At 68.5% G+C, this 54,162-nt stretch carries 56 protein-coding genes, 4 tRNA genes and 2 pseudogenes (1 of these 62 only partly in view); 43 read left to right on the forward strand and 19 right to left on the reverse strand.

Annotation, left to right across the window (positions count from 1 at the left end):
- The 3 genes and pseudogenes from VGU03_RS12525 to VGU03_RS12535 all read right to left on the reverse strand — a co-directional run.
- A pseudogene (locus VGU03_RS12525) lies at nt 1–351 on the reverse strand (UDP-glucose 6-dehydrogenase); the annotation flags it as partial.
- 248 nt (nt 352–599) lie between these two features.
- Nucleotides 600–1,355: an FKBP-type peptidyl-prolyl cis-trans isomerase gene (locus tag VGU03_RS12530; RefSeq protein ID WP_327481006.1), complete on the reverse strand. Its 756-nt coding sequence runs from the start codon at nt 1,353–1,355 to the stop codon at nt 600–602.
- Nucleotides 1,356–1,508: 153 nt separating this feature from the next.
- Nucleotides 1,509–3,263 (reverse strand): cation:proton antiporter, encoded by a 1,755-nt coding sequence (locus VGU03_RS12535; protein WP_327481008.1) that lies wholly within the window; start codon nt 3,261–3,263, stop codon nt 1,509–1,511.
- 147 nt (nt 3,264–3,410) lie between these two features.
- Here VGU03_RS12535 and VGU03_RS12540 point away from each other — a divergent pair.
- From VGU03_RS12540 to VGU03_RS12550, 3 genes are all read left to right on the forward strand, one after another.
- Nucleotides 3,411–3,486 (forward strand) — tRNA-Ala (locus VGU03_RS12540).
- An 8-nt stretch (nt 3,487–3,494) separates the two neighbouring features.
- Nucleotides 3,495–3,570, forward strand: a tRNA-Glu gene (locus VGU03_RS12545).
- Between the two features lie 38 nt (nt 3,571–3,608).
- Nucleotides 3,609–3,685, forward strand: a tRNA-Asp gene (locus VGU03_RS12550).
- 130 nt (nt 3,686–3,815) lie between these two features.
- Here the strand turns inward: VGU03_RS12550 and VGU03_RS12555 are convergent.
- Both VGU03_RS12555 and ppsR read right to left on the reverse strand, forming a co-directional pair.
- Nucleotides 3,816–4,286: a DUF1249 domain-containing protein gene (locus VGU03_RS12555; protein WP_327481010.1), complete on the reverse strand. Its 471-nt coding sequence runs from the start codon at nt 4,284–4,286 to the stop codon at nt 3,816–3,818.
- Nucleotides 4,287–4,302: 16 nt separating this feature from the next.
- Nucleotides 4,303–5,118 (reverse strand): posphoenolpyruvate synthetase regulatory kinase/phosphorylase PpsR, encoded by an 816-nt coding sequence (ppsR, locus tag VGU03_RS12560; RefSeq protein ID WP_327481012.1) that lies wholly within the window; start codon nt 5,116–5,118, stop codon nt 4,303–4,305.
- 224 nt (nt 5,119–5,342) lie between these two features.
- Between ppsR and ppsA the strand changes: the two genes are divergently transcribed.
- A complete protein-coding gene (gene ppsA / locus VGU03_RS12565; RefSeq protein WP_327481014.1) occupies nt 5,343–7,715 on the forward strand; it encodes a phosphoenolpyruvate synthase in 2,373 nt (790 codons plus the stop codon).
- A gap of 391 nt (nt 7,716–8,106) precedes the next feature.
- Here ppsA and VGU03_RS12570 read toward each other — a convergent pair.
- Nucleotides 8,107–8,196, reverse strand: a tRNA-Ser gene (locus VGU03_RS12570).
- A 111-nt stretch (nt 8,197–8,307) separates the two neighbouring features.
- Here VGU03_RS12570 and VGU03_RS12575 point away from each other — a divergent pair.
- Nucleotides 8,308–9,015, forward strand: coding sequence for a PP2C family protein-serine/threonine phosphatase (locus VGU03_RS12575; RefSeq protein ID WP_327481016.1), 708 nt, complete (start codon nt 8,308–8,310; stop codon nt 9,013–9,015).
- Nucleotides 9,016–9,059: 44 nt separating this feature from the next.
- Here the strand turns inward: VGU03_RS12575 and dnaQ are convergent, their stop codons facing one another.
- Genes dnaQ through VGU03_RS12590 form a run of 3 tightly spaced genes read right to left on the reverse strand, consistent with a single transcriptional unit; the run spans nt 9,060 to nt 10,929 of the window.
- Nucleotides 9,060–9,794 carry a DNA polymerase III subunit epsilon gene (gene dnaQ / locus VGU03_RS12580; protein WP_327481018.1) on the reverse strand — a complete coding sequence of 245 codons (735 nt, stop codon included), beginning with the start codon at nt 9,792–9,794 and terminating at the stop codon, nt 9,060–9,062.
- Nucleotides 9,791–10,234 carry a ribonuclease HI gene (gene rnhA / locus VGU03_RS12585; RefSeq protein WP_327481020.1) on the reverse strand — a complete coding sequence of 148 codons (444 nt, stop codon included), beginning with the start codon at nt 10,232–10,234 and terminating at the stop codon, nt 9,791–9,793. The genes dnaQ and rnhA overlap by 4 nt, the downstream gene beginning before the upstream one ends.
- A 14-nt stretch (nt 10,235–10,248) precedes the next feature.
- Entirely contained in the window at nt 10,249–10,929 is a 681-nt protein-coding gene (locus VGU03_RS12590; RefSeq protein ID WP_327481022.1) for a methyltransferase domain-containing protein, read from the reverse strand.
- A gap of 196 nt (nt 10,930–11,125) precedes the next feature.
- Here VGU03_RS12590 and gloB point away from each other — a divergent pair, with 196 nt between their 5' ends.
- The 4 genes from gloB to VGU03_RS12610 all read left to right on the forward strand — a co-directional run bounded on the left by gloB (nt 11,126) and on the right by VGU03_RS12610 (nt 15,041).
- On the forward strand, nt 11,126–11,884 hold the full coding sequence (gloB, locus tag VGU03_RS12595; protein ID WP_327481024.1) for a hydroxyacylglutathione hydrolase: 759 nt from the start codon (nt 11,126–11,128) through the stop codon (nt 11,882–11,884).
- On the forward strand, nt 11,881–13,128 hold the full coding sequence (locus VGU03_RS12600; RefSeq protein ID WP_327481026.1) for a LysM peptidoglycan-binding domain-containing protein: 1,248 nt from the start codon (nt 11,881–11,883) through the stop codon (nt 13,126–13,128). Before gloB ends, VGU03_RS12600 begins: the two co-directional genes overlap by 4 nt.
- A 110-nt stretch (nt 13,129–13,238) precedes the next feature.
- Nucleotides 13,239–14,564, forward strand: a complete 1,326-nt coding sequence (locus VGU03_RS12605; protein ID WP_327481027.1) for a metal-dependent hydrolase family protein — start codon at nt 13,239–13,241, stop codon at nt 14,562–14,564.
- 234 nt (nt 14,565–14,798) lie between these two features.
- A complete protein-coding gene (locus tag VGU03_RS12610; RefSeq protein WP_327481028.1) occupies nt 14,799–15,041 on the forward strand; it encodes a hypothetical protein in 243 nt (80 codons plus the stop codon).
- Nucleotides 15,042–15,367: 326 nt separating this feature from the next.
- On the opposite strand, the gene VGU03_RS12615 is transcribed toward VGU03_RS12610, so the two are convergent.
- Nucleotides 15,368–15,502: a hypothetical protein gene (locus VGU03_RS12615; RefSeq protein WP_327481029.1), complete on the reverse strand. Its 135-nt coding sequence runs from the start codon at nt 15,500–15,502 to the stop codon at nt 15,368–15,370.
- A 199-nt stretch (nt 15,503–15,701) separates the two neighbouring features.
- Between VGU03_RS12615 and VGU03_RS12620 the strand changes: the two genes are divergently transcribed.
- The 5 genes from VGU03_RS12620 to VGU03_RS12640 all read left to right on the forward strand — a co-directional run bounded on the left by VGU03_RS12620 (nt 15,702) and on the right by VGU03_RS12640 (nt 19,037).
- A complete protein-coding gene (locus VGU03_RS12620) occupies nt 15,702–16,178 on the forward strand; it encodes an Hsp20 family protein (RefSeq protein WP_327481030.1) in 477 nt (158 codons plus the stop codon).
- A 157-nt stretch (nt 16,179–16,335) separates the two neighbouring features.
- Nucleotides 16,336–16,791, forward strand: coding sequence for a peptide-methionine (R)-S-oxide reductase MsrB (msrB, locus tag VGU03_RS12625; RefSeq protein WP_327481032.1), 456 nt, complete (start codon nt 16,336–16,338; stop codon nt 16,789–16,791).
- Nucleotides 16,788–17,294 (forward strand): peptide-methionine (S)-S-oxide reductase MsrA, encoded by a 507-nt coding sequence (gene msrA / locus VGU03_RS12630; RefSeq protein WP_327481034.1) that lies wholly within the window; start codon nt 16,788–16,790, stop codon nt 17,292–17,294. Before msrB ends, msrA begins: the two co-directional genes overlap by 4 nt.
- A gap of 156 nt (nt 17,295–17,450) precedes the next feature.
- On the forward strand, nt 17,451–18,524 hold the full coding sequence (locus VGU03_RS12635) for a sugar-transfer associated ATP-grasp domain-containing protein (protein WP_327481036.1): 1,074 nt from the start codon (nt 17,451–17,453) through the stop codon (nt 18,522–18,524).
- 156 nt (nt 18,525–18,680) lie between these two features.
- A complete protein-coding gene (locus tag VGU03_RS12640) occupies nt 18,681–19,037 on the forward strand; it encodes a DUF1428 domain-containing protein (RefSeq protein WP_327481038.1) in 357 nt (118 codons plus the stop codon).
- Between the two features lie 143 nt (nt 19,038–19,180).
- Here VGU03_RS12640 and VGU03_RS12645 read toward each other — a convergent pair whose 3' ends face one another.
- From VGU03_RS12645 to VGU03_RS12655, 3 genes are all read right to left on the reverse strand, one after another.
- Nucleotides 19,181–19,318, reverse strand: coding sequence for a hypothetical protein (locus tag VGU03_RS12645; RefSeq protein WP_327481040.1), 138 nt, complete (start codon nt 19,316–19,318; stop codon nt 19,181–19,183).
- A 61-nt stretch (nt 19,319–19,379) separates the two neighbouring features.
- Nucleotides 19,380–19,955: a TMEM175 family protein gene (locus tag VGU03_RS12650; RefSeq protein WP_327481042.1), complete on the reverse strand. Its 576-nt coding sequence runs from the start codon at nt 19,953–19,955 to the stop codon at nt 19,380–19,382.
- Nucleotides 19,955–20,755, reverse strand: a complete 801-nt coding sequence (locus VGU03_RS12655; RefSeq protein ID WP_327481044.1) for an AraC family transcriptional regulator — start codon at nt 20,753–20,755, stop codon at nt 19,955–19,957. The genes VGU03_RS12650 and VGU03_RS12655 overlap by 1 nt, the downstream gene beginning before the upstream one ends.
- 128 nt (nt 20,756–20,883) lie before the next feature.
- Here VGU03_RS12655 and VGU03_RS12660 point away from each other — a divergent pair, with 128 nt between their 5' ends.
- The 3 genes and pseudogenes from VGU03_RS12660 (at nt 20,884) to VGU03_RS12670 (ending at nt 22,478) form a co-directional block, all read left to right on the forward strand.
- Nucleotides 20,884–21,363 carry a hypothetical protein gene (locus VGU03_RS12660; protein WP_327481046.1) on the forward strand — a complete coding sequence of 160 codons (480 nt, stop codon included), beginning with the start codon at nt 20,884–20,886 and terminating at the stop codon, nt 21,361–21,363.
- Nucleotides 21,364–21,390: 27 nt separating this feature from the next.
- Nucleotides 21,391–21,758, forward strand: a pseudogene (locus VGU03_RS12665) (VOC family protein).
- Between the two features lie 60 nt (nt 21,759–21,818).
- On the forward strand, nt 21,819–22,478 hold the full coding sequence (locus VGU03_RS12670; protein ID WP_327481048.1) for a thiopurine S-methyltransferase: 660 nt from the start codon (nt 21,819–21,821) through the stop codon (nt 22,476–22,478).
- 18 nt (nt 22,479–22,496) lie between these two features.
- Here VGU03_RS12670 and VGU03_RS12675 read toward each other — a convergent pair whose 3' ends face one another.
- On the reverse strand, nt 22,497–22,964 hold the full coding sequence (locus VGU03_RS12675; RefSeq protein WP_327481050.1) for an SgcJ/EcaC family oxidoreductase: 468 nt from the start codon (nt 22,962–22,964) through the stop codon (nt 22,497–22,499).
- Nucleotides 22,965–23,227: 263 nt separating this feature from the next.
- Here VGU03_RS12675 and VGU03_RS12680 point away from each other — a divergent pair, with 263 nt between their 5' ends.
- The 4 genes from VGU03_RS12680 to VGU03_RS12695 all read left to right on the forward strand — a co-directional run bounded on the left by VGU03_RS12680 (nt 23,228) and on the right by VGU03_RS12695 (nt 25,674).
- Nucleotides 23,228–23,782: a hypothetical protein gene (locus VGU03_RS12680; protein ID WP_327481052.1), complete on the forward strand. Its 555-nt coding sequence runs from the start codon at nt 23,228–23,230 to the stop codon at nt 23,780–23,782.
- A gap of 159 nt (nt 23,783–23,941) precedes the next feature.
- Nucleotides 23,942–24,421, forward strand: coding sequence for a VOC family protein (locus VGU03_RS12685; protein ID WP_327481054.1), 480 nt, complete (start codon nt 23,942–23,944; stop codon nt 24,419–24,421).
- Nucleotides 24,422–24,550: 129 nt separating this feature from the next.
- Nucleotides 24,551–25,210, forward strand: a complete 660-nt coding sequence (locus tag VGU03_RS12690; protein ID WP_327481056.1) for a glutathione S-transferase family protein — start codon at nt 24,551–24,553, stop codon at nt 25,208–25,210.
- A 203-nt stretch (nt 25,211–25,413) separates the two neighbouring features.
- Nucleotides 25,414–25,674 (forward strand): hypothetical protein, encoded by a 261-nt coding sequence (locus VGU03_RS12695; RefSeq protein ID WP_327481058.1) that lies wholly within the window; start codon nt 25,414–25,416, stop codon nt 25,672–25,674.
- Nucleotides 25,675–25,784: 110 nt separating this feature from the next.
- Here VGU03_RS12695 and bla read toward each other — a convergent pair whose 3' ends face one another.
- Nucleotides 25,785–26,684 (reverse strand): subclass B3 metallo-beta-lactamase, encoded by a 900-nt coding sequence (gene bla / locus VGU03_RS12700; protein ID WP_327481060.1) that lies wholly within the window; start codon nt 26,682–26,684, stop codon nt 25,785–25,787.
- A 191-nt stretch (nt 26,685–26,875) separates the two neighbouring features.
- Here bla and VGU03_RS12705 point away from each other — a divergent pair, with 191 nt between their 5' ends.
- The 7 genes from VGU03_RS12705 (at nt 26,876) to VGU03_RS12735 (ending at nt 33,304) form a co-directional block, all read left to right on the forward strand.
- The gene (locus tag VGU03_RS12705; RefSeq protein WP_327481062.1) at nt 26,876–29,029 is read left to right on the forward strand and encodes a toll/interleukin-1 receptor domain-containing protein; all 2,154 of its coding nucleotides are present in this window, start codon (nt 26,876–26,878) and stop codon (nt 29,027–29,029) included.
- A 40-nt stretch (nt 29,030–29,069) separates the two neighbouring features.
- Nucleotides 29,070–29,438 carry a hypothetical protein gene (locus VGU03_RS12710; RefSeq protein WP_327481064.1) on the forward strand — a complete coding sequence of 123 codons (369 nt, stop codon included), beginning with the start codon at nt 29,070–29,072 and terminating at the stop codon, nt 29,436–29,438.
- 93 nt (nt 29,439–29,531) lie between these two features.
- On the forward strand, nt 29,532–29,678 hold the full coding sequence (locus tag VGU03_RS12715) for a hypothetical protein (protein ID WP_327481066.1): 147 nt from the start codon (nt 29,532–29,534) through the stop codon (nt 29,676–29,678).
- 87 nt (nt 29,679–29,765) lie between these two features.
- Nucleotides 29,766–31,436 (forward strand): hypothetical protein, encoded by a 1,671-nt coding sequence (locus VGU03_RS12720; protein WP_327481068.1) that lies wholly within the window; start codon nt 29,766–29,768, stop codon nt 31,434–31,436.
- Nucleotides 31,437–31,569: 133 nt separating this feature from the next.
- On the forward strand, nt 31,570–32,451 hold the full coding sequence (locus tag VGU03_RS12725) for a sensor domain-containing diguanylate cyclase (RefSeq protein WP_327481070.1): 882 nt from the start codon (nt 31,570–31,572) through the stop codon (nt 32,449–32,451).
- Between the two features lie 172 nt (nt 32,452–32,623).
- Nucleotides 32,624–32,809, forward strand: coding sequence for a hypothetical protein (locus tag VGU03_RS12730; RefSeq protein WP_327481072.1), 186 nt, complete (start codon nt 32,624–32,626; stop codon nt 32,807–32,809).
- A gap of 285 nt (nt 32,810–33,094) precedes the next feature.
- The gene (locus tag VGU03_RS12735; protein WP_327481073.1) at nt 33,095–33,304 is read left to right on the forward strand and encodes a cold-shock protein; all 210 of its coding nucleotides are present in this window, start codon (nt 33,095–33,097) and stop codon (nt 33,302–33,304) included.
- Between the two features lie 86 nt (nt 33,305–33,390).
- Here VGU03_RS12735 and VGU03_RS12740 read toward each other — a convergent pair whose 3' ends face one another.
- Nucleotides 33,391–33,534, reverse strand: coding sequence for a hypothetical protein (locus VGU03_RS12740; protein ID WP_327481074.1), 144 nt, complete (start codon nt 33,532–33,534; stop codon nt 33,391–33,393).
- A 344-nt stretch (nt 33,535–33,878) separates the two neighbouring features.
- On the opposite strand from VGU03_RS12740, the gene VGU03_RS12745 reads away from it, so the two are divergent.
- The 3 genes from VGU03_RS12745 to VGU03_RS12755 all read left to right on the forward strand — a co-directional run bounded on the left by VGU03_RS12745 (nt 33,879) and on the right by VGU03_RS12755 (nt 36,112).
- Nucleotides 33,879–34,736, forward strand: coding sequence for a PA4780 family RIO1-like protein kinase (locus tag VGU03_RS12745; protein WP_327481075.1), 858 nt, complete (start codon nt 33,879–33,881; stop codon nt 34,734–34,736).
- Nucleotides 34,737–35,010: 274 nt separating this feature from the next.
- Nucleotides 35,011–35,793, forward strand: coding sequence for an SH3 domain-containing protein (locus VGU03_RS12750; protein WP_327481077.1), 783 nt, complete (start codon nt 35,011–35,013; stop codon nt 35,791–35,793).
- Nucleotides 35,794–35,920: 127 nt separating this feature from the next.
- Complete coding sequence (locus VGU03_RS12755; protein WP_327481079.1) at nt 35,921–36,112, forward strand: hypothetical protein; 192 nt, start codon at nt 35,921–35,923, stop codon at nt 36,110–36,112.
- 70 nt (nt 36,113–36,182) lie between these two features.
- Here VGU03_RS12755 and VGU03_RS12760 read toward each other — a convergent pair whose 3' ends face one another.
- Complete coding sequence (locus VGU03_RS12760; RefSeq protein ID WP_327481081.1) at nt 36,183–38,234, reverse strand: M13 family metallopeptidase; 2,052 nt, start codon at nt 38,232–38,234, stop codon at nt 36,183–36,185.
- 272 nt (nt 38,235–38,506) lie between these two features.
- Between VGU03_RS12760 and VGU03_RS12765 the strand changes: the two genes are divergently transcribed.
- The 6 genes from VGU03_RS12765 (at nt 38,507) to VGU03_RS12790 (ending at nt 44,194) form a co-directional block, all read left to right on the forward strand.
- Nucleotides 38,507–39,172: a dihydrofolate reductase family protein gene (locus tag VGU03_RS12765; RefSeq protein WP_327481083.1), complete on the forward strand. Its 666-nt coding sequence runs from the start codon at nt 38,507–38,509 to the stop codon at nt 39,170–39,172.
- A 256-nt stretch (nt 39,173–39,428) separates the two neighbouring features.
- Nucleotides 39,429–40,187, forward strand: a complete 759-nt coding sequence (locus VGU03_RS12770) for a hypothetical protein (RefSeq protein WP_327481085.1) — start codon at nt 39,429–39,431, stop codon at nt 40,185–40,187.
- Between the two features lie 63 nt (nt 40,188–40,250).
- The gene (locus tag VGU03_RS12775) at nt 40,251–40,907 is read left to right on the forward strand and encodes a DUF3348 domain-containing protein (RefSeq protein ID WP_327481087.1); all 657 of its coding nucleotides are present in this window, start codon (nt 40,251–40,253) and stop codon (nt 40,905–40,907) included.
- 11 nt (nt 40,908–40,918) lie between these two features.
- Nucleotides 40,919–43,012 (forward strand): DUF802 domain-containing protein, encoded by a 2,094-nt coding sequence (locus tag VGU03_RS12780; RefSeq protein WP_327481089.1) that lies wholly within the window; start codon nt 40,919–40,921, stop codon nt 43,010–43,012.
- On the forward strand, nt 43,009–43,674 hold the full coding sequence (locus VGU03_RS12785) for an OmpA family protein (RefSeq protein WP_327481091.1): 666 nt from the start codon (nt 43,009–43,011) through the stop codon (nt 43,672–43,674). The genes VGU03_RS12780 and VGU03_RS12785 overlap by 4 nt, the downstream gene beginning before the upstream one ends.
- Nucleotides 43,664–44,194, forward strand: a complete 531-nt coding sequence (locus VGU03_RS12790; RefSeq protein ID WP_327481093.1) for a DUF2894 domain-containing protein — start codon at nt 43,664–43,666, stop codon at nt 44,192–44,194. The genes VGU03_RS12785 and VGU03_RS12790 overlap by 11 nt, the downstream gene beginning before the upstream one ends.
- A 166-nt stretch (nt 44,195–44,360) precedes the next feature.
- Here VGU03_RS12790 and VGU03_RS12795 read toward each other — a convergent pair whose 3' ends face one another.
- The gene (locus VGU03_RS12795) at nt 44,361–45,095 is read right to left on the reverse strand and encodes an SDR family oxidoreductase (protein WP_327481095.1); all 735 of its coding nucleotides are present in this window, start codon (nt 45,093–45,095) and stop codon (nt 44,361–44,363) included.
- A gap of 109 nt (nt 45,096–45,204) precedes the next feature.
- Here VGU03_RS12795 and VGU03_RS12800 point away from each other — a divergent pair, with 109 nt between their 5' ends.
- The 5 genes from VGU03_RS12800 to VGU03_RS12820 all read left to right on the forward strand — a co-directional run bounded on the left by VGU03_RS12800 (nt 45,205) and on the right by VGU03_RS12820 (nt 49,888).
- Nucleotides 45,205–46,101: a LysR family transcriptional regulator gene (locus VGU03_RS12800; protein WP_327481097.1), complete on the forward strand. Its 897-nt coding sequence runs from the start codon at nt 45,205–45,207 to the stop codon at nt 46,099–46,101.
- A gap of 222 nt (nt 46,102–46,323) precedes the next feature.
- Entirely contained in the window at nt 46,324–46,872 is a 549-nt protein-coding gene (locus tag VGU03_RS12805) for a DUF805 domain-containing protein (RefSeq protein WP_327481099.1), read from the forward strand.
- A gap of 114 nt (nt 46,873–46,986) precedes the next feature.
- Nucleotides 46,987–47,331: a YciI family protein gene (locus VGU03_RS12810; protein ID WP_327481101.1), complete on the forward strand. Its 345-nt coding sequence runs from the start codon at nt 46,987–46,989 to the stop codon at nt 47,329–47,331.
- Between the two features lie 338 nt (nt 47,332–47,669).
- Nucleotides 47,670–49,109, forward strand: a complete 1,440-nt coding sequence (locus tag VGU03_RS12815; RefSeq protein ID WP_327481103.1) for a serine hydrolase domain-containing protein — start codon at nt 47,670–47,672, stop codon at nt 49,107–49,109.
- A 377-nt stretch (nt 49,110–49,486) separates the two neighbouring features.
- Nucleotides 49,487–49,888 (forward strand): hypothetical protein, encoded by a 402-nt coding sequence (locus tag VGU03_RS12820; RefSeq protein ID WP_327481105.1) that lies wholly within the window; start codon nt 49,487–49,489, stop codon nt 49,886–49,888.
- 27 nt (nt 49,889–49,915) lie between these two features.
- On the opposite strand, the gene VGU03_RS12825 is transcribed toward VGU03_RS12820, so the two are convergent.
- Nucleotides 49,916–51,793, reverse strand: a complete 1,878-nt coding sequence (locus tag VGU03_RS12825; RefSeq protein ID WP_327481107.1) for a PAS domain-containing protein — start codon at nt 51,791–51,793, stop codon at nt 49,916–49,918.
- A 510-nt stretch (nt 51,794–52,303) separates the two neighbouring features.
- Here VGU03_RS12825 and VGU03_RS12830 point away from each other — a divergent pair.
- Nucleotides 52,304–54,162, forward strand: partial view of a S1 family peptidase gene (locus VGU03_RS12830; protein ID WP_327481109.1) — the 5' portion only. It continues 148 nt past the right edge of the window; only the first 1,859 of its 2,007 coding nucleotides appear in the window; the start codon lies at nt 52,304–52,306; the stop codon falls past the right edge of the window.

The following is a 54,162-nucleotide window of genomic DNA, read 5'->3' on the forward strand; positions in this document are numbered from 1 at the left end:
GACCACCACCGCATAGCGGTCCAGGTGCTGCCCGATGCTGCGCGCCACCTCCAGCACGTAGCGCAGGTCGGCGCTGCCGTCCTCGTCCGGCGGCGTGCCCACGGCGATGAAGATCACCTCGCCGTGGGCGATGCCGGCGGCGGCATCGGTGGTGAAATCCAGCCGGCCGGTCTCGAAGTTGCGCTTGACCATCGGCGCCAGCCCCGGCTCGAAGATCGGCACCTCGCCCTGCTTCAGGCGCGCGACCTTGGCCGTGTCCACGTCCACGCACAGCACGTGGTTGCCCATCTCCGCCAGGCAGGTGCCCGTGACCAGGCCGACGTAGCCGGTGCCGAAGAGCGTGACTTTCATTCGTCCAATCCCACCGAAGGAACCGCCGATTCTAGCAGGGGCGCTGCCGCGGACGGGCATCGCGCGCGGCGGCGACCATACGCTGCCGGCGCTTGATAGGCGACAGGTGAAGGCGGCACACGTCCCGCACAGGAAACGCGGAAGGCACCGCCACGCCCGAAAACAAACACGCCCTAAAACAACACGCCCTAAAACAAAAAGGCGCGGATCGCTCCGCGCCCTTCTGCAAGACTTTTCGGCGGAGCCGCTTACTTGCCGGCTTCGCCCTGGCCGCCGGCCGGCGTCGGGCCGGTCTTCACCAGGGTCACGTCGAAGATGATCGTGGCGTTCGGCGGGAAGCCGTTCTGCGGCTGCGCGCCATAGGCCAGGTTCGACGGGATGTAGAGCATGTAATGCGCGCCCGTCTTCATCAGCTCCAGGCCTTCGCGGAAGCCCGGGATCACGCCCTGCAGCGGGATCGAGGCTGGCGTGTTGCCGTGTTCGGCGGAGGCATCGAACTTCTGGCCATCGACGAAGGTGCCGACGTAGTCGACCTGCACGGTGTCGTTCGGGCCCGGACGCGCGCCGGTACCTTCGCTGATCACCTTGTACTGCAGGCCCGAAGCGGTGGTCTTCACGCCCGGCGCGTTCTTGTTCTTGGCGATGAAAGCCTCGCCCTTGGCCTTGTTCTCGGCGGCGATCTTCTCGTACTGGGCCTTGGCCTTGGCCTGCAGCTTGGCGACGAAGGCGTCACGCACGCTCTTGGCCTCGGCCTCGCTCATGGTCGGCTTCTGGCCCGACAGCGCGGACTGCACGGCGCGGGCGACGGTTGCCGGATCGACTTCCTCGCGCACCAGCGGCGGCAGCTGGCTGGCCAGGTCCCAGCCGACCACGTAGCTGGCCTTGGTCTTGTCGACCGTGCCGGCGGCGCCAGACTTGGCGGTCTGGGCATGGACGCCCGCGGTCATGCCCAGCGCAACGGCCAGGGCGGCCGCCGTCAGCGTGGGACGCAGAAAATGCTTCATCGAAAACTCCCTCGTGTATTGGATATGCCGGCAATGCGACCGGGCCTCCCCGATGGAGGCAGGCCAGGCATTGTGAGGCGCGTCGAGCGGTCTTGGCAACGACACCGGCTGTCGACCGTCACGTTTGGGAAAGGTTCCCGTTTACCCGCCCCCTCAGCCCGGCGGCGGCGGCCGCTCCAGCGTCTCGCGCAGGGCCGCCTGCAACCTGGCGTGCATCTTCACCAGCGCCCGCCAGAGCACCGCCGAGAGCGCCACGCCAGCCACCACCAGGACGATGGCCACGCCCCGCGGGGGCAGGATCGCCGAGCCGAGCACGCTCACTAACAGGCCCAGCGCCAGCAGCGCGCCCAGCGGGATCAACCGCGCCAGCAGGCTGCGGATGGTGTGGGTATAGCCGCCGGCGAAGTGCTCGCGGATGCCCAGTTCCGCCAGCAGCATGCCCAGCGCCTCCGCCTTGCGGTAGATGGCGATCAGCATCGGCAGCGACAGGAACAGCGCGGCGGCGAAGATCAGCGAATGGCGGGTGTCGCGGTTGGCTCCCAGGCTGGAGAACCAGGCCCAGTTGTGCGCGTTGACGTAGGCCCCGATCACGAACAGGGTCACTACCAGCACCACGTTGATCCCGATGTGCCAGAGCAGCCGGCGCAGCATGGCCGCGATCATCGCGTTCTGCTCCACCGGTTTGAGCCCTCCCAGCCAGCCCGAGTAGCTCGTCAGCAGCAGCCGCAGCGGCCCTGGCGCGATCCGGCGCATGCCGTCGACGATTCCGTTGGCATGCCCCACCAGGTAGGGCGACGCGGCCATGCAGACCACCGACACCGCCACCGCGATCGGATAGATGAATTCGCTGACCACGCCCAGCGAAGTGCCGAGCGCGGCGATCACGAAGGAGAACTCACCGATCTGCGCCATGCTCAGCCCGGTGCGGATCGACGAGCGCGGATCCTGTCCCACCGCCACCATGCCCATGCCCACCGCCAGCGTCTTGCCCACCATCACCACCGCGGCGATGCCCAGCGCCGGAAGCGCGTATTGCCACAGCAGCGCTGGGTCGATCTTCAGGCCGATCGCCACGAAGAACAGCGCGGCGAACATGTCCCGCAGCGGCTCGACCAGCCGCATCACGCGATGCGCGTTGCGCGCCTCGGCGATCACCGCGCCGGCGAGGAACGCGCCCAGCGCCACGCTGAAACCCAGCCACGCCGCGAACAGGCTGGCCCCGAAACACACGCCCAGTGCGCTGACCAGCAAGGTCTCGTCCCGGCCGAAGCCGGCGACATAGTCGATCAGCCTGGGCAGCAGCAACAGGCCGAGGATCATCCCGGCCACCACGAACAGGCCGACCTGGCCTACCACGGCCAGCGCAGTGCCCGCCTCCATCGCGCCGCCGATCGCCACCGCGCTCAGCACCGTCAGGATCACGATGGCGAGCACGTCCTCGGCGACCAGTATCCCTACCACCCGCTGCGCGAACGGCAGATGCCGCAGTCCGCTCTCGGCGAGCGTGCGGGTGGCCACCATGGTCGAGGACAACGAGATCAGGGCGCCGAGGAACAGCGCATCCATGCTCTTCCAGCCCATCAGCTCGCCCAGGCCCGTGCCGATCCAGAGCATCAGGCCCACCTCGATCACGGCGACCATCAGCACGCCGAGGCCGACCTCGCGCAGCTTGCGCACGCTGAACTCCAGGCCCAGCGTGAACATCAGCAGCACGACGCCGAGGTTGGAGATGTCGTCGATCGCACGGGGATCGCCGACCAGCATGCCCGGCGTGTGCGGGCCGATCAGCACGCCGGCCAGGATGTAGCCCAGCAGCACGGGCTGGCGCAGGCGCTGGAACAGCATCGTGGTGGCGCCGGCCACGATCATCACCATGGCGAGGTCACCGATGAAACCGATCTCGTGCATGCGCGCTCCGTGAAGAGTGGCCAAGCAGCTTACGTCACAACGTGGCCGCCGACGCGGCGTCGCCGACGTGACGGAGGCGCGCAGAAATTTCGAAAAAAAGCTTGACGGATTTGCGAACCCTGCCTATTCTTTCGGGCTTCCAGCGGCGGGGCCATAGCTCAGCTGGGAGAGCGCCTGCATGGCATGCAGGAGGTCGGCGGTTCGATCCCGCCTGGCTCCACCAACCTACCCGTCCCCATCGTCTAGAGGCCTAGGACATCACCCTTTCACGGTGGCGACCGGGGTTCGAATCCCCGTGGGGACGCCAAGGTTGGCCTCGCACTTTGTGTAGCTGGAAGACAACGCGGAGCGGTAGTTCAGTCGGTTAGAATGCTGGCCTGTCACGCCGGAGGTCGCGGGTTCGAGTCCCGTCCGCTCCGCCACTAATGAGAAACCCGCCGAGTGCGGGTTTTTTGTTGGGCTTAATTTGTGCGCTCGCCCATGAGCGCAACAGCAGAAGCGGCCATCCATGGCCGCACTCTTCGCAAGGGCTTCGCCCTTGACTGCCCTCGATCAATCCTGCGCGTCGATCGGCTCAAGCGTTCCGACCGAGTGTCCCTGCGCGGCCAGGTATTCCAGCCAGCGCGAAAGGAACCCGTTCATGCGTAGCCGATGCTGCAGCACCGTATGCGCCTCCGGAAACGGTCCCAGCACCTGCCACAGGTGACGCCCCGGATGGCAGTGCAGCGCCTCGGCCACGTGCGCGTCGGTGTACATGCGCAGCTGCGCCGACGGCGAGGGGTGGCCGGTGTTCGCATCGACAAAGCCGTAGGTCAGCTCCAGCTCCAACGTGTAGGGATGCCGCTCCTGCACGTGCAAGTGCACGTCCAGCCCGTCGTCCACGCTGGAGCGGTAGCGCCCTGGCGCCAGCGTCTGCGGCGCGAACAGGTGCGCCAGGCGGTGGTAGTTCTCCGCGTACAGGCCCATCAGGAACTCGAAGCGTCCCGGGAGCAAGGCGGAGCGGCTGTCCAATACGGCACTCATCGGTTCTACAGATACCTCAAAACATGGTGCGCTCGATACCGAAGCGCTCGAAGATCTTGCTGGCGATCTCTTCGATCGAAACGTGGGTGGTATTGAGCGAGGAAATGCCCGCCTGGCGCAGCAGCCGTTCGGCCTGCTCCAGTTCCCAGCGGCATTGCTGCAGGGTGGCGTAGCGGCTGCCCGGCCGGCGTTGCTCGCGGATCTGCGCCAGCCGCTGCGGGTCGATGGAAAGACCGAACAGGCGATCCTTGTACGGCTTGAGCCGCTTGGGCAGTTCCAGCTTGTCCAGGTCGTCGTCGGTGAGTGGATAGTTGGCGGCTTTGACGCCGTAATGCAAGGCCATGTACAGGCAGGTGGGCGTCTTGCCCGAGCGCGACACGCCGACCAGGATCAGGTCCGCCTGCTCGTAGTCGACGTCGAGGCCGTCGTCGTGCGCGAGCGCATAGTTGGTGGCGTTGATACGCGCCTCGTATTTGTCGAAATCGACCAGGCCGTGCGAGCGGTTGACGGCGCCCGAGCGCTTGGCGGCCAGCTCCTCTTCCAGCGGACCGATGAAGGGCGCGAACACGTCCAGCATCAGCGCGCCGCTTGCCGCGACGATTTCGCACAACCCGCGGTCGGCCATGGTGTTGACCACGATCGGTCGCTCGCCGGTCTGCGCGTAGCGCGTCTTGATGCGCAGCGCAGCGGCCTCGGCCTTATGCGGATCGTCCACAAACGGCAGGCGATGCTTGTCGAAATGGATGCCCTCGAACTGGGCAAGGATGGAGTTGCCGATCGTCTCCGCCGTAATACCAGTGGAGTCGGAGATGAAAAAAACCGTGCGTTGCATGCGGATGTCCGTTCGCCCGAAGGTGGCCTGCCCGGAACCTTAGCGCATGCGACGAAGCCCGTGTTCGCTTGACTCGCGGCTGACTGGTATGCAGTTGGCCCGGCGCCGTGAACAAATGGTCTTCTTGTGCCATGCACCATCGACAGCGGACAATACCAGTCCTTTGCGGCCCGAATCCGGGCGCTGCGCAGCGCATTCCCCCAAGCTTTTCTAAGGAGAGTCCCTTGAACGACCTGGTGCTTTGGCTGGACAAACTGCGCATGACCGACCTGGGCAAGGTCGGCGGCAAGAACGCCTCGCTCGGCGAAATGATCGGCAACCTCGCCAAGCTCGGCGTCTCGGTGCCGGGCGGCTTCGCCACCACCGCGGATGCCTTCCAGCAGTACCTGGACAAGAGCGGCGTGGCCAAGCGCATCCGCGCAAGGCTGGACGGCCTGGATGTGGAAGACGTCGAGGCGCTGACCGCTGCCGGCAGGGAGATCCGTTCGTGGGTCACCGAAACGCCGCTGCCGCAAGAACTCGATCAGGCCATCCGCGATGCCTACGCGAAGCTCTGCAAGGATGCCGGCGCCGAAAATATTGCCGTGGCCGTGCGCTCGTCGGCTACCGCCGAAGACCTCCCGGACGCCTCCTTCGCCGGCCAGCAGGAAACCTTCCTCAACGTGGTCGGCATCGACGACGTGCTGCACAAGGTCAAGGAGGTCTTCGCCTCGCTCTACAACGACCGCGCGATTGCTTACCGCGTGCACCAGGGCTTCAGGCACGAGGACGTGTTCCTCTCGGCCGGCGTGCAGCTGATGGTGCGCTCGGACATCGGCGCTTCGGGTGTGCTGTTCACACTGGACACCGAATCGGGCTTCCGCGACGTCGTGTTCGTCACCGGCTCCTACGGCCTGGGCGAGATGGTCGTGCAGGGTGCGGTCAACCCCGACGAGTTCTACGTCTTCAAGCCCACGCTGAAAGCGGGCAAGCCCGCCCTGCTCCGCCGCAGCCTGGGCGCCAAGCAGCAGCGCATGGTCTATTCGGATAAGCCGGGCGAGCGCGTGCGCATCGAGGAAACCCCGGCCCAGTTGCGCAACCGGTTCTGCCTCTCCGACGAGGACGTGCAGGAACTGGCCAAGCAGGCACTCGTCATCGAGCAGCACTACGGCCGCCCGATGGACATCGAATGGGCGAAGGACGGCAACACCGGCAAGCTCTACATCGTGCAGGCGCGCCCGGAGACGGTGAAGTCGCGCGCGCACGCCACGCAGCTGGAGCGCTTCCAGCTCAACGAGAAGGGCAAGGTGCTGGCCGAGGGCCGCGCGATCGGCCAGAAGATCGGCTCGGGCAAGGCGCGCGTGGTCAAGTCGATCAGCCAGATGCACGAATTCCAGAATGGCGACGTGCTGGTCGCCGACATGACCGATCCCGACTGGGAGCCGATCATGAAGCGCGCCGCGGCGATCGTGACCAACCGCGGCGGCCGCACCTGCCACGCCGCGATCATCGCGCGCGAGCTCGGCGTGCCGGCGGTGGTGGGCACCGGCAACGCGCTGCAGACGATTCCCGACGGCGCCGAAGTCACCGTGTCCTGCGCCGAGGGCGATACCGGCACCATCTACGAGGGCAAGCTCGCCTTCGACCGCATCACCGCGGATCTCGGCGCCATGCCCGAGGCGCCGCTGAAGATCATGATGAACGTCGCCAACCCCGAGCGCGCATTCGACTTCGGCATGCTGCCCAACGCCGGCATCGGCCTGGCGCGCCTGGAGATGATCATCGCCAGCCACATCGGCGTGCACCCCAAGGCGCTGCTCGAATACAACCGCCAGGACGCCGAGACCAAGGCCAAGATCGACGAGCGCATGGCCGGCTATGCCGACCCGGTGAGCTTCTACGTCGACCGCCTGGCCGAGGGCATCGCGACCATCGCCGCCTCGGTCTATCCCAAGCCCGTGATCGTGCGCCTGTCCGACTTCAAGTCCAACGAATACGCCGGCCTGATCGGCGGCTCGCGCTACGAGCCGCACGAAGAGAACCCGATGATCGGCTACCGCGGCGCCAGCCGCTACGTCGACCCGGGCTTCGCCGAGTCCTTCGCGCTGGAGTGCAAGGCGGTCAAGAAGGTGCGCGAGACGATGGGACTCAGCAACGTATGGGTGATGATCCCATTCGTGCGCACGCTGGGCGAAGGCCGCAAGGTGGTCGAGGTGCTCGAGAAGAACGGCCTCAAGCAGGGCCAGGACGACCTCAAGATCATCATGATGTGCGAGGTGCCCTCCAACGCCCTGCTCGCCGACGAGTTCCTGGAGATCTTCGACGGCTTCTCGATCGGCTCCAACGATCTCACCCAGCTCACGCTCGGCCTGGACCGCGACTCAGGGATAGTCGCCAGCCTGTTCGACGAGCGCGACCCGGCGGTCAAGAAGCTGCTCGCCATGGCGATCAAGACCGCGCGCGAGAAGGGCAAGTACGTCGGCATCTGCGGCCAGGGACCCAGCGACCATCCGGACCTGGCCGAGTGGCTTATGGACCAGGGCATCGAGTCGGTGTCGCTCAACCCCGACACGGTCGTCGACACCTGGCTGCGGCTGGCCAAGAAGAAGGCCGGCTGATCACGCGAAGAGCGTCCCCATCCGCCTTCGGCACCTTCCCCGTGGAACGGAGGAAGCCTAGCAACGGCCCCCCCCCACGCGAACCCGAAAACTCGGCCGGTGCTTCCCCCGCTTGCGGGGGAAGTGCCCGGAGGGCGGATGGGGGAGGCCTTGCGGGAAGCTTCAGATCCCAGAAACGCAAAAGGCCCCATCGGGGCCTTTTGCGTTTCTGGCGGAGAGGGTGGGATTGCTCGGCCCATCCCTGGGCCTCGCCCCTGCGCGCTATGCGCTCCGGGGCCAGCCTGCGGCTGTCCCGATTCGCTCCTGGCGAATCGGTCGAACCCGGGCGACTCCGTCCACCCACCCTGTCCATCAGAAACGCAAAAGGCCCCGATGGGGCCTTTTGCGTTTCTGGCGGAGAGGGTGGGATTCGAACCCACGGTACGCTTACACGTACGCCTGATTTCGAGTCAGGTACATTCGACCACTCTGCCACCTCTCCAAAGGTGCGCGCGGTGGTCCGCGCGAGCCGGCAATCATACGCGGGGCGGACAACCGTGACAACAGGATGGGCGTACGGCATGCTGCGCCGGATATCGTCAGCTGGCACCCCATGATCGAGTTCGGACACGGCACCCACGTCGGCCTGCGCCGCGCGAGCAACGAAGACACCTACTACGCCGACCCGGCACTGGGACTGTTCCTGGTGGCCGACGGCATGGGCGGGCACCAGCATGGCGAAGTGGCCGCGGCACTGGTGCGCGATGCCATCGTGGAGCAGGTCGCGCGAGGCCGCGGCCTGGTCGAGGCGGTGCGCGGCGCGGGCGAGCGCCTGCTCAGGCAGGCGGGCGGCGGCTCGGCCGATGCACCGCCGATGGGCACGACCGTCGCCGCCCTGCGCCTGTCCGGCGACCGCTACGAGGTGGCCTGGGTCGGCGACAGCCGCATCTACCTCTGGCAGGCGGGCACGCTGCGCCAGGTCAGCCACGACCATTCGCTGGTGCAGGAACTGGTCGCCGCCGGCCAGCTCGATCCGGCGCTGGCCGAGCGCCATCCGCAGCGCAACGTGCTGACCCAGGCGCTCGGCGTCACCGCGATCGAGCACCTGCACGTCGGCATGGCGCGCGGGCGGACCGAATCAGGCAGCGCGTTTGTGCTGTGCAGCGATGGACTGACCGAGGGCGTGGCGGACGCCACGATCGCACGGATCGTAGGTCGCACCGACCTCGCCGCGCAGGAATGCGTCGATCACCTGCTGCTCGCCGCGCTCGATGGCAGCGCGGACGACAACATCACGGTGATCCTGGCGCGGGTGAAGTAACGGCGGATGCAAGTGCCCCGGCGCCCGTTGCGTGCGCCGGATGTTCAGGCCTCCGCGGCCAGCGCCTCGTCCGACGCCACACGGCGCCACACACTGCCGCCCTGGGCGGCCTTGTCCAGCGCATCCAGACGCTGCTCGTGCGCGGCCAGCTCGGCGACATCGGCGCGCAGCACGCGCGGGCGGCGCAGCAGCGCGACCGGCGCCAGCACCGCGGCGCCGCCTTGCTCGGCCGCATGGTCGAAGGCCAGGTCCAGCGCCACCTGGCCCGAGGTCATCGCCAGGTAGACGTCGGCCAGCAGCTGCGCGTCGATCAGGCCGCCATGCAGGTCGCGCGCGGAGTTGTCCACACCCAGGCGCTTGCACAGCGCGTCCAGGCTGTTGCGCTGGCCGGGATAGCGTTCGCGCGCCATCGCCAGCGTGTCGATCACGCGGCAGCGATCGGCGATGCAGCCCAGGTGCGCGCCCACGCGTGCCAGCTCCGCATCGAGAAAGCCGACGTCGAAGCTCGCGTTGTGGATGATCAGCTCGGCGTCGCCGATGAAGGCCAGGAACTCTTCCACCACCTCGGCGAAATGCGGTTTGTCGAGCAGGAACTCGTCCTCGATGCCGGTGACCTGCCGCGCGCCTTCGTCGATCGCGCGCTCGGGGTTCAGGTAGGTCTGCCAGTGCCGCCCGCTGGGCCGGCGCTCGATCAGTTCCACGCAGGCGATTTCGATCAACCGGTGCCCCTGGCGTACCTCCAGGCCAGTGGTCTCGGTATCCAGAACGATCTGCCTCATGCCCTGCCCCTGTAACGCTCGGCCTGTTCGCGCGCCGCCACGTCCACACGTTCATTTTCCACGTGGCCGTTGTGGCCGCGCACCCACTGCCAGCGTACCTGATGCGGCGACTTGGCCGCCGCCAGCCGCTCCCACAGATCCTGGTTCTTCACCGGCTTCTTGTCGGAGGTGCGCCAGCCATTGGCGACCCAGCGCGGCAGCCACTGTTCGATGCCCTGCATGACGTAGCGCGAATCGGTGGTGAGCACGACCTTGCACGGACGCGTCAGCGCCTCCAGCGCGCCGATCGCGGCCATCAGCTCCATGCGGTTGTTGGTGGTGTCCGGCTCGCCGCCGGCGAGCAGGCGCTCGGCACCCTTGGCGCGCAGCAGCGCGGCCCAGCCGCCGGGCCCGGGGTTGCCCAGGCAGGCGCCGTCGGTGAACGCTTCGACTTCGGTCATCGTTTCTCGGTACGTCAGGCGGCGGTGCTGCGGCGCGCGCCAGGCGCGAGTCCGGCGACCGGCGCCGCCGCGATCGCCCGCGGACGCAGCCGGATCGGTGCGGTGGCCTGCCGCCGCTTGCGCGCGATCAGCAGATAGCCGCCACCCAGCGGACCGCCATGGTGCGGCACGTTCGCCGAGCTGGGCCACAACGGCCCCACCCGCTGCACGCGCTCGACATTGAGCTCGGCGCCGCGCAGCCAGTGCCCGATGCGCAAGGGCGATTCGAGATTCACCCCGGCCCGGCCCCGCCACAGCAGCCAGGGCAGCCAGCCGCTCGCCGGGTGCATGCCGGTCAGCGCCAGCATGCCGCCGGGCGCAAGCACGCGCGCGGCCTCGCGCAGCAGCACCTGTGGATCCGGCGCCACCTCCACGGCATGGCTCAGCAGGACCAGGCCGAAGGCATCATTGAGGAACGGCAGCGGCTCGTCGGTGCGGGCGCGCAGGTCGCCGCCGCAACGGTTGCCGTCCAGGTGCAGGTGCACCCAGCGGTCGAGCATGGGCGAAGCGGGCGGTTGGTCGTGCGCGACCGCCGAAACCTGCAACGCGTAGGCGCCGACACAACGCTGCAGCTCGCCGGCCAGAGCCTGCGCCTCCGCGGCGAACAGGCCGCGCATGGGCTTGCTGGCATAGATGTCTTGATCGCGCTGTGCCATGTCGCGCCCGAATCTCCGCAAAAGGGAAGTGTAGCCGCTGGGGCCGAAAGCGTGTCGCATCGCCGTGGCGAGCCTGAACGCAAACCGCGTATTTAACGACTCACTAACGAGTGCCCCACAGACGCCACCTATAGTCGACCGCCCTGCGCAAGCGCTTGCCTGCGCCAGTCGATACGAAAAGCTGCGGAGACCGTTCTTGCACGTCGTACCGTTACCGGCGCTCGCCGACAACTACATATGGCTGCTGCACGACGGCGGCCAGGCGATCGTCGTCGATCCGGGCGAGCAGGCGCCGGTCGAGGCCGCCCTGCAGGAGCGCGCGCTGCAGCTGCGCGCCGTGCTGCTCACCCATCATCACGACGACCACATCGGCGCCGCCGCAGCGTTGCGCGAACGCCACGGCGCCACGGTCGTGGCGCCGCGGGACGAGCGCATCGCGCACGCCGACCGCCGCGTGGGCGACGGCGACGCGTTCACGCTGGAACAGCCGCAGGCCCGCTTCGACGTGCTTGCGGTGCCAGGCCACACGCGCAGCCACATCGCCTATGTCGGCGCCGGCGTACTGCTCTGCGGCGACACCCTGTTCAGCCTCGGCTGCGGGCGCCTGTTCGAGGGCACGCCGGCGCAGATGCTCGCCTCGCTGGAACGGCTCGCCGCCTTGCCCGACGACACGCTGGTCTGCTGTGGCCACGAATACACCGCGGCCAATGGGCGCTTCGCCCGCCAGGTGGACCCGTCCAACCCGGAACTGGCCGAGCGCTGCGAACGTGTCGCGGCCGCCCGCAGGCAAGGCCAGCCCACCGTGCCGGTGCCGCTGTCCAGCGAACTGGCCTGCAATCCCTTCCTGCGCATCGATAGCGATGCGCTGATCCAGTGGGGCCGGCGGCATGCCGCCGGCGACCGCATCGCGCGCTTCGCCGCCCTGCGCGCCGCCAAGGACGCCTTCCAAGGATGAAACACCTTCTGCGCCCCCTGCCGCTCGCGCTCGCCATGGCGCTGACCGCCTGCGCCGTCGGGCCCTCCCGGCCCCGTGCCCCCGGCGTCGAACCGCCGAAGGCCGAGATCCACGACATCACCACGGCCAAACCGACCAGCCCCACCGCCACGGCGGGCAGCGACGTGTGGGGTCGCCTGCGCGGCAGCTTCGTGATGGCCGACTGCGCCGGCGATCCGGGTATCGAGGCATGGGCCCGTCGCTACACCGCCTCTCCGCAGCGGTTCGAGTCGCAGATGCGCACGGTGCTGCCGCGGCTGCTCTACGTGCAGGAAATCGCCGCGCGCCACGAGGTGCCCGGCGAATTCGCGCTGTTGCCCTGGGTGGAGAGCCATTTCCGACCGGTACCGCCGCAGAAAAACCGTCCGGCCGGCATGTGGCAGATCGTGCCGAACACGGCGCGCCACATGGGCCTGGCGGTCGACCGCAACTACGACGCCCGACTCGACCTCACCGCCTCCACCGATGCGGTGATGGCCCTGCTCAGCCACTACCACGACTGGTTCCAGGACTGGCGCCTGGCCGACTATGCGTACAACGCCGGCCGCGACAGCATCGACCGCCTGGTGGCCCGCGACGGCGCGCCGCCGCGCGAGCAGGCGGTACCGGCAATGCCGGTGCGTGCGGGCACGCGCGAGCACCTGGTCAAGCTGCTGGCGATCGCCTGCGTGGTGCGCGAGCCGGAACGCTTCGGCGTCACCCTGCCGGTGCTCGAGGACGAGCAGCAGTTGGTCGAAGTGGCCGTGACCCAACGGCTGTCGCTGGACAAGGCGGCGCGCCTGACCGGCATGTCGCCCTCGACGCTGGCCAGCCTCAACGCGGGCTACCGCAACGGCGTCGTCGACGCCCGCCGTGGCGGCAGCCTGCTGCTGCCAAGCAAGCAGGCCGCGCAATTGCGCACCGCGCTGCTGGCGCAGGCCGCCGGTGGCTCGGCCGACCTGATGGCCAGCGTGGGAGCCGCGCCCGCCCTGCCCAACCTCGGCGACGATCCGTCCGCGGCGACACGCCAGCCGGAGAACGTGCCTCCTCCGCCCGCGCCCGCCGCCAAGGCAACGGTGCGCACGCACGTGGTCAAGGCCGGCGACACGCTGCTCAAGATCGCGCAGCGCTACCACGTGCGCGTGGCGCAACTGAGGCAATGGAACCACCTGCACGGCGACGCCATCCAGGTCGGCCAGAAGCTGGCGGTAAGCGCCACGCACTGATCCCCTCCGCGGCCCGCCGGCCTCCGCATGCGCTTCCTGCGTCCAACCGATGGGTCCGATCGCTGCGGCGGTGATACAAAGGCCCGTCAGGTCCCCTCCGGAGAACGCCCATGCCCCATCGCCCACGCCATGTCCTGGCCGCCCTGTTCGGCCTGCTGCTGGCCGGCAGCGCCGTCGCCGCGCCGGCGCGCAAGCCGGCCGACCATCCCTGGCTGCTCAAGGCCGACCGCGTCTTCGACGCGCGTGGCGAGCAGGCGCACGCGGGCTGGGTCGTGCTGGTGCAGGGCGACCGCATCGCCGCCGCCGGCCCGGCGAGCCAGGTCCAGGCCCCACCCGGCACGCAGACCATCGAACTGCCCGGCACCACCCTGCTGCCCGGCCTGATCGACGCCCATTCGCACATCTTCCTGCACCCGTACAACGAGACCTTGTGGAACGACCAGGTGCTCAAGGAGAGCCTGCCCTACCGCACCATCGAGGCCGTGCAGCACGCGCACGACACGCTGATGGCAGGCTTCACCGCGCTGCGCGACCTGGGCACCGAAGGCGCCGGCTACGCCGACGTGGACGTGCAGCGCGCCATCGACCAGGGCCTGATCCCCGGCCCGCACCTGTTCGTGGCCACCCGCGCCACCATCGCCAGCCACTGCTACGGCCCCGGCCCGATGGGCTTTCGCGAAGACCTCGACCTGCCGCAGGGCGGCATCCCGGTCAGCGGCGTGCCGCAGATGATCGACGCGGTGCGCGACCAGGCCGGCCACGGCGCCGATTGGATCAAGATCTACGCCGACTATCACTGCGGCAAGAGCCACGGCTCGGTGCCCACTTTCAGCGAGGAGGAGCTGAAGGCCGGCGTCGAGACCGCGCATTCGCTCGGCCTGCCCGTATCCGTGCACTCGACCACGCCCGAAGGCATGCGCCGCGCCGTGCTGGCCGGCGTGGACACCATCGAGCACGGCTACGGCGGCACGCCGGAAGTGTTCGCCCTGATGAAGCAGCACGGCGTCGCCTACCTGCCCACGCTGGAAGCCGAAGCCGCCTACGCCGAATACTTCCACGGCTGGAAGCCCGGCCAGCCGCTCGATGCCGACATGCAGCAGTCCGCCCACGCCTTCAGGCTCGCCATGCAGGCCGGCGTCACCATCGGCAACGGCAGCGACGTGGGCGTGTTCACCCACGGCGACAACTACAAGGAACTGGAATGGATGGTGCGCGACGGCATGCGCCCCGCCCAGGCCCTGCTCGCCGCCACCGCCGTGGACGCGAAGATCCTGCGCCAGCAGGACAAGTTCGGCCAGCTCAAGCCCGGGCTCGATGCCGACATCATCGCCGTCCAGGGCGATCCCACCACCGACATCGGCGCCTTGCAGCACGTGCCGTTCGTGATGAAGGACGGGGTGATCTACAAGCAAGGTGGAACGGAAACCTCGCGCTGACCGAGGCGCGCGCCGCTTTTGGCGCGCCTCTGCCCGCTGTCCGATTAGGTTGCGATTTCCAATCTACTTCTAGTCAGGCTTATGAGCCGAATCCCTTTTTTTCTCTTGCTCTTGGCGCTTCTTCCAGGCTGCACTGCGTTCAGGCCCACGGTTCCAGCCTCCAAAGAGTTGGCCGCTACCTTGCTTTTTGTCCAAGGGGACAAGCCTCTCGATGTGGCCTCAGGCATAGTCTCCGTGGGCAACTACTATTTCCCTTCTGCGCCGGTAAAGCTGGCTTACATCGCTCCCGGCGAGCGCGCGATTGGGTACAGCTGTCCTGGCTATATCTATGTGGATGGGCCGCCGACCGTGGTACAAGCCTTCGAAGGCGGAAAACGTTACGAACTGTCTTGTCGTGGCGGCAAACCCGTCATTCGCGTGCAGGCTCCTAAGGCGCCTAACAACTCGTCCAAGGCGGACGCCTCCGACGCCGCTTAACTCCAGCGTTAGGGCGGCACGGAATGAACCACTTTTGGCCATTGAAGATCAGGACTCCACATCTACCACTCGGGGTCGCGGTTGCGGACAGTCTCGCCATCTTGGAGTCGACCGGCACGAAGCCATTCGAGGAGATGGACGGCAAGACGAAGATCTTTCGGGTCAACCTTCCGGACTGTCAGATGGCGGTGTATGACCAACACGGCGTCGTGTCTTCCGTTTGGTACAACGACCCCGCGGGGCGGCTGACTTCCTTCGGCAAACGTAGAAAGATTCAGTTGTACCTTGAGCGCTACACACTCCAGGGCAAGTGGGATCTGCGAATGTCAAATGGGTAGATGCAGTACTTCTTCAACGACATCGATGGACTGCAGATGGTCTACGGCGTCCACATGGATGTCGTTCGCATCAATGACATGAGGAGAGCCGATGCTGCCTAACTGGTCGTTCGACGCGGACACGGTCAACTCCAACGTTAGGGCCAGACCGCACGCGGCTGATCCGCGACGTGCCTATGGACGCCTAAACGTCCGCTGAAGCTGCGCCCTTGAAAGCGGCTACGGCGCCCCTACCTGCCGATCGCCAGCCGGCAGGGCTGGCGCCGCCGGGCCATTGGCCGGTGGCTTCCCTTTCCATGTTGCTCTTGAGGAGGATATGGTCATGCGTACGATGTTCGATCTGGCTCCGCTGCATCGGTCCAGCATCGGTTTCGACCGCATTTTCGACATGCTGGAAAACGCCGCGCGCGCACAGGCCGTGGACAACTGGCCGCCCTACGACACGGTCAAGCTCAGCGAGGACCGCTACCGCATCACCATGGCGGTCGCCGGCTTCCGCCGCGAGGACCTGGATATCTCGGTGCAGCCCAACCTGCTGGTGGTCACCGGCGAGCGCAAGACCGGCGAGCAGGACGGCGATTACCTGTATCGCGGAATCGCCAGCCGCGCCTTCTCGCGGCGCTTCGAACTGGCCGACCACGTGAAGGTGACCGGCGCCCATCTCGCCGACGGCCTGCTCACCATCGAGCTGGAGCGCGAGATTCCCGAAGCGATGCGCCCGCGTCGCATCGCCATCGGCGGCGCGGACAACGTGCTCGAATCGACCGGCCAGCGCCAGCTCGAGGCGCAGGCCGCCTGACCTGTCCGCCCGGCTCCGCCCTTCCGCCGGAGCCGCCGGTTGCGGTGATCGTTACGGCCCGCCCTGAGGCGGGCCGTCTTTTTTCTTGCCGCGCTTGGATGGCATCGGCCCGCCCCCATGTCCTCCCGCACACGCTGACGCATCCCGAGAGGCCGCCATGCCCGACTACCGCAAGACGCCCGAGGCGCTCGCCCGCCTCACGCCCGAGCAGTTCCGCGTGACCCAGCAGAACGGTACCGAGCGGCCGTTCGACAACGCCTTCAACGAACACCGCGAGCCGGGCCTGTACGTGGACGTCGTATCGGGCGAGCCGCTGTTCACCTCGCTGGACAAGTTCGACAGCCATTGCGGCTGGCCGAGCTTCAGCCGCCCGGTCGAGCCGGCGCACGTGATCGAGAAGCGCGACCTCACCCACGGCATGGTGCGCACCGAGGTGCGCTCCAGCCACGGCGACAGCCACCTCGGCCACGTCTTCCCTGATGGCCCGCGCGAGACCGGCGGCCTGCGCTATTGCATCAACTCCGCCTCGCTGCGGTTCGTGCCGCTGGATGACCTGGAGCGCGAGGGCTACGGCGAGTACCGCAAGCTGTTCGCCCGGGAGGCCGAGTCATGAGCGAACGGGCCATCCTTGCCGGCGGCTGCTTCTGGGGCGTGCAGGAACTGTTGCGCCAGCAGCCGGGCGTGATCTCCACCCGCGTGGGCTATTCCGGCGGCGACGTGCCGAACGCGACCTACCGCAACCATGGCAGCCACGCCGAGGCGGTGGAGATCGTTTTCGACCCGCAGCGCATCGGTTACCGCCAGTTGCTGGAGTTCTTCTTCCAGATCCACGACCCGAGCACGCCCAATCGCCAGGGCAACGACCGCGGCAGCAGCTACCGCTCGGCGATCTTCTACACCAGCGAGGAGCAGCGGCGCATCGCCCGGGACACCATCGCCGACGTGGACGCCTCCGGCCTGTGGCCCGGCAAGGTGGTGACCGAAGTCGAACCGGCCGGCGATTTCTGGGAGGCCGAGCCCGAGCACCAGGACTACCTGCAGCATTACCCCACCGGCTACACCTGCCACTTCGTGCGGCCCGGCTGGAAGCTGCCCCGGCGCGCCGAAGCGGACTGAGACGGCGCGCGGCACGGCCTTTCACGGCCTCTTGAGGACCGCCCCGGTATCACGCGCGGTCTGCTTGCCGTGGGCGGGGACGACCCTGGTGACGCCCGCTCAGGCGCATCCGCAGGTCATCCGCCCTGCCCGGTCGTCCACCGTAAGGATCGCAGGATGCCTCTCTCGCCCACATCGCTCAAGAACTCCACTGCCGCGGCCGCCGCGCGGGTCTTCACGGAGCTGCGCCAGATCCATTCCAACCACCAGGCGCACACGGTGCTTCGCGCCGTGGAGCGCCAGCGCGGGCCGACCGACAAGACGCTGGTCCGTCGCGCGGACGAGTACGCGCGGGAGGTGCTGGGTAGCGCCCGCTACGCGCCCTGGCTGCAGGTCTACACCGCCGTCAGCGGCGGCTTCCGCGAGGGTTGGATCCCGGACAACTACTACGGCCTGGTGGTCGATCCGCTCAAGGGCGGCGAGGTGGCCAAGGTCGCTTTGGTCAAGTCTTTCACCAACCGCATCCTGGACACCGAGGCGCTGCCCGACCTGGCCTACGTGATCGACGGCATCTACTACGCGCGCGACTACCGTCCGGTCTCGGCGGCCGAGCTGGTCGACATCCTGTTCGCCCAGGACGAGCGCACCGTGTTCAAGGCCGACAACTCCTACCAGGGCCGCAGCGTGACCTTCATGACGCGCGCGGACTTCCCTGCCGGCGGCCAGCTCCGGCTTCCGGACGGCGTGTTCCAGGCGCCGATCCACCAGCACGATTTCTTCGCCGCGATGAGCCCGCGCTCCACCGCGACGCTGCGCATCACCACGGCGCGCGAGCTCGACGGCCGCATCGCAGTGAAGGCCGCCTACCTGCGCCTGGGCCGCGCCAGCGACGACATCGTGAGCTGCCGCAGCCACGTGCGCGTGGCCGTGGATGCCGCGCACGGCACGCTGGGCGACACCGGCTACCTGCACGACTGGCAGCGCACGGAAACCCACCCCGACACCGGCTTCCGCTTCGCCGGCCAGGCGATCCCGCGCTACGAGGAAGCGGCAGCGCTGTGCAAGACGCTGCACCAGAGCTGCCCGCACATGCTCTGCCTGGGCTGGGACCTGTGCATCGACCAGCAGGAGCGGCCGCGCATCATGGAATGGAACGCGCGCTACAACGACATCAAGTTCTCCGAGGCGACCACCGGCCCCTGCTTCCGCGGGCTGGGCTGGGAGCACTTGTGGCGGCGCGAGGCCGCCTGACGTCCGGGCGGGGTGTCGATTCGGCCATCGCCGGTTCGTCGCGATGGGTAGTCCCGGAATCGGTGCGTCGCCAGCCGGCCTTGGCCGGCGCCACGTCGATGCCTGGACTTCCCTAAAGCGCAGGCATCCCGCCTGAGCGCAATGCAGGAGGACCCCATGTCTTACATCGATGGATTCGTCATCGCCGTGCCCACGGCCAACAAGCAGCAGTTCGTCGACCACGCCAGGCGTTTCGACGCCTTGTTCCTGGAGTTCGGCGCGACCCGCATCTGCGAGAACTGGGGCGACGACGTGCCCGATGGCAAGCTCACCGACTTCCGCCGCGCCGTGCAGGCCACGGCGGAGGAGACGGTTGTGTTCTCGTGGATCGAATGGCCGGACAAGGCCACCCGCGACGCCGGCATGAAGAAGATCATGGAGGACCCGCGCATCGGCCCCGACACCCCCATGCCGTTCGACGGCAAGCGGATGATCTTCGGCGGGTTCGCGCCCGTGGTGACGTTGGGAAGGTAGCTGCGCGCTCCGGCCCTCCTCCATCCGCCTTCGGGCACCTTCCCCCGTAAACGGAGGAAGGGCCTTGCCGCGAGACCCTGCTACCGAATCGCCCCCCCGCGAACGCGGGGAGGTGCCGCCAGGCGGATGGAGTCGCTCCGGCCTCAGCCCATCAACCAGCCCGGCGGCGCCTGCCATGCGATCGGCAGCGCAGTGCCGCCATCGATCGCCACCTGCAAGGCGCCGACCATGATCCAGGCCGCTGAGGGCGATTCCCGCGATGGGCGCAGCGCGGTCGGCACCAGCCCGCGCCGCCCGGCCGGTAGCAAGAACCCGGCGCCTCGGCCGCGCCGCGCGAGCCGGCTATCCGGCGATGGCGTCTTCGATGCGCCGGTCCGGGATCAGCCACATCACCGCCACCGCCGCGTAGAGCAGCTGCCCGATCCATGCGGCCTGCCAGGTCAGGGCGATGCCCAGCGCATAGATCGCCGGCGAGAGCTTGCCTTTCCAGTCGCTGCCGATCGCCCGCCGCAACATCGAGTGACTGCCCTCCAGGCCGATCAGCTTGCGCTGCAGCAACCAGTAGGCCACCGCCGCCATCAGCAGCACGACGCCGTAGGCCGCGGTGGGCGCGGCGGCGAAATGGTTCTCGCCCATCCAGGCGGTGGCGAAGGGGAACAGCGAGAGCCAGAACAGCAGGTGCAGGTTGGCCCACAGTGCGCCGCCCGAGATCCGCTGGCTCGCGGCGAGCAGGTGATGGTGGTTGTTCCAGTAGATGCCCACGTAGATGAAGCTCAGCACGTAGCTGAGCAGCACCGGCAGCAGCGGCAGCAGTGCCGCCGGAGTGCTCTCGTGCGGCACCTTCAACTCCAGCACCATGATGGTGATGATGATCGCGATCACCCCGTCGCTGAATGCTTCCAGCCGGCCCTTGCCCATCACCATCTCCGTTTGCCCAGGGTGGGCGCCACGATGCGGCCGCCGGCGCGGTAGGCGCCGGGGCTGACTCCCAGCCAGCGGCGGAAGCTGCCGTGAAAGCTGGACAGGTCACCGAAGCCGGACTCCAGCGCGACTTCGGCCACCGGCGCACCGGTCCGGCGCAGCAGCCGTGCGGCCCGTTCCAGCCGCGCGCGCAGCACGTAACGGTGCGGCGTCGTGCCCACCACCCGGGTGAAGCTGCGCAGGAAGTGGTACGGACTCATCGCCGCCTCCGCCGCCAGTTGCACGAGCGGCAAGGGGTCGGCCAGCCGCCCTTCGATGTGGCGCACGGCCTCGGCGATGCGCCGCTCCTCCCGCGCACCGACGCGGGCGTCGCCCGGGCGGCTCTCGGCCAGCGCCTCGACCGCAGCGCCGGCGAAACCGAAGGCCAGCTCCTCCAGCGCGTCGGCGTCCTGCTCGGTGCCCAGACCGCTGACGTAGCGCAGCAGGCCGGGCAGCGGCGGCAGCCGCGGCAGCGCGAAGGTGTCGCGGCGCGCACCCGGCACCGCGGCGACGATCTCGCGCCAGCGCGCGCCGTCGAACTGCACGGACAGGCAGCGGTCGCCGCGGCCGTGCTCGTGGCCGCACTCGAAACACTGCCCCTCGTTGCCCAGCAGCACCGCGCCGGGCGCGAGCAGCGCACGGCCGGCCGGCGAGCGGTACTGGAAGTGGCCGGACACCACGGCGGCCAGGCACACCGCGCCGTGGCGTTCCTCGAACACGGCGTCGTCCGGGCCGGCCGTGCAGTGCACGTGCGTCACCCGCCATCCCGGCCCGGAGGCCAGCCGTGTGGTTGCCATCGCCATCGGCGAAACATAGCAATTTTTCCCACGCGCCCGTGCGCTGCCGGCGCCTATCGTGCGGGCCTGCAAACCCAGGGAGGACACGCATGAACCGCTTCATCCCCGCGCTGCTGGCGCCCGGCCCCGCCGAGGACCGCGCCGACGCCATGGCGACCTACGGCTGGCTGGTCGGCGACTGGCGCTTCGACGCCACGATGTTCGTCGACGGCCAGGCCACGCCGGTGCAAGGCGGCGAGATCCATGCCGCCTGGGTGCTCGAAGGCCGCGCCGTGCAGGACGTGTGGATACTGCCCGGCTGCTTCGCCGGCACCACCCTGCGCGTATACGACCCCAGCCTCGACGCCTGGCACATCGTATGGAGCGATCCGCTGCGCCAGTACTACAACCGCCAGCTCGGCCGCCGCGAAGGCGCACGCATCGTGCAGGAAGGCACGGACGCCGCCGGCGACGCCACGCGCTGGAGTTTCGAAGGCATCGCCGCCGACCGCTTCCGCTGGCTCGGCGAACGCCGTGGCGCCGATGGCGCCTGGCAACGGGTCGCCGACTCCGCGGTACGCCGCGCCTGACACTCAAGCAAACAGAAGGACCGAACGATGATCGACCATCTCTCCCTGGGCGTGCGCGACCCGCCGCCAGCCGCCGTTTTTACGACGCCGCGCTCGCTCCGCTCGGCTACCGCCGCCTCAGCGAGGGCGGCGGTTCGCTGGGCTACGGCAGCGACGCCGTCGTGCTGTGGCTGCTGCAGACCGACCATCCGGTCGCTGCCGACCCGCGTTCCGGATTGCACGTCTGCCTGCGGGCGGGCGATGCGGCGGCCGTGGATGCATTCCACGCCGCGGCGCTGGCCCATGGCGGTCGCGACAACGGCGCGCCGGGCCTGCGGGCCGACTACGGCGCGGACTACTACGCCGCGTTCGTCAGCGATCCCGATGGCTACAGGCTGGAAGCCCACGTGGCCTGATGCGCCTGGTCAGCCGGAGCCGACTTACGCACAATCGACGGACCTCATCGGGATAACGCCATGGACGCAAGCTTCTGGCTCGAGCGCTGGCGCGAAGGCCGCACTGGCTTCCACCGCAACGATGTCATGCCGCTGCTGCGCAGGCACTGGCCTGCGCTGGAGGTACCGCGCGGCAGCCGCGTCCTGGTGCCGTTGGCCGGCAAGACGCTAGACATGGCCTGGCTGGCGGCACAGGGCCTGCGCGTGCTGGGCGTGGAACTGTCGCCGCTGGCGGTGCAGGCCTTCTTCGCCGAACACCGACTGCAGCCGCAGCGCCATGCCTCGCCCTGCGGCGAGCACTACGTCGCGGGCGACATCGAGATCATCCAGGGCGACGTGTTCGACCTGGACGATGCGACCCTGGCCGGTTGCCGCGCCGTCTACGATCGCGCCGCGCTGATCGCGCTGCCCGCGCCGATGCGCAGGCGATACGCCCAATCGGTCTACGGGCGCCTGCCGGAAGCTTGCCGCGGCCTGCTGATCACGCTCGATTACCCGCCCGATGAAATGGACGGCCCACCCTTCGCCGTGCCGCCGACGGAAGTGCGGGAGCTTTACGGGCGCGACTGGCAGGTCGCGGCGCTGGAACACCGCGACATCTATGCCGACGATCCGGGCTGGGCCGAACAGGGCCTGAGCGCGATGGCTACCGACGTCTTCCGGCTCGATCGCCGCGGATGAACCCGCCGCGCCGAGGGCTCAGCTGGAATGGTCCAGGATGATCTTCCAGCCCTGCGCCGTCTTCTCCCACAGCAGCGAATACACGCCGTCGTCCTGCGCCGCCTCGCCGTGCGCCGTGCGATCCAGATGGAAGTGGCCGGTCACCGCCGCATAGCGCACCTCGCCATCGGCGCAAGGAAGCAGCCGCACGTCGATATCGGAAAAGGTGAGCCGGCCCATCTGCGCCTTGCCCGCGTAGTGCCGGCGGTAGCTTTCGAGAATGGCGCGGTAGCCCTTGCGGACGGAGCTGCCGACGAAGGTGGTGTCGGGCGCGTCCTTGTAGCCCTGCATGAAGGCATCGACGTCGGCACGGTTCCACGCTGCCTGCTGGGCGGCCATCACCTGGCGGATGGCCGCCGCCTCGTCGGCGCTGCCTGCGCCGAAGGCCGGCCCCATGGCGCATGCCAGCAGCAGGCCGCATGCGATCCAACGACGTGTTCTGTACATCGCCTGCTCCTGCCGCTCCGGATGAAGCGGCAGCCTAGCATCCGGCCCGGGATCTGCGTCCAGCCCGGTGGCTACGCTCGTGCCCGATCCCGTTGACACGTTCCGGCCGGAGCCATCAGCGACCGCAGGGTGTCCGTGGGCGATCCGCGTCGGTCGATACCACCGCTCCATGACCCGCGCTTGATCCGCAGGTAACGCAAGGGAGCACACGCTTCGCCCGGGAACCCCGGAACTGGCCGTGCCGGTTGTTACGGGAGGTTGCCATGCCCACTTCGATCGCCCCGTTCGTACTCGCCACCACACTCTTGGCCACTGGCGCAGTGCAAGCTGCCCACCCCGAGCCGGCCAGCGATGCCAAGCTCATCGCAAGCGCCATGCGTGCGGCGCCGGCAGGCGTCGCACCGCACGCCACCATCGTGGCCGTCGGCCCCGACGGCAGCATGCGCACCCTGCGCCAGGGCACCAATGGCTTCACCTGCATTCCCGATGCGCCCGCCACGCCCGGCCCCGACCCGATGTGCGCCGACAAGGCGGCGATGGCCTGGATGCACGCCTGGCTCACGCATACGACGCCGCCCGCCGGCCAGGTCGGATTGATGTACATGCTCGAAGGCGGCACCGATGCGAGCAACACCGATCCGTACGCCAAGACGCCCGGCGGGAATCACTGGATCAGGACCGGCCCGCACGTCATGGTGGTCGGCGCGGACGATGCCTTCTACGACCAGTACCCGAAACTGGCCGATCCCCAGACCAACGCGCCCTACGTCATGTGGGCGGGCACGCCCTACCGGCACCTGATGGTGCCTGTCCACTGACGTACTTGCCGGGGGAATCGTGCAGCCGGGGCGGCCCAGGCTGCCGCGGATGAGACGGGCCACGCCCGATCGTGGCCCGAAGGCCAAGTTGTCGATCTTTGCGCTGGTCGTTCGTCGCAGGCATAAGGGGCACCGCAGCCCCGAACCTGGAGATGCGCAATGACCGCCAAGAACACGATCTGCCTCTGGTACGACGGCGCCGCCCTGGAGGCCGCCACCTTCTACGCCAAGACGTTCCCCGACAGCGCCGTGGGCGCGGTCCATCGCGCGCCGGGCGATTATCCCGCCGGCAAACAGGGCGACGTATTGACCGTCGAGTTCACGGTCATGGGCATCCCGTGCCTGGGCCTGAACGGAGGCCCCGGGTTCCCGCAGACCGAGGCGTTCTCGTTCCAGGTGGCCACCGACGATCAGGCCGAAACCGACCGCCTGTGGGACGCGATCATCGGCAACGGCGGCCAGCCCAGCGCCTGCGGCTGGTGCAAGGACCGCTGGGGCCTTTCGTGGCAGATCACCCCGCGCGCGCTGACCGCCGCGGTCACGGATTCCGACCCGGCCGCGGCCAGGCGCGCGTTCGACGCCATGATGAACATGAGCAAGATCGACATCGCCACGATCGAGGCCGCGCGGCGCGGCTGAAGCCGCACTGTGGCCAATGTGGACGAACCCTGCGATCGGCATGGCGGACCGTGTGGCCCGGTACCGCTTGCCAGCCCGCACCCTGTCGCATGACGCCGCCGGCGTCGTGCCATCACCTGGAACCCATCGATGACTCCCACCATCACCGCCTTCGAACATTCGCCCGATCGCGGCCAGGGGCTCGCGCGCGACATGCGCGTCCGCTGGGCGCTCGAGGAAGTGGGCCAGCCCTACGAGGTCCGGCTGCTCTCTTTCAAGGCCATGAAGGAGCCCGCGCACCGCGCGCTCCATCCGTTCGGGCAGATTCCCACCTATGAAGAAGGCGACCTGGTCCTGTTCGAGTCGGGCGCCATCGTGCTGCACCTGGCGCTACGCCACGCCGGCCTGCTGCCCGAGGACGCGGACGCCCGGGCGCGCGCCATCGCCTGGATGTTCGCCGCGCTCAACACCGTGGAAGGGCCGATCCTCGAGCTCCAGACGGCGAAGTTCGCCGAGGGCGACAAGCCCTGGTCCGAGCAACGCCTGCCGCTGATCAAGGACCGCATCCGCCAACGGCTGGGCGAGCTGTCGCTTCGGCTCGCCGACGCCGAGTGGCTGGATGGCGCCTTCAGCGCCGGCGACCTGATGATGGTGGGCGTGCTGCTCCGGCTGAAGGCGTCCGGCCTGCTCGACGAGTACCCCAACCTCGCCGCCTATGTCGCCCGCGGCGAAGCGCGTCCCGCCTACAAGCGCGCGTTCGCCGCGCAGCTGGCGGTGTTTACGGGCGCGAATGCAAATGTAGGCGCGTAAGCTCCCCCGTCAAGCAGACACTTCAAAGTAGAACCGCTGGCGGTTTGTCGACGGTATTCGGCGGGCGTCATGTCGCCAATTGATTCGCGAGCGCATTGCCCATCTCCGCAGTAGGATTTATCGTAGCTGGCGGCGCGCGGCGCGTGACTTCTTAACAGGGCATTACGAGCCGGCGAACTGCAAGAATTAGGGAAGGGGCGAACATGGTCATAAAAAATCGTCGTTTTGTTTCGGCGCGCGCTCTTTATTTTCTATTGATGGGGCTTGGATTTATATTCATCTTCGGCCCCAGTTTCTTGTTCTTTTTAGTTAACGAATTCAGGAAGGGCGCGCTTTTCCCGAGCGAGGCGTTGATTGCGTTCGCCATAACCATCGCTGGTGATTTTGCATTTGCCACCATCTCATGGCTCGTCATTGAGCCCATGAGAAAAAAACGATACTTGAGTACCACGCCCCGCCTTTGAGCGCTTGATCACGCGGCAGTGTTTGCGGGCACGAATGTCGGCCGATGAACGACCGTGTCGCCACGTACCGCGGACAGTCGGTGCGCGCGAGTTCGCGCCAGGCGCCTCTGCTATTTCGCCCTCTCCTCGGCCAGCGTCGCATCCAGCTTCTCGGCGGCGACTGCGGCGTAGGCGCGGCACGCGCCTGCATCGACCAGCGGCGCGTTGTCGGCGTCGGATGTGCGCCGCGCCACTTTCTGCCAGAAGCCGCTCGCGTCGGGGTGCGGCGTCAGGAGGATGTCGCAAGGCAATGCGGCGACGGTGGCGATCGACTGGCGGAATGCCTTTACCCGCTGCGGGTGGTCGCTGTAGCGGAAGCCGGAGGAGCCGAGCGCGGTGAGGCTGTCCGCGTAGACCATGTGCAGGCAGTGGCCTTCGCTGCACGAGTCCCAGGTCCACGACGTACTTCCCGGGGTATGGCCGGGCGTGTAGTGCGCGATGATCGCCACGTCGCCGAGTTGCAGCGTTTCGCCATCGCGCACGGGTCTGACGTGTCCGACGGCGGGATACGCCAGCGCCAGGCTGTACTGCGGATCGCTCGGGTCGGCTCCGCCGAGCTCCAGCGCGCGTGCGCCTTGCACGCTGGCCAGCACCTGCGCCCCGCTGTCGCGCTGCAAGGCGGCGATGCCGCCGGCATGGTCGGCGTGGGCGTGCGAGTTGAATATCCATTTGACGTCGCGCACGCGGAAGCCGAGTGTGCGGATGTTCGCCTCGATCAGCGCAGCGGACGCTGGGAGGTCGCCGTCGAACAAGGCCAGCCCATGACCCGTATCGACGATCAACGCCGAGAGGCCATGCGGACCCACATACCAGGTGTTGCCGTAGATGCGGAATGGCTTCTGCGGCGTATTCCATGGCTGGCCGTAGATGGCCTGGGGCTGCTTGCCCGCAGGCTCCGCCGCGCGCGCCGCTGCAGGCGCGAGGATCAGGCCGAAGGCTACTGCGAGGGCGGGCAGGACGCGTAAGGACATGACGGACTCCGTGGCGAAGCGGCAAGCATGGCCAAAGCCCCTGTCAGGCGGACGGCGGAATACGGGCGCCACACAGGCAGGCAGGTGGCCGCGGCGGGCGGTGGGCGAAGGCAACGGTCCCCGTGAGCGGACCGTCACGCCCGCGGTGCTAGGTTCCCCCGGCCGCCAGCGACCGCATCGGGGTCGGCGTCATGGACCAGGCATTCCACGCACAGGCGTACCGCTACCGCGCCTTCATCAGCTACAGCCACCACGACAAGGCGTGGGCGGAGTGGCTGCACCGTGCCCTGGAAACCTACCGCGTACCCGCGCGGCTGGTGGGCAAGCAAACCCGCGCCGGCACGGTGACCCGCCGCCTCGCGCCGATCTTCCGCGACCGCGACGAACTGGCCAGCTCGCCTGACCTGGGCGACAAGGTCGCGCAGGCGTTGCGCGAGTCCGCCAACCTCATCGTGATCTGCTCGCCGGCCGCGGCGGCCTCGCACTGGGTCGAGCAGGAGCTGGATACCTTCCAGCGCCTGGGCCGCGGCGATCGCATCTTCTGCCTGGTCGTCGCCGGCGAACCAAACGCCGGCGCGCCCGACGAATGCCTGCCGCCGGCCTTGCGCCGGGGCGGCGCCGAACCCCTCGCCGCCGACGTGCGCCCGGGGAAGGACGGCAAGTCCAGCGCCAGGCTCAAGCTGGTCGCCGGGCTGCTGGATCTGGAGCTGGACCAGCTGCGCCGGCGCGAGCTGCAGCGGCGCAACCGCCGGCTGAGCGCGGTGGCGGCGCTGACCACGGCGGTGATGCTGGTGACCAGCCTGCTGGCGGTCGAGGCCATGCTCGCCCGCCACGCCGCCGAGCGCCGCCAGAAGCAGGCCGAGGATCTGGTCGGCTTCATGCTCGGTGACCTCAACGACAAGCTCGCGCAGGTGCAGCGGCTGGACATCATGGAAGCGGTCGACGACAAGGCGATGGCCTACTTCCACTCGCTGCCGGCGACCGACGTCACCGACGATGCGCTCGAGCAGCGCGTCAAGGCGCTGGAGAAGATCGGCAGCGTGCGCCTGGACCAGGGCCAGCTCGCGCCGGCGACGAGCGCATTCCGGGCGGCGGTCCCGCTTGCGCGCCGGCTGGCCGAAGCGGCGCCGTCGGACCGTGAACGGCAGATCGCCTACGCGCGCGTGCAGGCCTTCATCGGCATGGCCGACTGGTACCGCGGCGAGCTGGACGAGGCGGCGCGTGCCTTCGGCGGCGCGCAGTCCACGCTCGAGCGCATGGGCGTGGCGGCGGGCAGCGACCCGCAGGTGCTGTTCGAACTGAGCACGCTGGACAACGACATCGGCCACGTGCTCGAAGCGCGCGGCCGGCTGGACGAGGCCGGCGCGCACTACCGGCGCATGCTCGAGCGCTGCCGCCGGCTCGTCCTGCAGCCCTCGCCCAAGCGCGAGTGGCTGGAACACCTGGGCGAGGCGCACAACAACCTCGGCAAGCTCGCGCTCGTGCAGGGGCAGTTGCTCCAGGCGATCACGGACTACGCGGCCGACGATGCGATCGAAACGCGGCTGTCCAACGCCCGGCCGAACGACAACGACCAGCGCGAGAACATGGCCCGCGTGCGCGCCATCCTCGGCCGCACGCTGCTGCTGGCCGGCGAAGACGAGCGGGCGGCCGGCGCGCTGACCCAGGCCCTGTCCACCGCGGAGGACCTGCACCGGTTCGACCCGGTGCAGGCGAACTTCCAGGACAAGGTGGGCCTCTACGCCACCCAGCTCGGACGGCTGCGGCGGCTGCGGGGCGACTCGCGCGCCGCCGCCACGCTGCTGGCGCACGCGGTCGCGACGCTGCAGGCCCTCGCGCGGCATGACCCCGACAACACGGACTGGCGGCAGGACCTGGCCCAGGCGCAGACCGAACGGGCCGCCGCGCTGCTGGCCGGCGGCGCGCGGGGCGCGGCGCTGGCCGACGCACGCGCAGCGTCACGGGTGCTCGCGGCGCAGCTCGCCAAGCAGCCGGAAGAACGCACGCTGCTGCTCGCCAGCGCCCGCGCCGACCTGCAATTGGCCGACTTGCAGGACACGGCCGGCGCCCGCCGGTTGCGCGAGCAGACGCTGCAGCGCCTGGCCGGCGTGCGCAGCGGCACGGCCGACGTGCGCCTGCTCGCGCTGCGCGTGGACGCGCTGCTCGCGCTGGACCGGGCCGCCGAAGCGCAGCCGCTCGCGCGCCAACTCTGGACATCCGGCTACCGCGACGCGGCGCTCGTGCAGGAGCTGCGCCAGGCCCGCATCCCCTTCCCGCCCAACCCGGCCTTCGCACAACACCTGCGCGGTGCGCTCGACGGCGCGGCCCTGGCCGACGTGCGCTGAAGAACACCGCGATTTCCCCCCGCCAGCAAAGGAGAACGCCATGGAGCACCTGCTTCGCGTCACCCTGGACAAATCGACCCAGCCCTGGACGGTCGACATCGACCAGAACGGCAATGCCAACCACATCGACCGCAGCCCGCAGCCGCAGACGATCGTGTGGCAGTTGGAGGGCGATGCCGCCAACGGGCAGTTGCAGCCGCTGAACTGGGTCGACACGCCGCCCGACGGCGTCTTCGGGCCGGCCGAACCGTCGTCCAACGGCAAGAGCATGCAGATGACCGACCTCAACAAGGATGCGGCCAGCAGCGGCGACTGGGTCTATCAGCTGAGCGTGGCGCTCGATGGCCAGACCTATTCCACGCTGGACACCACCGGCACCAACAGCAACCCTTCGATCAAGAACAACTGACCACCCTCGCACCCGCGTCACCGGGCCGTAACGGCCCGCGACGTACACGCAAGCCGCGGCCGTCCCTGGCCGCCAGCCCCAGCGGAGGCAACCATGTCCCAGCCACGCGAACCCCAGGCTCCCACGCCGGAGCTCACCCCCGACTCGCCACCCGACGAGCAGGCCACGCTTGCCGAACCCCAGTTCTCCGGCACGCTGACGCCCGACACCACCACCCACCCCTCGATCAAGAACAACTAAGCACCGTCGTCCCGCGCCGCGGGCAAGCGGCGCGGGGCCGCGGGCACGCGCCGGCCAGCGCGGCGCATCCTGGAGCCGGGAGCTTCCATGACGCCTCTGGTGATCGGCGTGACCAGCCATCGCGACCTGCCACCCGGGGACACGGAGGCCATCCGCCTTCGCGTGCGCACGTTCCTGGATGAACTGCTGCAGGCCTTCCCGGGCCTGCCGCTGGTCGTGCTCTCCGCCTTGGCCGAAGGCGGCGACCGCCTGGTCGCCGAAGAAGGACTGCGGCTCGGCGCGCGGCTCATCGCGCCGTTGCCGCTACCGCCCGCGCTGTACGAGGAGGACTTCGCCGGCGCCGCCTCGCGCGAGGCCTTCCAGGCGCTGTGCGCGCAGGCCGAGACGATCGTGCTGCCGACGCGGCAGGGCCACACGCGCCACGAGATCAGCAACCCCGGCGGCGCACGCAACCGGCAGTACGCACAGGCCGGGGTGTACATCGCCAGCCATTGCCACATCCTGCTGGCGATCTGGGACGGGCAGCCTTCCGACCGGATCGGCGGCACCGCGCAGATCGTGCGCTACCACCTCACCGGCACCCTGCCCGGCCCGCCGGGCCAGGAGCGCGATCCGCGCCACATCCTCGGCGCGGGCGACGAGCGGCTGCTGTTCCACATCCGCTGCGCCCGCGCCGACGTGCCGGAAGGCCAGCGCCCGCCGGTAACGGCGCACTGGTGCCACGCGGCGGCCGACGCGCCCGAACCGGCCATGCCGGCGCTGTTCCGGCTGATGTTCGAGCACATGGCCGAATTCAACGCCGATTGCAGGATTCACGCCGCGGCGATCGGCACCTCGCCCGCACCGGGCGACAACACCGCCGACATGGGCATCGACTGCACCTTCCGCGAGGCGGACTGGCTGGCGGTGCACTACCAGCGCCGCGTGCTGCTGTCGATGCGCACCATCTACACCCTGGCGGCGCTGATGGGCGCCGCCTTCACCTGCTACGCCCACTTCCGCGCGCAGAACGGCCTGATCTACCTGTTCCTGGTGCTGTTCGCGCTGGGCATGGCGGTCGCCACGATAGCCAACCGGCGGGGCTGGCACCGCAAGTACCTGGACTACCGCGCGCTGGCCGAAGGCCTGCGCATCCAGTCCTACTGGCGCCGGGCGGGCATCTCGCTGACGCGGGACTACGCCTTCGCGCACGACGATTTCCTGCAGAAGCAGAACGTGGAGCTGGGCTGGATCCGCAACGTCATGCGCGCGGCCGGCCTGCCGCCCAGCCATGCGCCCGCGGCCGATCCGGCAGCGCTGGCGGGCGTGATCGACGAATGGGTGGGGCGCTCCGGCCGGTCCGGCCAGCTGCATTACTACGAGCGCAAGAGCATCGAGTGCGCCGGCCTGCACCGCGTCACCGAAGCGCTGGGCGCGCTGAGCCTGTGGGGCGGCGTGTCGATCAGCGTGCTGCTGGCGATCTTCGCGCTGCGCCTGGACGAGCAGATCAAGGGCTCGCTGGTGGCGATGATGGGCATCCTCTCCATCATCGCCGCGGTGCGCGAGGCCTATGCCTACCGCAAGGCAGACAAGGTGCTGCTCAAGCAGTACCGCTTCATGGAACGCATCTTCGGCGCCGCGCGCACGGCGCTGGACCGGGCGGCCAATCCCGCGGAACAGCGCGCCATCCTGCGCGCGCTCGGCCACGCGGCGCTGACCGAACACGCCGAATGGACACTGATGCAGCGCGAGCGGCAGGTCGAGCGCGGGCCGATGTAGCGCGGAGGGGTCGCGCGCGGCGGCGCGTCGACCATGGCGGTGAAAACATCGTTCCCGCGAGCTGCTGGCCCCTTTCTTGCTTGGCACACTCGGACCGATGGCCATCCGCCTGCACACGCGATCCCTGACTTTCATGATCCCCAAGCTCCCCACGCCCGCCGAGTTGCTGGACCTGATGCCCGACGCGGTCTGCGTCGTCGACGCCCAGGGGCAGGTGCTCTTCGTCAGCGCGGGTTTCGGACGCATCCTGGGCTACGCGCCCATGGAGGTGATCGGGCAGCCGATCTTCCGGCTGGTCCACCCCGACGACCGCGCGACGACCCTGCGACAGGCCGAAAGGGTCATGAACGGGGTGCCGCAGCTCCACTTTCGCAATCGCTACATCCACAAGGACGGCCACAGCGTGGACATCCAGTGGTCGGCCCGCTGGCTGCCCGAATACGGCGTGCGCATCGGCGTGGCGCACGAGGTGACCGAGCTGCGGCGCGCCGAGCGAGAACTCGAGCACCGCGCCACCCACGATCCGCTCACCGGGCTGCCCAACCGCCACCGCCTGCAGCACGAACTGCAGTACGCCCTCGAGCACGCATCCCGCACGAAGAACGGCCTGGCCGTGCTCTACCTGGACCTGGATGGATTCAAGCGCATCAACGACCGACACGGACACGACGTGGGCGACCGCCTGTTGCGCGAAGCCGGGCGGCGCCTGCACAAGCGCCTGCGCCAGGGCGACCTGATGGCTCGCATCGGTGGCGACGAGTTCGTCGCCCTGCTTCCCGGCTGCTGCGACGTACAGGCCGCCGACATCGTGGCCGAAGATCTGCGCGCCTGCCTCAAGTCGCCGTTCGAGCTGCCCGAAGGTGTGTTCCATCTCGATGCCAGCATAGGCATCGCCTGCTTCCCCGACGGCGGCAGCGACCCGGACGCGCTCCTGGCCTGCGCCGACCGCGCGATGTACCAAGCCAAGCGCGATCGCCGTGGCGAAGACCCTTCCGATCCGGTCTGCGGCCCATAGGTTCGCCACCGCGCCCGTCCAAGCGGCGGCCTCGGCTGTACGGCCTGGGCGGCCCTATCCAAACGTGCTGGCGCTCGTGACTCCGCCCTCACTCCAGCATAAGGCCCGTTGTCGGATGGTGGGTCCGGCGCGGTGACCACCGTGCCGTTTTTCTTCAGATCGGAGATCGGAAATGTCCAATAGCAACGAAAACCGTGGCGGCTCGCACGAGCAGCACGTCAAGGCAGGCGAGCAGAGCCACAAGAACGACGACAAGTCGAAGTCGGCCGGCGGTTCCTCCTCCGGCAACCGCGGCAGCCAGGGGGGCAGCCACGAACAGCACGTGAAAGCAGGCGAGCAAAGCCACAAGAACGGCTGACCCTGCCATAGCAGTGCGATATGAGAGGGGCGCTTCGGCGCCCCTCGGCATGTCCGCGGCGGTCGTGCGAGGGCCGCGGCTTCGGGGCGGCCGAGCCCGGCGAACGAAAGCATTTGCTTCGGCGCGCGGCAACCGCTACTGTGGCGGCGCTGAGTTTCAGGGGTCACCGAACTGTGGCCCGATGCTGTAGAACGCAGTTCCACTACACCGTTGTACCCGTTTCCTCCTTGCGACCAGCTTCTCGCCGCGCCATGCGGCATTCTTCCGTTCCAAGGAGATACAACCATGTCCCAGACAGAAACCGGTACCGTCAAGTGGTTCAACGACGCCAAGGGCTTCGGCTTCATCAGCCGCGAAAGCGGCGATGACGTGTTCGTCCACTTCCGTGCGATCACCGCCCCGGGCTTCAAGAGCCTGCAGGAAGGCCAGCGCGTGTCCTTCGTCGTGACCAAGGGCCCGAAGGGCCTGCAGGCCGACCAGGTCCAGCCGCTCTAAGCGACGGCCGCACGTTCCAGGAAAAGCCCGGCCAGGTGCCGGGCTTTTCTTTTTGGCGCGCCGCCGGTGCTATCGAGCGGCCGCGGTCAAGGGCGCGGCGGATCACGCGGCGGATCGGCCGGCTTGTCGCCCTCGCTTACGGCGCGCTTCTTCGATTGTTTCTCGTCCTGCTGTTTCTTCTTGGCGATCTCGCGCTGACGTTTTTCGAATGCATAGTTGATCTTGGCCAATCGGGAAGTCCTCTAGGGGAGCGGAGACGTAAGTAGCCACCGCCGTGCGGCGATGCTTGTGCTGCGGGCGGCATGCGCTCGAAGTGGCCGCCGACGCAGGCGATGCGGGCAAGCGACCGGAACGGCGAGAAGTTTCGTAGCGAACGGAATCGCCTGGCGGCGCTTCCGAGGTCGGGCGACCGGGGACAACGCAAACGGGCCGCAGATGAACGCATCCTACACCCTCGCCTCTCCCCATGGCTTCGGCGCAACAGGCGCGCCCGAACGCCATCCAGGCAGACGGCGGCCCGGCAGGCATGCCGAACCCGTCATAATCGACGCTTCCCTGAGCCCCACCCCTGCCCATGAAAACCCCCACCGGCTTGCTCGAACTCATCGACGACGGCGTCATTGACGAAGTCCTGCGTCCGCTCAAGAGCGGCAAGGAGGCCTCCGTCTACATCGTTCGCTCGGGCGAGGACGTGCGCTGCGCCAAGGTCTACAAGGACATGGCCCAGCGCAGTTTCCAGCAGCGTGTGCAGTACCAGGAAGGCCGCAAGGTGCGCGGCAGCCGGCAGGCACGGGCGATCGGCAAGGCCAGCAAGTTCGGCCGCAAGGAGGCCGAAGCGGCCTGGAAGAATGCCGAGGTGGACGCGCTGTATCTGCTGGCCGGCGCCGGCGTGCGCGTACCGCAGCCTTACGGCTACTTCAACGGCGTGCTGGTGATGGAGCTGATCACCGACGCCGACGGCCACTCGGCCCCGCGGCTGGGCGAGGTGGAGCTGTCCGCCGACCTTGCCCGCCAATACCACGGCATCCTGATCCGCCAGATCGTGCGCATGCTCTGCGTCGGCATCATCCATGGCGACCTCTCCCCGTACAACGTCCTGGTGACTCCCGACGGTCCGGTGATCATCGACCTGCCCCAGGTGGTCAGCGCCTCGGGCAACAACGCCGCACGCACCATGCTGCGGCGCGACGTGAGCAACATCACCATCAACCTGTCGCGCTTCGCTCCGGAACTCCTCGATACCTATTACGCCGAGGAAATGTGGGCGCTGTTCGAACAAGGGGAACTGCAGCCGGAAAGCGAACTGACCGGCTGCTTCGCGTACGACGAAAGCATCGTCGACGTCGACAGCGTGATGCAGTCGATCATCGATGCCCGCGAGGAGGCGGCCATCCGCCAACAGGGCCGCGAAGCGGCACTGGCCGAAGGCTGACCAACGCCGCGTACTTCACCCACTCGGCGCGCTCCCCCTTTCGAGAGGCCACCTCGGATCGGTAAAGCCTTGCGGCGGAAAACGCAGATGCGTCGGCCGTGCGGCAGTTCTTGCCGTGGCCGGTTGACTCCAATTTGGGGTTTTCGTCACCCCTGCCCCACCACGCTGGATGAGGCATAAACCCTCGCGGCCTGCGCGCTTGCGCCGGCGTTTCGCTGGGGACAGGCTGGCCGGGCCGGCCAGGGGCGGCCAACCTGCGATAAGGAGAGCAACCATGAAGCGATTAGCCTGGTACGGCGCACTGGCGCTCCTGGCGGCCGTTCCGGTGCAGTCCATGGCCGCGGACGGCTATGTGACCGGCGACGCCACGCTGCGCGCCGGACCGGACATCGATTATCCAGCGGTGGACATGATTCCAGCGGGTGCGCCCATCGGCATCGAGGGCTGCACCGACGGCTGGGAATGGTGCGACGTGGTGTTCAACGACGAGCGCGGCTGGGTGGCCGGCAACTTCATCCAGGACGAGTACGAGAACCAGCCGGTGCTCGTTCCCGCCTACGGCGAGCGCCTGGGCATTCCGATCGTTTCGTTCTCCATCGTGACGTACTGGGACCGCTACTACGTCGACCGGCCGTTCTATCGCGAACGCGAGCGCTGGTATCACAGCCCGCCGCCGCATCACGCGCCGCCGCCGCCTTCGCGCCAGCCCTGGGCGCACCCGCAGCGCAGGGAGGAAAACCCCGGCGACCACGACCGCGACTACCACGACCGCGACGACAGGCGCGCCGCGCCCGTGCCCTACCGGCGGGCCGAGCCGGAGCCGGGCCATGCGCCGCCCTATGCGCCCGACGACCGGCACCTGTCGAACGGACGCCCGATGCCGCGCGAGCCGGGACCCCAGCTGCAGCGCCCGCCCGCAACGGCCCCGACCGAGGCGCCGCGCGGCGCGCCCGCCGGCCATCCGCCGGGCGACCACGCGTCAGAGGAGCATCGAACGGATGCGCACCCCGGCAACGACCACCCGCCGTCGGACCATGACAGGGACGAACAGCATTAGCCGGGTATGCGCCTGACGAACGGCGCGCAGTCCCCCGATTGCGCGCCCCGAGGTCGGCCTCGATCCCCTGAGGCATTCGTGCCGGAGCCCCGCCAGCCATCCAGTCGCGCTTGCGGCGCCGGGCGCCATGACCAGGCACGCTCGCCTTTTTCTGGAGGTGCAGCGCGGGCTCGCGCCCTACAAGTTGCCGGCCTTCCACGATAGCCGCATCTGCATGGCCCGCGACGCCGGCGCAGGCAGTTGGACCAGCTGGGACCAACTGGCGCTGAGCGACAGCGACCGGAACCACGGCCCGATCGTCGCGTGCGGGCTGGCGTAGGGCCGGCTTCGTCTTGAACGAGCATACCGGGCCGGAGGGCGCCCTTACGAGCGCCCCGGGCCGGCTCGCCTTACCAGATCCGCACGCGATCCTGCGGCGCGCGCCACATGGGCTGCCCGGGCTTCACGCCGAACGCCTCGTAGAACGCGGGGATGTTGGACATCGGGCCGAGCACGCGCCATTTCGCCGGCGCATGCACGTCCGACAGCAGGCGCTGGCGCAACTGCTGCTGGCGCTGCTGGCTCATCCAGCCCAGCGCATAGCCGAGGAAGTAGCGCTGCGTCGGGGTCAGCCCGCCGGTCTTCTCGCCCTTCTTGTATTGCTCGGTCTTCTCGAACGCCTCCAGGCCCAGCAGCACGCCGCCGTAGTCGGCGATGTTCTCGCCCAGGCTGGCCTTGCCGTTGATGTGCAGGCCCGGCAGCGGCTCGTAGGCGTCGAACTGCCTGACCATCACCTGCGCGGCGGCGTTGAAGCGGGCGGCGTCCTGCGCCGTCCACCAGGCGGACAGGTTGCCCTGCGCGTCGTACTGGCGGCCCTCGTCGTCGAAGCCGTGGGTGATCTCGTGGCCGATCGTGCTGGCCGCGACGTAGCCGTAGGCAACCGCATCATCCACCTGGTCGTCGGGCACGCCGGGCACCATGAAGATCGCCGCCGGCAGCACGATCTCGTTGTTGGACGGGTTGTAGTAGGCGTTGTAGGTCTGCGGCGTCATGTCCCATTCGGTGCGGTCGACCGGCTTGCCGAACTTGGACAGGTTGTCCTGGAACTGCCAGCGGTTGGCCGACATCACGTTCGCCGCATAGGACTCGCGCCCGACCTCGAGCGCCGAATAGTCCTTCCACTTGTCCGGGTAACCGACCTTGGGCGTGACCGCGGCGAGCTTGGCCAGCGCCTTGGCTTTGGTGTCCTCGCCCATCCAGTCCAGCCGCTGGATGCGGTCGTGGAAGGTGCTGCGCACCGCTTCGACCATCGCCTGGTAGCGCTGCTTGGACGCCTCGGGGAAATACTGCCTGACGAAGATGCGCCCGAGCACCATGCCCATGGCGTCGTTCTCCTCGTCCAGTGCGCGCTTCCAGCGCGGGCGCTGCTCCTGCTGGCCCGACATGGCGCGGCCGTGGAAATCGAAGTGTTCCTCGTCCAGCGTGGTGGACAGGAACGGCGCGTAGTCGTCGACCAGGTGATAGCGCAGGTAGTCCTTGAGCACCGGCAGCGGCGTCTCGCGCAGCAGGCGGTCCTCGGCCGCGAAGAATTCCGGCTGGCCGACGATCACGTAAGAGGGACGGATGCCCCAGGCGGCCAGCCGCGCGCTCCAGTCGATGGAGGGCGTGTACTTCGCGGTGAAGTCCGCCGGCGTCATCTTGTTGTAGTTCTTCTCCGGATCGCGCAGGTCCTCGAGCTTGCGCGAGGCCTTGGCCAGCGCCGTTTCGAAGGCCATCACCTTCGTGGCCGAAGCCTTGGCAGCCGCCGGGTTGCGGCCGAGCAACACGAAGGTGCGCGCCATGTGCTCGACATACGCGGTGCGGATCTTGGCCACGCCCGCTTCCGGGTTGAAGTAGAAGTCGCGGTTGGGCAGGCCCAGGCCGCCCTGGCGGACCTGCACCGCCATCGTGGCGCTGTCCTTGTCGTCCTGGCCGACGCCGATGCGGAACAGCACGCCCACGCCGATCGGCTTGAACGCGAACACCGTGTCGAGCACGCCCGCGGGCGAGGAGATCGCGTCGATGCGCGTCAGCTCGGCGTGCAGCGGCCGCGTTCCCAGGCGATCGGCCTTCGCCACGTCCATGGCGGTGGCCCAGAAGTCGCCGATCTTCCGCTGGTCGCTGCCCGGCGCGGCCTTCTGCCTGGCCGCTGCCTCGCTGATGCCGCGCAGCCGCGCATACAGCTCGTCGTCCACCTCGTTGCCGATGCCCCACGCCGCCTCGGACGCCGGGATCGGATGCGCCTTCAGCCAGGCGCCGTTGGCGTACTCGAAGAAATCCACGCCTGGATCGACCGAACTGTCGATGTGCGCAGCGAGGAAATCCGGCTTGGGCGCGGCGTCCGCGGCCAGGGCGCCGGCGGAGGCGAACGCCAGCGCGGCCGCCAGCAGGGTGGCTCGGAAGGAAGTGGCCAGGTGGGTCATGGGGTGTTCCTGGAGAGGGTTCGCGCGACTCTGCACGCCGCGAGGGCGCCCGTGAACCGCCGAAGGTCATGCCAAAGGCGTACCCGCGTCAACAGGCACCTGTCCCGGCCCCAGGCTGCCGACGATGCTTCGCACACCTGCGCAGAAGCCCCTGGCGCCGTTTCGCTGGCCGTGTCGAAACCGGCGCTCGCCGTTCGTCGCTGTGAAGAGGCCAGCATCGGCACCGGCATCCGGACGTTCTGCGGCCCATCACCGGAACCTAGGGAGAAGTCATGGCCAGCCCGACCACTGCAAAGCGCAAGCTCGTGTTGAAGATGTCCGTTTCCCTGGACGGCTTCGTCGCCGGGCCCAACGGCGAGGCCGACTGGATATTCCGCTCGTCGGGCGGCGAGGATTCCACCGCGTGGCTGCTCGACACGCTCGGCGGGGCGGGCGTGCACATCATGGGCAGCCGCAGCTATCACGACATGGCGGCGTTCTGGCCCTACTCGGACATGCCGATCGCCGCGCCGATGAACGACATCCCCAAGCTCATCTTCTCCAGGCGTGGGATCGAGCACGGCCCGCAGGCCGGCAAGACGACGGCGGCACTGGCCGAAGCGAAGGCACGCAATGCGCAGCGGCACGGCGCCACGCCGACGGAGGCCATCCTCAAGTCCTGGACCGAGCCTGCGGTGGCGCGCGGCGAGCTCGTGGAAGAAGTCCGCCGGCTCAAGGAGCAGCCGGGCAACTACATCCTCGCGCACGGCGGCGCCCGGTTCGCACGCAGCCTGGTGGCCGCCGGCCTCATCGACGAATACCGGCTGGCCGTGCATCCCGTGGCGCTGGGCCGGGGCCAGCCATTGTTTTCCGAACTGAGCAGCCCGGTCGATCTGCGCCTGGTCAATACGATCTCCTTCGCCTCCGGCACCCTGGCTGTCGTCTATCGGCCCGCTTGAACCAGCCGCGAGCCGCGACCCAAGGGCGGCGGCAGGGATCTGCTCCTTGGGTCGGCACCGGTACTTCGACCTCGCTTTGACGGCTGCACGCGAACAATCGCAGCGCTCCCGGTGTGCCACGCGCTACTCGCGCCCAGCCATGCATCCGCCTCCGACCCCTGCCGCCCGCCGCAATCGCCGCAGGCGTGCGTTCGTTCTGCCCTTGCTGCTCGCCGCATCGCTGGGCGGTCGTCCGCTGCGAGCCACGGACTGGCATGTGAGTTTGGCCGCCGAACAGGGCTGGGCCGGCGGCTGGATCCGGGTACGCGAGAACGACGTACCCGCCACTCGCCTGCGCTTGAACGACGACCTCGGTGCCAATCACATGCAGTCGTTGCGGCTGCTCGCCTGGACGCCGCTGGGTGACGTGGGCGAGCTGCACCTAGGCCTGACCACCCATCGCCTGGACGGCAGCGCCCAGTTCGCCGCTCCGGTCTACTTCAACGGCACCAAGGTGGCGCCGGGCCGGCTGGATACCGCCACCCACTTCCAGGACTTCATCGAACTGGACGCGAGCTACTGGCGCCGCCTGGCGGACGTTGGCCGCGGCGGCAGCCTGTGGGGCAGCCTCGGCGCCCGCTACGTCATGCTCAACTTCAAGCTGGACGGCGCCATCGCCGCGGACAGCCCCGGCCACGAGCTGAAGGAAGACTTCTACGTACAGGAGCTTCCCGTACCCATGCTGGGGCTGCACCTGCGCTACCCGCTCAGCGATGTCCTGCAGCTGACCGCCGATGCCAGTTGGGGCCGCCTGCCCTGGGTGAACAGCCTGCGCACCGAAGGCGGCGAAGTGCGCCTGGCGCAGACCGACAGCGAGGAACAAGTCGCCCTGGCCTACCGGGCCGACCCGCATTGGCGGTTCACTGCCTACGTCTTCCACACCGAGTTCGCGCAGGACGAGCGCAGCCGCGAGGACGGCAACGCGGTCTACCTGCACGACAGCGGCGCGGGCATCTCGGCGGAATACGCGTTCTAGCCTGGCCCTGCGGGCGACGCCGGACCGCTGCCGCGCTAAACTGCCGGTTTTGCTCCGGAAAACATGGCGCAAGCTGCACTCCGCCCGGCGGTTCGCGGGCCCACGTTCACCCGTTTGCTGGCGCGCCTGGCAGAGGTCGACGTGGCCGCGTCCGGCCAGTCGCTGCCCGAGCGGCTGGGGCAGTGGCTGGACTGGAAGCATGCGCTGTCGCTCGCCGCCGCGCTCGATGGGCGGCCGGCCGCGGCCGCGGTGGACGCACCGGCGCCAGAGGACCTGCACGGACAATGCAAACGGGCGCACGAGGTGCTGGCCGCGGCCATCAAGGACGATCCGCTGCTCGCCGCCCGCGCATTGGCACCGGCCCAGCCCGACTACGCCCCCTTCCGCCAGCATTGCCTCGCCCGCCAGCGCGCCATGCAGGCCACCGTCGGCCGCCTGCGCGGCACGCTGCGTGACGCGCTCGCCCAGGCTTCGCCCGACCTGGCGCGACTGGCCGAAGTGGATGCCGTCATGGAAGCGGCCCTCACCCCGCGCGAGCACGCCCTGCTCGCCCAGGTGCCCGAACTGCTCGGCCGGCGCTTTGAAAGCCTGCGTGCCGCCGGGCATGCCTCCACCTGGCTCGATGGCTTCCGCCGCGACATGCAGGGCGTGTTGCTGGCCGAGCTCGATCTTCGTTTCCAACCGGTCGAGGCGCTGCTCGCGGCGCTTCGCACCTCCTGACGCGGTTCTCCATGTTCAAACGTCTGCTTTTCCTTTCCGTGTTCGCGCTGGGCCTCATCGCCGTCGGCTGGATCGTCGCCGGCTACGTCGGCTCCAATCCGCCAGGCGCGGCCGTCGCGCTGCTGATCGGCGCCTGCTACCTGGCCGGCGCCTTCGAGCTGTTCCGTTATCGCCAGGCCACCGCCACGCTGCGCCGGGCGGTCGACGAACTGGCCGAGCCGCCGGCCGAGCTCGGCCGCTGGCTGGAGCGCCTGGCTCCCGGCCTGCGCCACGCCGTGCGCCTGCGCGTGGAAGGCGAGCGCGCCGCGCTGCCGGCGCCGGCGATGACGCCCTACCTGATCGGCCTGCTGGTGCTGCTGGGCATGCTCGGCACGCTGCTCGGCATGATGGCGACCTTGCGCGGCACCGGCACGGCGCTCGGCAGCGCCAGCGACCTGCAGGCGATCCGCGGCTCGCTGGCCGCGCCGGTCAACGGGCTGGCCTTCGCCTTCGGCACCTCCATCGCCGGCGTCGCCAGCTCGGCGATGCTCGGCCTGCTCTCCGCGCTGGTCCGCCGCGAGCGGCTGCAGGCGGTGCACGCGCTGGATGCCGCCATCACCTCCACGTTGCGCATCCACTCGCAGGCGCACCGGCGCGAGGAAGCCTTCCGCCTGCTGCAGCAGCAGGCCGCGGCGATGCCCGCGCTGGTCGACCGCCTGCAGGCGATGGCCGCGACACTGGAGCAGCAAAACGCCGCCGCCCACGAGCGCCAATTCGCCGACCGCGAGGCCTTCCACCGCCACACCGAGGAGGCCTACACGCGCCTGGCCCGCTCGGTCGAACAGTCGCTGCAGGCCAGCGTGGCCGACAGTGCGCGCACCGCCGCCGGCGTGCTGCAGCCGGTGGTCGAATCCACCCTGGCCAGCCTTGCCCGCGAGAGCGCCGCGATCCAGGCCAGCATGGGCGAGGCCGTGCAGCGCCAGCTCGACGGCCTGGCGGCCGGCTTCGACGCCACCGCGCGTACCGTCACCGGCATCTGGAACGACGCGCTCGCCCAGCACCGTCAGGCCAATGAAGCCCACGCGCAGGCGCTGGGCGACTCCCTCGCCCGCTTCGCCGACACCTTCGAGCGGCGCTCCTCCGCCCTGCTGGACGGCGTCGCCACGCGCCTGGACGCGAGCGCCGACCGCGCAGCCGCGGCATGGCAGAGCGCGCTGTCCAAGCAGGACGCCGTCCACACCGAGCTCGCCGAGCGCAACCGGCAGGCGCTGGCCGCCGCCGGCGCGAGCTTCGAGTCGCACGCGGCCGCGCTGATGCAGGCGGTCGACCGCTCGCACGCGCAACTGCAGTCAACACTCCAGTCGCGGGACGAGGAGCGCCTGGCCGCCTGGGCGCAGAAGCTCGACGCCATCACCGCGGACCTCGCCGCGCGATGGAACGAGGCCGGCGAAGCCACCGAGAGCCGCCAGCAGGCCATCTGCGACACGCTGGAGCAGACCGCCGGCGCCATCGTGGCGCAAACCCAGGCCCATGCCAGCCAGACCCTCGCCGAGATCGCGCGCCTGGTCGAGGCCGCGTCCGAAGCGCCGCGCGTCGCCGCCGAAGTGGTCGGCGAGCTGCGCCAGAGGCTGTCCGACAGCATGGTGCGCGACACTGCCATGCTGGAGGAGCGCAGCCGCCTGCTGGCCACGCTGGAAACCCTGCTCGACGCGGTCAACCATGCCTCCACCGAACAGCGCAGCGCGATCGACGCGCTGGTCGACACCTCGGCCGAGCTGCTCGATCGCGTCGGCAGCCGCTTCGCCGCGCAGGTCGAAGCGCAGGCCGGCAAGCTCGATACCGCCGCCGCGCAGGTCGCCGCCGGCGCCGTCGAAGTCGCCAGCCTGGGCGAAGCCTTCGGCGCTGGCGTGGCGCAGTTCGGCCAGGCGAACGACGCACTGATGGAGCGCCTGCAGCAGCTCACCGGCGCGCTCGACGCCTCGCTCGCGCGCAGCGACGAGCAACTCGCCTACTACGTGGCGCAGGCCAAGGAAGTGGTCGAGCTCAGCGTGCTCTCGCAGCAGCAGATCATCGCCGACATGCAGCAGCTCGCCGGTCGCGGCAAGTCGAAGGCGGCGAAAGCATGAGCGACGAGGTCGAGTTCGAAGGCGAGTCGACCGCGCCGATCTGGGCCTTCGGCGACCTGATGTCGGTGCTGCTGGGCGCCTTCGTGCTGATCCTGGTGGGCGTCATCGGCGTGCAGCTGCAGCTCTCGCACAAGCTGGAGGTGGCCGAGAAACAGCGCCAGGCCGAACTGCAACGCCGCACCACGCTGGAACAGGCGCTGGCCACGCCGCTGGCGCAGGGCCGCGTGACCCTGGTCAACGGACGCATCGGCATCCGGGGCAGCCTCTTGTTCGCGCTCAATTCCGACCAGCTGCAGCCCGAAGGCCGCCAGCTCGTGCAGAGCCTCGCCGCGCCGCTGGCGCGGTACCTGCAGTCGCGCGACGAGCTGCTGATGGTCAGCGGCTTCACCGACGACCGGCCCGTGCACGGCGACAACCGCCCGTTCGCCGACAACTGGGAGCTCTCCGCCCAGCGCGCGCTCACCGTCACCCGTGCGCTGATCGCCGCCGGCGTGCCCGCCGATGCGGTCTTCGCCGCCGCCTTCGGCGCGCAGCAACCGGTCAGCGCCAATACGGATGAAGCCGGCCGCGCGAAGAACCGGCGCGTGGAGATCGCTCCGATCCCCCGCTCGTCGGCCGCCGACGCTACACCGAACCGCGCCGACGCCGGCCATGCGCCCTGACACCGCCGCGGCCATCCGCGCGCGCCTGATCGCGGCCATGGAACAGCGCGCCGTTAGCCTCGACGGGCAAGCGCGACGCGCGCTGGATGCGCGTCTGGCCGAGCTGCGAGCTTCCGATGCCGATGCGCTGGACCAGACACCCGCCTGCGACGCCGCTGCGACGCACCCGGGCCCGCTGCACGAACTGGTCGAACGCCTGGACCGCGAGGCCACCGCGGAGCGCGCCGCCTACCCGGACCTGCCCGCGCTCGCCGGCTTCCGCCAGCTCTGGTCGACCCTGCGCACCGACAGCCAGCTCCAGCAATCCGTCGCCCACGCCCCCACCGACGCCGGCCCGCTCAACTCCACCGCGCTGGCCAGCCGCGCCATCGCGCTCATGCACGAACTGTCGCCGGATTATCTGCGGTCGTTTCTCGCCTACGTCGATGACCTGGCTTGGCTGGAGCCGTTGGGCGACGCGGGCTCCGTGGCCGCTTTCGGCGCGGCTGCCACGAAGAAGCGCGCTCGTCGCAAGCCGTAGCTGATTGACCACGGCCGCATCTGGCCGACGCGGAGTCTTCCACTCGAATTGGAATGGACGCGACCGTGTTTATTCATCGACGCCCCGTGCCCGATCCATTGATCGAGGGCGGTCCATCGAATCGGACTGCTCCGCCCCACTGGCTAGGGCGCACTTGGCGCATCAATCAGACCAAGACTCCACCACCGTCCACGACGACGGTCTGGCCGGTGGAGTAGCGGTTGCTCATGAGGTAGAGATAGGCCTTCGCGATATCGTCGCCTTCGCCCACACGGCCAACGGGCAAGGACGCAGCGCTGGCGGCGTATAGCGCTTCACGCTGGGCTTCGGGAATGCCGTCCCACAGCGGCGTTTTCACCAGACCCGGGCTTACCAGGTTGACGCGGATCGGCGCCAGCTCCACCGCCAGCGCCCGCATGAAGCCCTCCATGGCGCCGCAGATACTGGCCACCGACGTCCAGCCCTGCTGCGGTCGCAGACTGGCGATGCCGCCGGTCAACACCACCGAGCCGCCCGGCCGTAGATGGGGCGCCGCGTGCTTGGCCGCCGCCATGGCACCGAAGACGCGTATGTCGAAAGCCTTGCGCATGGCGTCCAGGCCCGTGTCCGCAAGCGGTCCGATTTGCAGCGGATCGCCCGCGCTGTAGACGAGATGATCGAAACGACCGAGCCGCTCGAACAGCCCACGCACTGTGGCCTCGTCGCCCAGATCGACTGCTTGCCCTTCGGCCCGAGGGCCAAGCGAGGCGATGGCCTGATCGACCCGGCGGCTGTTCGAAGACGCCACCACCACCGAAGCGCCCGCATCCAACGCAGCGCGCGCCGTAGCGAAGCCGATACCCGAAGTTCCCCCCAACAGGACGATACGTTGGTTGCGGAGGTCTGTTGCTGCGCCGGTCATGAGTGAGTCCTTGCGAGGTTGTGAAGAAGAACGAGGCCACGACTATCATTCATAAGACTTGATTGATAAACGCCACCGTTCTTCCGTCACCCCTTAACGAGGCTTGCGAATGGACCGTTTCACCAGCATGGTGATGTTTGCGCGCGTGGTCGAACGCGGCAGCTTCGCCGCCGCCGCCGAGGGCAGCGGCATGACGCCCACCATGGTCGGAAACCACGTGCGCGAGCTGGAACGTCGCCTCAAGGCCCGGCTGTTGAACCGCACCACCCGGAGCCAGAGCCTGACCGAGCTCGGCAAGCGCTACCACAAGCAATGCCTGGAGATCATCGCCTTGGTCGAGGCCGCTGAGCTCGACGCGCGCGAGATGCAAACGCGCCCCCGAGGTCGGCTGCGCGTGAGCTGCCCGGTCATGTACGGCACGCGTGTGCTTGCACCGATCCTCGCAAACTATCTTGACCGCTACCCCGAGGTGCAGATCGAGCTGTCGTTGGATGATCGTTACGTCGATCTCGCGCACGATGGTTTCGACGCCGTGATCCGCGTGGGGGTACTGCCGGATTCGGGCCTGGTCGCGCGGCCTCTGCGGCCGTCGCCGCGCATCGCATGCGCGTCGCCCACTTACCTGGCGCGGCATGGACATCCACGCGTGCCGTCCGACCTGGCGCAGCACCATTGCCTGGCCCTCATGTTTGCCGCTGGGCCCGAGCGCGACTGGTGGTTCCCCAGGCCGGACAACGACGGCATCGAACGAGTCAGCGTGCACGGCCGACTCGATGTGAACGGCGGTATGGCGCTACGCGAGGCCGCGCTCGCGGGGCTGGGGGTCATTCTTCAACCACAGATGCTCCTACAGGACGACCTCGACGCCGGACGGTTGGTGCGCCTCTTTCCCGACTGGCCGGCACCCACCTGGCCAGTGCAGGTCGTGCACCTGCCGGATAACCGCATGCCGCCCAAGCTGGAGAGCTTTATCGCCTTTCTCCAGGAAACGCTGGGAGGCAATTGATGCAAGAGCCGCAGCAATCGCGACGATGGCCGCACCGGCGGACGCAAGCGGCCGGCGGCCGCACCGACGCTGCGCACGAAGATCGGGTCCGGCACGGGAATTTTGCGGCGTGACAGCGCGCTACCGGCCTTGTGTCTTACCCATTTCGGGTCCCTGCCGTTACGGAAAGCGGCGTACCGGAGGATGATGGCCGCAAACCGAGCCTCATGCCGAGGAAGCATCATGCAGATCAACAGCGCCCGACTCCGCGAGCTGCGCGCCGCCCGCCAGTGGTCGCAGGAACAGGTGGCCGAGCTGAGCGGCCTGAACCTGCGGACCATCCAGCGCCTCGAATCGGGCGCCAAGGTCTCGACCGAGTCCCTGCGCGCACTGGCCGCCGTGTTCGAGGTGCCGGCCGAGAGCCTGCTGGTCGGCGAGCCGGCACCCAGCCAGCCGGCGCTCCAGGCCATGCGCGAAGGCGTGCTGCGCGGCCTGGAATTCACCGGCACGACTCCACGCGCGGCGTTCTGGTGGTTCGCACTCGCCGTGGCGATGCTGCTGGCCTTCGCCGACCTGCTCTCCGAGGCCATCGGCCCGCTGCCGTTGCAGATCGCCTCTCTGGCCGTGCTGCTGCCGTGGATCGCGGCGTGCACCCGGCGCCTGCGCGACGCGGGTTTGAGCCCCTGGTGGCAGCTCATCAGCCTGGCGCCGGTGGGAGGCCTACTGGTGCTGCTCTACCTGCTCACCTACCCCACCCAGCCAGCGGGACTCGTCAAGGCGGCCGCCGGCTGAGCGATCCCGAAGAAAGGGGCAGCGACCGGTTGCCCAGGCGTGTCGAATCGCGATTCGCTTGTCCGTCGTGAGGACAACGCCAGCCGCTGGGGCTGCGCTACCTCGGGGCATGGCATGAGCAAGTACCTCATCTACTTCAACCAGGCGTGGGTCGGCGAGCACACCGAGACCTGGTTCGCCGCACGCGGCCCGCTGGCGCGCGCGGTCGTGGACGATATGAAGGCCGCCGGTGTGCACGTGTTCGCCGGCGGCCTGGAGGAAGACCCGGAGCAGGCCTTCAGCGCCGATGCCATCGGCGGCACGCTGGTCTTCACCGACGGGCCGTATGCGCGCAACCCGCAGTTCCTTGGCGGGTTCACCGTGATCGACGTGGCCGACGAGCAGGCGGCAAGGTATTGGGCCGGCAAGGTGGCCGAGGCCTGCGGCTGGCCGCAGGAGGTTCGCCGGTTCAAGCCGTAGCCCGAATGCGGTCGGAGCCCACAAGGGGCGGGGTTCAGTTCCCACCGCGGGAGTGAACCCGCCCTTTTTTGCTGCCCACCTACCAGGCCAAGCCAGAGGGCCGGTCAAGCGGAGTGCGGGCTGAGCGATCCCGGAGAAGGACTTTCCCGCCATGGATCGGCCTGGGCGCCCCTCGATGGGACCATCGACTGAAACCGCCGGGACGGTGGCCGTATCTCCAGGCACCAGCAACCGCCATGTCGGCTGGTATCCAGAGAGCGTCCTCCATGAACGACCGCAGGCCCCACCGATTCGCCCGATCCGCGTCCTGGCTCGCTCCTTTGTCGGTATGCATCGCCTTGTTCTGTGCCCCGTCCCGGGCAGCCACGACGCCCCAGGCACGCCTGCCTGGAACACCGGTCGGCCACCTCGCCGACGAGCTGATCCGTCACGCCAATGCAGGCGATCCGGCGCAGGTCCGCCAATGGGGAGCCACCATCCTTTCGCCGTCCGTCGGTAGCGACGACCGCGAGGCTTTCGTCGCGGGCCTGGCCTCTGCGGCAGGCGACAGCGGCGGGCTGGACGTGTTCGACGTACGCACCGATCCGCGCCAGCCCGGACTGCTGGAGGTGGCGGTCAAGGGCCGCCGCGATGGGCGGCGCGCCTTGTTCTGGCTCGCGGCCGACCCGCTGCATCCGGATCGGCTGGCGCAGGCAGGGCTGGTTCCCATTGAGGATCCCGAGCTCTATGCCGACTGGCCCAAGGCCGCGGTGGCCCGCGCCGAACTGGCGAAGCTGATTCAGGGCACGCTCGACCGGCTGGTCCGTACGGACGATTTCTCCGGCTGTATCTCGGTGATGGAAGGTGGAAGCACGGTATTCGACGAATGCCAGGGGCTGGCGGAGCGCCGCTTCGGCGTGCCGGTAGACCACCAGACGCGGTTCCACATCGGCTCGATGGACAAGATGTTCACCGCCGTGGCGATCGCCCAGCTGGTGGAGGCCGGCAAGTTGTCGTGGAACGACACCCTGGCAAAACGGGTTCCGGAATATCCGGACGGCACGGCCGCCAGGAAGATCACCGTGTGGGAGCTGCTGCACCACACCGCCGGCCTGGGCGACTTCATGGTTCCTGAGTATTTCGGGCACCGCGAGCGCTTCGTCGGTCCGGTCGACTACCTGGGCCTGATCGCCCGCCAGCCGCTGGTGAGCGAGCCCGGCAAGCAATGGAACTACAGCAATGCCGGTTACGTGCTGCTCGGCCGCATCATCGAAAACGTGTCCGGCGAGAGCTATGCCCAGTACATCCAGCGCCACGTCTTCGCGCCGTCGCACATGACCGACAGCGGTTTCGACAGCGTGGACGAGGTCATCCCGAAGCTGGCGGTCGGCTACTACCGTGACGCGCTCTTCTCCAGCACCTGGAAGGCCGACTGGTTGAAGACGGCCTACCAGGCCGGCCCGGCCGGCGGCGGCTATGCGACCAACGCCGACCTGCTGCGATTCGCCAAGGCGCTGCGCGAGGGCCGGCTGGTCAAGCCCGCAACCCTGGCCAAGATGTTCGACGACGAAGTGCCCGCCGGGCCGGGCGCCTACGCGGCCGGGTTCGGCGACCGGCTCTCCCATGGCCGCCACGTCCGCGGCCATGCGGGCGGCATCGAGGGCACCACGGCGAACCTGGCGATGGTGTGGGAAACCGGTGCCGCCATGGTCCTGACCAGCAACGAGGGGCCGAGCACGACATGGCTCCTGGCCGAGCACGTCGCCGACCTGCTCGCCGCCGAAGGTGCGAAGCATTGAGCACGGAATACGGCTGCGTCGGACTTCCGGAAATCGGCCGCGGCGCATGAAGATGCCCGGCCACACGGTCGGTCCTAGGCACGTGGCTTGATCAAGAAGGGGTCAGGTGCAGCGGCCTGAAACTGATCTCTTCTTCTCCGGCAACGCAAGCCTCGATGCGCGGCTCGACCACCGGACGAGGCCGAGGCTGCCTTCATCGCGGCTGCGCGCATGGCTCAAACCGTCCAGACCGTGGACTGCGCAGTCTCGAGGACACGTGACGAGCGCGAGGCGGACACCCGATGGCCATGCGAACGAACAGACATAGGCGCTTCACCTCGCTTCCGGTCCGGGCTCTGGTGACGGGCACCGTAGCGGGCCTCGCTTCGGCCGCTGCCTTGGCGCTGCTGGCCAAAGCCGAGGGCAAGGGCGCGGCACGACCCCTCAACGCGACGAGCCATTGGCTGCACGGCGACAAAGCTGCCGAGTGTGACGAGCTCGATGCCTCGCACACGTGGATCGGCTTCGCGACGCACTACGCGTCCGCCGTGTTCTGGGCCCTGCCCTTCGAGTTCTGGCGCGCCAAGCGCCGCCCACGTTCCACCGGCGCACTCGTGCGTGGCGCCTGCATGACGTCCGCGATCGCGGCAGCCGTCGACTACGGCATGACGCCGAAACGACTCACGCCCGGATGGGAACTCGTGCTGAGCAAGCGTTCCCTGGTGATGGCCTATGGCGTACTTGCGCTTGGCCTGGCCTGTGGTGCGAAGCTTGCGAAAGCTCCGGTCGGTCGCCACTGAGCAACGCCGCCCGGTACGACCCTGAAGTTAGGCCCCAAGGTTGCCCGCGAGCCGTTCCATCGGCACCGAAACGTGCACCTCCAGGCCCCAGGGATTCCACACACGGGTCAACTCGCCCGCCAGCTGGTCACGCAGGGTCAGATCGACCAGCCGGGTACCGAACCCTGAGCGCTGCGGTTCCTGCACGGTGGCCCCGCCCTGCTCGCACCAGTTCAGGAGGAAGCGGTCCCCCACGCGCTCGCCGTGCACCTTCACCCGCCCGCCCGGTACGGCGAACGCGCCGTACTTGGCGGCGTTGGTGGCGAGCTCGTGAATGGCCAGCGAGAAGGGCGTGATCGCGTGCGGTTCGATCGGCACGTCGTCTCCGGTCAATTCGACGCGGTCGTATCCCTCCAGTGCGTAGGGCCGGAGCAGGCGGCCGGTAAGGCCCAGCACGGTGGCGCCCGTTTCGGCCGGCTTCTCGTCCCGCCCGTGGGGACGGGCATAGTCGTGCGCCTCGCCCAGCGCCGTCAGCCGATCCATCAACTCCTCGGCGAAGACCCGGCACTCGGGAAACTGCCGTACCGTGAGGGCGATCAGGCCCGAGATCACCGCGAAGATGTTCTTGATGCGGTGGCTCAATTCCTTGCCGGCCAGTTCGAGTTGCTCGGCCGAGGCCTTCCTCTCGTGGATGTCGGTACAGGTACCCATCCAGCGCAGGATTTGGCCGGCCTCATTGCGCACTGGATGGGCGCGGCCCAGCATCCAGCGGTAGATGCCGGTGTGATGCCGCATGCGGTACTCGATTTCGTAGGGCTCGCCGGTAACCAGGCTGTGCCGCCAGCGCTCGAACGTCCGCTCGCGGTCGTCCGGATGAAACAGGTAGGCCCAGTCGTCTCCGTCGGTGGTCCCGGGAACCGCGCCGGTGAATTCGTACCAGCGCCGGTTGAAAAAGTCGTGGTGACCGTCGGGCCGCGCCGACCAGATGATCTGGTCGACCGAATCGACGATCGTGCTGAGCGAGGCGCGGCTCTCCTCGAGCGCCTGTTCGATGCGCTTGCGCTCGGTGATATCGAGGAACAGCACCGCGAACCGCTCGCCGCCCAGCGGATGGGCGCGAGCCTCGAACGAGCGGAACTGCAGCGCAGGCACCTGGACCTCGAACACGGAGGGCCTGCCGCTGTCGACCACCTCGCCGTAGAGCTCGATCAGCCGAAACGGAAAACCGCGAATGACCTCAGTGACGGGACGCCCCACCACCGCCCGCGCGGAACGGCCGGTTTGCACGGTGAACGCCTCGTTGACCTCGAGGAACACGAAATCGACGACCCGGCCTTGGTCATCGCGCACGGCCTCGGCGATGAAGAAGCCCTCGCGGATACTGGCGAAGAGTTCCCTATACGGCCCCTCCTCCAATCTGGCGCCGATCCGCCCTTCGGCCCGATGGAGACCGCCTGCATCGGCCGGTGTGCGTAGATGGCGTACGCTGCCGGTCGTGTCGTAGACGAACTGGAAGGCACCGACCTGTTCCCCATGGGCGCCCAGCAGCGGGTGGTAGTTCATCTCATAGCTTTTGCGCTCCCGCTGGGCCTCGCCATACTCGCCGGTCTGCTTGAACGACTCCCCGGCAAGCGCCCGGCCCCATACCGCCTTGACTTCGGCCCGTTGCCTGGGCTTGTCCGCGAGCAGCTCGAGCATGGAATCGCCGCACCTGGGCTGCACGCCGAAGATGCGCTCAAACTCGTCGGCGCTCGCCTTGTTGATGGCCAGGAAGCGGTAATCGAGGTCGGCCACCTGGATCATGGCGGGGCTGGCATCGATGACTTGCTGAAGAATGTCGGGGCCCGGAGTCCCGATGGTCGGCCCGTCGCCGGGACGGCCAGATGGATTCGGCGGTGCGCTCGGCTGAGCCTGTTGTGGAGTCATGTGCCAGCGCCTTCGGATCGCGTTGGTGCCCTCCAGTAGCGGCTGCACGGGGTGCCTGCCGCATGCCATTTGAAACATGCCGCCCTTCTGTGCGCGGCACGCGTCGCTCCGCTGAAGTGGATACGGCTCGAAGAAAGTGGTCTATCGGGGGTCAACGACGCGTCGGCACGCCGTGAACGGCACCTCCGGTTCGGTCTGCAGCCGTCCAGCGGGGACCGGTGGAATGAAGGTCATTCCCCGGCGTCGTCGAAGGCGGCGATCATGTCCGGTTCGCTCGGACCTCGAGCGCAAAGAGCGGCCATGACTCGCTCTCTGTAATTGCAGGAAGTGGTCGCCGCCGAGCGGCGACCACACCGATGACCCCCGCCTGTCATTGGGCGTACCCCGCAGAAAGCACTCTGCGCTGGATCCGCCGCACTTCCCCCATGCCTCTGGAGAGCATGTCAAGATGATGTGGCCAGCGAGGGGCCGGGGGGCTCCGTGCCGAGGCGTCACTTCGGGGGGAAACGAATGTACATCGTGCGTTTGGCCACGCGCCGCATCGGCATCGTTGCGGCGCGACTGGGATTGGCCATCCTGTTCGCAACAGGCCTGGGACATTCGGCAGCAGGACACGCTGCCACGCTCGACCCGTCCATGCTTCCCACTATCCAGGCCGCCACGTTCGAAGTGGTGCAGGCCAAGCCAACGGTCGATCCGTTGAGCTACGAAAAGCCGCTGCCACTGGATCTGCTGCCCTATCAGGAACGCAACGACAAGTACTACTCGATAGGGACGGCCTTCGCCATCGGCAACCACCGCTACGTGACCGCGGGGCACGTTTTGCTGGCGGGCATGAACAGCTTGTGGGGCCCGCCGCAGTTGCGCGATGCGACCGGCCACGTGTACCCCATAGACAAGATCGAAAAGTTCTCGCTGGGCAGGGATTTCGTGGTTTTCACGCTGGCGGGCGAACCCGGAAAAGCCACGCTGGAAACCAACGCCAATCCGCCCTTGAACAGCGTGGTGTACGCGGTCGGCAACGCGCTGGGCACCGGCGTGGTGATCCGCGATGGCCTGTACACCTCCGACACGCCAGAAGAGCAGGACGGCCTCTGGAAGTGGATGCGCTTCTCCGCACCGGCCTCACCGGGCAACAGTGGCGGCCCCTTGCTGGACAGCCGCGGCAAGGTGATCGGCATCGTGCTGATGAAGTCGCCGAACGAGAACCTCAATTACGCCCTGCCGATCTCCCAGATGCTCGATGCGCCAGAAGGCCACGCCGTGGTCGACAGCAAAAGCGTCTACCAGTTGGACCTCTTCCAGGCCCTGCAGAATGGCCGCTGGAAAGCCGACTTCGCGCTGCCCTTGAGCTTGTCCGATTTCTACCGTGACTTGCAGGTCAGCGGGGATGCGAATGGCCGTGAGCAACTCCAGGCCCTGCTTGCCAAGGAATCCTCGAATCTTTTCCCCCGCGGCGACGGATCCACGCGTCTGCTGGTCCAACAGACGCAGATCTATACCTTCCCCACGCTGATCGTGCGCGACAGCAACGGGCAGTGGGTACGTACGGGCGAAGCCCGCCGTCATGCCACGCTGGACTCGAACGGCTATGTGGATATCGGCCAGGCCGGCCATACCCTGCTCCTGCACATCCGGCGGCCCGACCAGATGGACGCGGCGCTGTTCTATCACGATGCCAAGGCACGCATGGACCTGCTTGCCCGTGCCGGCGTGTTCCAGCGCGTGGTCGCCGGAGAGACGATCAAGATCACTTCCCTGGGCAAGCCCTCGCTCGAAGCGGCCTACACCGACCGTTGGCAGCGTCCATGGCACGTCTCCACCTGGCCCTTTCCCCACCTCAACCATCAGGTCGTCACCTACACCCTGCCGGTACCCGATGGCTGCGTGATGATGTTGCGCATGGCCCCCGCCGAGCAGGTCAGCGGACATCGGCTGGACCTGGACGAGCTTGCCAATTTCATCTATGCCACCTACGGCGGCACGCTGGCGCAATGGACGCAGTATCTGCAGGACGCGGCCTTGCCGGCGGCGTTCAAGCAGATCCACCTGCAGATCGATTACGGGCGCCGCTTCGCCTACCAGTCGCAACGGGTGACGTTCGCCTACACCCCTGCCGTCCAGGCGATCCGGCCCGACAGCGTGCTCAACCTCGGCTTCCGCTACCTGCTGGACCACGGGCAGCCCGTCTGGGACGTCGGCTACATTGGGATCTGGAAAACATCGACCAACGACAACCAGGACCAACTGACTGTCCAACGTCAGGCCGCGCCCCCCTCGAGCCTCGACGCGGACATGACCAGCCACTGGCAGACCGTGTCCGGTCGGCAGTACCCCTACAGCGGTGAGGCGCGCTATGAAAACGGCAC

Origin of the sequence: Frateuria sp., assembly GCF_035944355.1 — a bacterium.
Taxonomy (GTDB): Bacteria; Pseudomonadota; Gammaproteobacteria; order Xanthomonadales; family Rhodanobacteraceae; genus Frateuria_A.

What these genes read in the sequence shown, in the direction of transcription:
- VGU03_RS12575 (WP_327481016.1), top strand. Translation starts at nt 8,308, where the DNA reads ATGATCGAGTTCGGACACGGCACCCACGTCGGCCTGCGCCGCGCGAGC.
- VGU03_RS12675 (WP_327481050.1), bottom strand. Translation starts at nt 22,964, where the DNA reads ATGTACAGAACACGTCGTTGGATCGCATGCGGCCTGCTGCTGGCATGC.
- VGU03_RS12690 (WP_327481056.1), top strand. Translation starts at nt 24,551, where the DNA reads ATGACTCCCACCATCACCGCCTTCGAACATTCGCCCGATCGCGGCCAG.
- VGU03_RS12530 (WP_327481006.1), bottom strand. Translation starts at nt 1,355, where the DNA reads ATGAAGCATTTTCTGCGTCCCACGCTGACGGCGGCCGCCCTGGCCGTT.
- msrA (WP_327481034.1), top strand. Translation starts at nt 16,788, where the DNA reads ATGAGCGAACGGGCCATCCTTGCCGGCGGCTGCTTCTGGGGCGTGCAG.
- VGU03_RS12775 (WP_327481087.1), top strand. Translation starts at nt 40,251, where the DNA reads ATGGCGCAAGCTGCACTCCGCCCGGCGGTTCGCGGGCCCACGTTCACC.
- VGU03_RS12660 (WP_327481046.1), top strand. Translation starts at nt 20,884, where the DNA reads ATGAACCGCTTCATCCCCGCGCTGCTGGCGCCCGGCCCCGCCGAGGAC.
- msrB (WP_327481032.1), top strand. Translation starts at nt 16,336, where the DNA reads ATGCCCGACTACCGCAAGACGCCCGAGGCGCTCGCCCGCCTCACGCCC.
- VGU03_RS12745 (WP_327481075.1), top strand. Translation starts at nt 33,879, where the DNA reads ATGAAAACCCCCACCGGCTTGCTCGAACTCATCGACGACGGCGTCATT.
- VGU03_RS12780 (WP_327481089.1), top strand. Translation starts at nt 40,919, where the DNA reads ATGTTCAAACGTCTGCTTTTCCTTTCCGTGTTCGCGCTGGGCCTCATC.
- VGU03_RS12750 (WP_327481077.1), top strand. Translation starts at nt 35,011, where the DNA reads ATGAAGCGATTAGCCTGGTACGGCGCACTGGCGCTCCTGGCGGCCGTT.
- VGU03_RS12600 (WP_327481026.1), top strand. Translation starts at nt 11,881, where the DNA reads ATGAAACACCTTCTGCGCCCCCTGCCGCTCGCGCTCGCCATGGCGCTG.
- VGU03_RS12605 (WP_327481027.1), top strand. Translation starts at nt 13,239, where the DNA reads ATGCCCCATCGCCCACGCCATGTCCTGGCCGCCCTGTTCGGCCTGCTG.
- VGU03_RS12725 (WP_327481070.1), top strand. Translation starts at nt 31,570, where the DNA reads ATGATCCCCAAGCTCCCCACGCCCGCCGAGTTGCTGGACCTGATGCCC.
- VGU03_RS12795 (WP_327481095.1), bottom strand. Translation starts at nt 45,095, where the DNA reads ATGACCGGCGCAGCAACAGACCTCCGCAACCAACGTATCGTCCTGTTG.
- VGU03_RS12760 (WP_327481081.1), bottom strand. Translation starts at nt 38,234, where the DNA reads ATGACCCACCTGGCCACTTCCTTCCGAGCCACCCTGCTGGCGGCCGCG.
- VGU03_RS12685 (WP_327481054.1), top strand. Translation starts at nt 23,942, where the DNA reads ATGACCGCCAAGAACACGATCTGCCTCTGGTACGACGGCGCCGCCCTG.
- VGU03_RS12555 (WP_327481010.1), bottom strand. Translation starts at nt 4,286, where the DNA reads ATGAGTGCCGTATTGGACAGCCGCTCCGCCTTGCTCCCGGGACGCTTC.
- ppsR (WP_327481012.1), bottom strand. Translation starts at nt 5,118, where the DNA reads ATGCAACGCACGGTTTTTTTCATCTCCGACTCCACTGGTATTACGGCG.
- VGU03_RS12705 (WP_327481062.1), top strand. Translation starts at nt 26,876, where the DNA reads ATGGACCAGGCATTCCACGCACAGGCGTACCGCTACCGCGCCTTCATC.
- dnaQ (WP_327481018.1), bottom strand. Translation starts at nt 9,794, where the DNA reads ATGAGGCAGATCGTTCTGGATACCGAGACCACTGGCCTGGAGGTACGC.
- VGU03_RS12715 (WP_327481066.1), top strand. Translation starts at nt 29,532, where the DNA reads ATGTCCCAGCCACGCGAACCCCAGGCTCCCACGCCGGAGCTCACCCCC.
- VGU03_RS12620 (WP_327481030.1), top strand. Translation starts at nt 15,702, where the DNA reads ATGCGTACGATGTTCGATCTGGCTCCGCTGCATCGGTCCAGCATCGGT.
- VGU03_RS12755 (WP_327481079.1), top strand. Translation starts at nt 35,921, where the DNA reads ATGACCAGGCACGCTCGCCTTTTTCTGGAGGTGCAGCGCGGGCTCGCG.
- VGU03_RS12535 (WP_327481008.1), bottom strand. Translation starts at nt 3,263, where the DNA reads ATGCACGAGATCGGTTTCATCGGTGACCTCGCCATGGTGATGATCGTG.
- rnhA (WP_327481020.1), bottom strand. Translation starts at nt 10,234, where the DNA reads ATGACCGAAGTCGAAGCGTTCACCGACGGCGCCTGCCTGGGCAACCCC.
- VGU03_RS12790 (WP_327481093.1), top strand. Translation starts at nt 43,664, where the DNA reads ATGCGCCCTGACACCGCCGCGGCCATCCGCGCGCGCCTGATCGCGGCC.
- VGU03_RS12650 (WP_327481042.1), bottom strand. Translation starts at nt 19,955, where the DNA reads ATGGGCAAGGGCCGGCTGGAAGCATTCAGCGACGGGGTGATCGCGATC.
- VGU03_RS12800 (WP_327481097.1), top strand. Translation starts at nt 45,205, where the DNA reads ATGGACCGTTTCACCAGCATGGTGATGTTTGCGCGCGTGGTCGAACGC.
- VGU03_RS12765 (WP_327481083.1), top strand. Translation starts at nt 38,507, where the DNA reads ATGGCCAGCCCGACCACTGCAAAGCGCAAGCTCGTGTTGAAGATGTCC.
- VGU03_RS12670 (WP_327481048.1), top strand. Translation starts at nt 21,819, where the DNA reads ATGGACGCAAGCTTCTGGCTCGAGCGCTGGCGCGAAGGCCGCACTGGC.
- VGU03_RS12590 (WP_327481022.1), bottom strand. Translation starts at nt 10,929, where the DNA reads ATGGCACAGCGCGATCAAGACATCTATGCCAGCAAGCCCATGCGCGGC.
- VGU03_RS12785 (WP_327481091.1), top strand. Translation starts at nt 43,009, where the DNA reads ATGAGCGACGAGGTCGAGTTCGAAGGCGAGTCGACCGCGCCGATCTGG.
- VGU03_RS12825 (WP_327481107.1), bottom strand. Translation starts at nt 51,793, where the DNA reads ATGACTCCACAACAGGCTCAGCCGAGCGCACCGCCGAATCCATCTGGC.
- VGU03_RS12695 (WP_327481058.1), top strand. Translation starts at nt 25,414, where the DNA reads ATGGTCATAAAAAATCGTCGTTTTGTTTCGGCGCGCGCTCTTTATTTT.
- VGU03_RS12710 (WP_327481064.1), top strand. Translation starts at nt 29,070, where the DNA reads ATGGAGCACCTGCTTCGCGTCACCCTGGACAAATCGACCCAGCCCTGG.
- bla (WP_327481060.1), bottom strand. Translation starts at nt 26,684, where the DNA reads ATGTCCTTACGCGTCCTGCCCGCCCTCGCAGTAGCCTTCGGCCTGATC.
- VGU03_RS12805 (WP_327481099.1), top strand. Translation starts at nt 46,324, where the DNA reads ATGCAGATCAACAGCGCCCGACTCCGCGAGCTGCGCGCCGCCCGCCAG.
- VGU03_RS12730 (WP_327481072.1), top strand. Translation starts at nt 32,624, where the DNA reads ATGTCCAATAGCAACGAAAACCGTGGCGGCTCGCACGAGCAGCACGTC.
- VGU03_RS12635 (WP_327481036.1), top strand. Translation starts at nt 17,451, where the DNA reads ATGCCTCTCTCGCCCACATCGCTCAAGAACTCCACTGCCGCGGCCGCC.
- VGU03_RS12735 (WP_327481073.1), top strand. Translation starts at nt 33,095, where the DNA reads ATGTCCCAGACAGAAACCGGTACCGTCAAGTGGTTCAACGACGCCAAG.
- VGU03_RS12720 (WP_327481068.1), top strand. Translation starts at nt 29,766, where the DNA reads ATGACGCCTCTGGTGATCGGCGTGACCAGCCATCGCGACCTGCCACCC.
- VGU03_RS12680 (WP_327481052.1), top strand. Translation starts at nt 23,228, where the DNA reads ATGCCCACTTCGATCGCCCCGTTCGTACTCGCCACCACACTCTTGGCC.
- VGU03_RS12810 (WP_327481101.1), top strand. Translation starts at nt 46,987, where the DNA reads ATGAGCAAGTACCTCATCTACTTCAACCAGGCGTGGGTCGGCGAGCAC.
- VGU03_RS12640 (WP_327481038.1), top strand. Translation starts at nt 18,681, where the DNA reads ATGTCTTACATCGATGGATTCGTCATCGCCGTGCCCACGGCCAACAAG.